Here is a 49,871-nt window from a genome sequence, read left to right on the forward strand (position 1 = left end):
GCGGCAGCAACGCAACGCGCGCCTGCGCCCGCTGCTCGCCGGCGAGGGCGTCGAGCGTCGCACAGGCCCGCTCGAAGCGGCGTCGCACACCGTGACCGCGACGGCTGTCCGGAAGACCGGCGGCCTCCAGCCGCGCGCGGGCATCCGCCACGGCGGCCGCGATTTCTCCGTCGGCGGGCCGCTCTCCCCCTTCGGACGGGATCAGTGCCTCCACCGCCTCGCAGACGCGCTCCCCCTGGGCAATCCGGTCGTCACCTTCCGCACGGCGCGTGCGGCGCGCGGCGTCCCGCCGCTCGAAGATCCGGTCACACGCGGCACGAAAGGCCCGCCAGAGCGCGCGCTCGTCCTTCGGCCGTGCCGATTCCGAGGCCTTCCACCGTTCCTGGAGGGCCTTGGCGTGCTCAGCGGCACGCTCGGGATCATCCGCCTCGGCCAAGGCTTCCGCCTCCGCGACGAGTGCCGTCTTCGCCTCGCGGGCCTGCTCGCGCCGCGCATCGATCCGCTCGGAGAGCGTGTTCATCAATCCCTCGAAACGGCGGGTCAGACCGCGGGTACCGCGGCGGTCCACGGGCGCGAAGCCCCGCCAGTCATCACGGGCCGTTCGGCGGATCCGTTCCAGCTCCGCGAGTGCCAGCGTGTCCGTGTCGGTCTCGTCGAGGAACCGTTCGAGCTGGCCGCACACCGTCTGCCGGCCTTCACGATTGGCCTCACGCCGTGCCGCTTCGGCCTCCTGCCATTCCCGGCAACTCTCCCGCGCCTGCTCCGCGGCGGTCTGAAAGCGCTGCCACAGCGCACGTGTGCCGGCGGAATCGGATCCCCCAGTGGCCTTCCATTCCTCGAACAGCTCGCCTATACGGGCCAGGCGCGCCTCCGGCTCCAGGCCGTCACCCTGACCGAGGGCTTCCATTGCCTCGCACAGGCCTTCCTGCTTGGGCGCGACCGCGAAGTGGCGCCAGTCGCGCAGCTCGGCCAGACGTGCCCGGACCCTTGCGACCCGGCGGTCGCGGCCGGGATCCAGCGACCCCGGAACGTCCTCGAGTGCGCGGCGGACCTGCCCCACCGCCCGGCGCGAACGACGCAGTTCACCGGCGGACAACGCCTCGTCGGCGGCGTCCAGCGCCGCGTCCAGGGCCTCCAGCGCGGCCGAGCGTTCGTTGTCCGCGCGCTCGTCCTTACGCGCCTCGTCCGCCGCCTGCCGGCGTTCCCGGATCGCCCCGTGCAGCGCCGTCACCTCCGGAGGTGACGGCAGCTCTTCCGGCCAATTCAGCCGCTCAGCCAGCTCGGTGAGCGAATGGAGGTCGCCGCCTGGATCGGAGAGCCGCTCGGCCAGCGTTACGTAACGCCGGCCGGCCTCGAGCCACAGGCGTGCCCGCCGGGCCTCGTCGCCGTCAGCGTATCGTCCTTCCCCGACCGCCCGTTCCAGGCGGTTGAGCCGTTCCATGGACGGCGCACCCGCGGCCTCCAGCTCCGCCATCACCTCGCCGGCACCCACCGCTGCCGGCGCGTTCGCCGCGGCCCCGGCAGGAGGCGCTTCCGCGTCGCCGGCGGCCGCCTCACGGCCCGCCCGCTCAAGCGCTTCGCCGATCGCCGCCCACGCCCGCTCAAAGCGCTCAATCAGATCGGGGACATCAAGCGGCGGCAGTGCGTCATAGCGGTTTCCGATACGCTCGCGCTCGGCGGCCGTTTCCCGTCCGGCCGGCACCTCGGCGAGCCCCTCCAGGCGCCGGCACAGGTCCTCCAGTACCGCGCGGGCATCCCGCTCGGCCTCCCGTGCCTCCATGATTGCGTCCAGGCGCTGACGCGCCAGGCGCACTATGCGGCGGTCCAGCGCCCGGCCACGGTCGGCGATCTCACGGAGCGTGGGCTCGTCGTCGATCCGCTCCAGCGCCAGTTGGCGCAGGCGAGCGACCGGATCGTGGAGTGCCGCCTCCGCCAGCACGCCGGGGTCCGTCGTCCTTTCCAGGGCAAGACGCCGAAGACCTTCTTCACGCGCCCCGCGCGCCACGTGAGCGACGATCTGGGGATCCGCGCAGGCCTGCAGCGCGGACTCCCGGTGCGCCATGGACAGGGTGTCGCCCCCGGTCAGCAGCTGACAGTAGCGTGCCCGGGCGCATTCCCGCACCGGCGCCTCCGGGTCGCCATCAAGGGCGCGCTCGAGCAGCGCCAGGTCATCCAGTCGTCGCACCGCCGCGGCACGGACGCCCGCATCCGGATCGTCCTCCGCCAGACGGGCAAGCGTTCCGCCCTGTTCCTCATCCGCGATATCGAGCGCGATTACCGCCGCGCGGCGCACCTCCGGATCCCGGTGCGCCCAGCGGGGCCGTCGAAAGCGTTCAAACAGCATGCCGTCTCCTGTATTGCTGCGTCACAGCGCCGCCCCGTCATCCCCCGGCAGCCGGTCCGCACTCACAGGCCGATGCTGAACATGCTCTCCAGGTCGTGACGGCTCTGGGCGCGGAAAGCGATCAGCGTCTCGGTCTCCTCGATGTCGGAGAGGGTCTGCATACGTTCGGTGACCAGTTCGGCAAGCGCCTCATTGCTGGGCACACGGATGATAACAACGAGATCGTAGCGGCCACCGACGGAGTACACCTCGGAGATGCCGTCGATATCGGCAAGGGTGCCGGCGACCTCGTTGACACGACCACGGGCGGCGTTGAGCAGGACGATTGCGGTTACCATTGCCAGGTTCTCCCTGTTGGCTGGGGCCCTCCGCCCCGGAAAGCCGCATTCTAATGCGCGCTGGCGGGCGCCGCCTACCGTCATGACGGCGCGGACCGTGGCCGCACACGAAAAAACCCCCGCCCGAAGGCGGGGGTTTACAGCGGGCCCCGTCGCGCGGAGCCCTGCGGACCGGGACGTACTTACTTGACGTCGCCGGTGACCCAGTAGTCGACCCGGGCCTTGTTGTTGTCGATGTACTTCTGCACCGCCTTCTCGTAGGAGGTCTGCTGCGCGTCGTACATCGCCGCCTCGAGCTCGTCCAGCGGGATCTGCATGCGCGAGAGGAACATCGCGACCTCGGGGTCACGCTGGTAGAAGCCCACGTTCGCGAACGCGTGGATCCGCTCGTAGCTGCCGAGCGTGCCCTTCGGGTCCTTCAGATAACGCATGTCGTAGGCGCCGAACAGCCAGTGCGGGCTCCAGGCGGTCACGACGATCCAGTTGTCACGCTTGACCGCGCGATCCAGGGCCGCGGTCATGCCGGCACCACTGGAGGTCTGCAGGTTGTAGTCATCGAGGCCGTAATCCTCGATCGTCTTCTTCGACAGGCGCGTCAGGCCGGCACCCGGGTCGATACCCGTGATGGTCCCGTCGAGCTTCTCGCGGACGCTGTCCTTCTTGAGATCCTCGATGGAGTTGAGCTCGCTCTTCGGGATGTAATTCGGCACCGCCCAGCCCAGACGCGCATAGCCGTACAGCAGACCCAGGTTGATCGCCTTGACGCCGTCGCTGTTGACCTTGTCCAGGTAGTCCGCGTGCGTGCCCGGCTGCCAGGACATGAGCATCACGTCGATATCGCCGTTAGCGACACCCTGGTACTGCGGGGCGATATCGGTCTGAACCAGCTCGACGTCGCGGTCGAGGCGATTCTCGATGAGGTTCGAGGCCAGCTTGGTCACGAACTCCGCGTCGGACCAGGCGGTCCAGCCGATGCGCACCGGCTCGTTGGACTGCGCCTGGGCGCCGGTAACCATGCCGAGTCCGAGGACTGCGGACAGTACGATTTTCGAGGTCTTTCCGAGCATGTTCTGCTCTCCTCTGTTGCTACATTAGTCGACGCCTATTCGTACGAGCGAACGGCGCCGATTGCCGACTGGCGGCGCCCGCTACTTGCGCGAGCGCTGCCCGAAACTCTGGGTGATACGGTCAAGCAGGATGGCGAGGATGACCACGCCGAGCCCGCCCTCGAAACCGAGCCCCACATTCAGGCGCTGTATACCGGTAAGCACCGTGTTGCCAAGGCCGCCGGCACCGATCATCGAGGCGATGACCACCATCGACAGCGCCAGCATGATGGTCTGGTTGATGCCCGCCATGATCGAGGGCATCGCCAGCGGCACCTGAACCTTGAACAGCAGCTGCCGGTCGGTACAGCCGAACGCGAGCCCCGCCTCGACCTTCTCCTTGCTCACCTGCCGGATACCGAGGTTGGTCAGACGCACCACCGGCGGCATCGCGAAGATCACCGTGGCGATGGTGCCCGGCACCTTCCCGAGGCCGAAGAAGATCGCCGCGGGGATGAGATACACGAATGCCGGCATCGTCTGCATGAAGTCCAGTATCGGGCGCACGATATGCTCGACGATCTCGTTGCGCGCCATCCAGATCCCCACAGGTATCCCGACGACCAGCGCCACGAAGCTCGAAGCGAGCACCAGCGCCAGCGTCTGCACGGTTTCGTCCCACAGGTTCATGCCCAGGATGACCAGCATCGCGAGCAGGGCGAACACCCCGAAACGCCAGCCCACGCGCCAGAAGGCGATGCCGACGATGATCAGCGCCAGCACCTCCGGCGGCAGGAAACTCAGGATCCCCTCGAGACCGTCCGCGACGAACCCGATCACCGCCGCGATGCCGTCCAGCATGCCGGTGAGGTTGTTCTGGACCCAGTCGACGCCGAGCTCGACGTACTCGCCGATCGGTAGCTGGTAGTTGTCTGGGAAGATACTCGCCATGTCTGATTACCCCGTCCGGTCCAGCGTCCGCAGAATGGAGGTCTTGGAGATGCTCCCAAGGTACTTGCCGTCAGCATCCACCACCGGCAGCGGCCAGCGGCTGCCCGCCACCTTGCCGACGACCTCCTGCATGGGCGTGTCGTCCGGTATGGGTTCGACCTCCTCGAGGAACGCGTCCGCGTACTCGGGCTCGCCACCCTTGTCGAGCAGGGCGTTCAGCGAGTCCATGCTCACCGTGCCCTGGTACTGGCGACCCCGGTCGATCACGACCGCGACGTCGCGGTCGTGCTGGCGCATGCGCTCCAGCGCCGCATTGACGCTCATCCCCGGGCGCTCGATGACCGTGACCTGCTTACGGTTGGCGATGTCGCCGGCGGTGTAGACCTGGCTGACGTCCACCCCATAGAAGAACGAGCGGACGTAGTCGTTTGCCGGGTTGCTCACGATCTCCTCGGGGGTGCCGACCTGCACCACGAAGCCGCCCTGCATGATGGCGATGCGATCACCGATGCGCATGGCCTCATCCAGGTCGTGGGAGATGAACACCACGGTGCGCTTGTGCTTCTGCTGCAGCGCCAGCAGCTCGTCCTGCATCTCCGTGCGGATCAGCGGGTCGAGTGCCGAGAACGCCTCGTCCATGAGCATGATCGACGGCCCCACGGCCAGCGCGCGGGCAAGGCCAACGCGCTGCTGCATGCCGCCGGAGAGCTCGTCCGGGTAGCTGTTGGCGTTGGCCTTCAGGCCCACCTGCTCGAGCGCCTCCAGCGCCTTGTTCTCGCGCTCGCCACGCTCGGTACCCGCAACCTCCAGGCCGAAGGCGGCGTTCTCGAGGACAGTCCGGTGCGGCATCAGCGCGAAAGACTGGAACACCATGCTCATGTCATGGCGGCGCAGGTTGATCAGCTCCGACTTGCTCATCGACGTCACGTCCTGGCCGTCTATGTAGACACTGCCCCGCGTGGGCTCGATGAGGCGGTTGAGCATGCGCACCATGGTCGACTTGCCCGAACCGGACAGCCCCATAATCACGAATATCTCACCTTCCTGGATAGAGAAGCTGGCCTGCTGGACGCCGACCGTGTTGCCGGTTTTTTCGAAGATCTCGTCCTTGTTGAGCCCCTGCTCCAGAAGGCGTAGCGCCTCATCCGGATCGGGGCCGAAGACCTTGTAGAGATCCTCGACGACTATCTTGTCAGTCATGCGGAGTGTAGCCCTTCGTCTGCTTTCAGTTCATCTTGATCGATCAGCACGCAAGCGCGTCCGGATAACCGCCGCAAAGCGACCGCGGCCGGGCCGGACGTGGGAAATCCCGTTAGTTTTCATCCTCCGCCTATCGTGATCTTGCCCCGTCCACGCAATAGGCGGCATCTATGAAAACTCAGGAAAACCTTAAGGCCCACTTATTTCAACCTACCATGCCATGCCGCGACTGGCTAGTCGGCGCCCGTTCCGGGCCACGCGACTGGTATAGTCACGCACCGGCCGATTCGCAACACGGGCGCGTCTCCAACCCGTCTTCACAGGGACAGAATGAGCGATACAGATCACGCTTTTTTCGCCGCCGTTCCCCGCAATCTCGAGGGCCTTCTCCGCGACGAGCTGACCGCGCTCGGTGTCGTCGGTGCCCGCGAGACCCGTGCCGGCGTGACCTGGCAGGGCGACGTCGCCACGGCGTTGCGGGCGTGTCTGTGGTCGCGTCTCGCCTCGCGGGTATTGCTGACTCTCGGCAGCGGCGACGCGGCGGACGAGCAGGCCCTGCTCGCGTGCGTGCGCGCCCTGCCCTGGGAAGCGCACCTCACGGCGGACACGCCTTTCGTGGTGGACTTCACCGGCCATAACGCCTCGCTGCGCGACAGCCGGCACAGCGCCCGCGTGACCAAGGATGGCATACGTGCGCGCTTTCACGACCTCGGCCTCGAGGCACCGACGGCGAACCCCGGCGGTGAAGCCCTGCGCTGCAACGTCCGCTTGTCCGGGTCCCACGCGAGCGTCTACATCGATATCGGCGGTGGCGCACTGCACCGCCGCGGATACCGTCGCGCCGCCCGCGAGGCGCCGCTCAAGGAGAACCTCGCCGCCGCGCTGCTCGTGCGCGCGGGCTGGCCTGCCGTCGCGGAGCGCGGCGGCGCCTTCGCCGACCCGTTCTGCGGGGCCGGCACACTGGTGGTCGAGGCGGCCATGATGGCCGCGGACATCGCCCCCGGGCTTCATCGCGAGCCCTCTGGCACCCGCTTCTGGCGGGGGTTCCCAGCGGACACCTGGCGGGCCCTGCTCGAGGAAGCGCGGGAGCGCGCCCGCGACGGCCTTCACCGTCTGCCGCCGCTTTTTGCCGGAGACATCGATCCGGAGGCGATCCGGGTCGCCCGCGAGAACGCCGTTCGTGCCGGCCTCGAGGGCCGCATCACGTTCCGCACCGGCGATGTGCAGGACTGGGCTGGCCCCGGCGACGTGACGGCCGGCCTGCTGATCACCAATCCGCCCTGGGGCCAGCGCCTGGAGACCAACCGGCCGGTGGAACGGCTGTACATGGCCCTGGGGGACTGGGCCCGCACCGCCGTTCCGGGATGGCGGATGGCGGTGTTCACCGGCCACTCCCAGCTGCTTGCCGCCCTGGGCCTGCGGGCGGACCGGGTCTATCGCTTTCACAACGCACGGCTGCCGGCGCGGCTCGGCCTCTATACCCTCGCGGCCGAGCCGGCCGCGCCACAACGGACGGCGACCGCGGACGCCCCCGCGGACCTCGTCAACCGGCTGCGCAAGAACCTCCGTCACCGCCGCCGCTGGGCGCGGCGCGAGGGCGTCGACGCGTTTCGCGTTTACGACGCCGACCTGCCCGAGTACGCCTTCGCAGTGGATGTCTACAACGGCGAGGAAGGCGTCTGCGCCCACGTCGCGGAATACGCGCCGCCGGAGAAGATCGCCCCGCGCAAGGCCGAGCGGCGGCGGCGTGCCGCAATCGCCGCTGTCGCCGAGGTGCTGGAACTCGCCCCGGAGGCGGTCGTACTCAAGATCCGGCGGCGCCGGCGCACGGGCAGTCAGTACGAGCGCCAGGGCGAGCACGCGCTGGAGCGTATCGTTCACGAAGGCGGTGCCCGGCTGCGGGTGAACCTGACAGAGCGCCTCGACACGGGGCTGTTCCTGGACTCCCGCGGGATCCGCCGCCGCCTCGCGGACGGCGCAGACGGCCTGCAGGTGCTGAACCTCTACTGCTATACGGGCAGCGCCACCGTGCAGGCCGCGATGGCCGGTGCTCACACCACCAGCGTGGACCTGTCACGCACGTACCTTGCCTGGCTACGCGGCAACATGGGTCTCAACGGTATCGATCCTGCCTCCCACCGGATCTTCCGGGCCGACTGCAGGGAATGGCTCACCGAGGCGGCCGAGCGCGGCGAGCGCTTCGACCGCGTCCTGCTGGATCCGCCGTCGGTCTCACGTTCACGCCACGGCGGCACGTCCCTCGACATCCAGCGGGACCACGTCGAGCTGATCGAGGCCGCGTCGGCGTTGCTCGCCCCCGCGGGAGTGCTGTACTTCGTCACCAACCGCGTCCGCTTCAGCCTGGACGGGCCACGGCTCGGGACGCTCGGCCTCGTGACCCGCGAGATCACCTCCGAGACCGTTCCGGCCGACTTCCCGCGCCGCCCGCCTCCCCACCGGAGCTGGCTGGTCAGCCGCGCCTGACCGCCTGTCCGGCGCGCCGGCATTGGGCTGCGGCGCGTCTGTCTGTAGACTCCGCGCGACGTACGGTGATGCCGCACGCGTGGCACTTCGCGCCACGCCAAGGTACCGTGACGAGAAAAAGAAGAGGCAGGCCCTCCAAAAAGCCGGGGGCCGACGGCCCTGCCGACTCCGAGCCGGGCCGGCTCCAGGCGCTTGCAATACAGTCGAAAGCAGCACTGGGAGACAGGCAGAATGTACTCGAAGATCATGGTGCCGGTGGACCTGGCACACCTGGAAGTCCTACAACCCGCACTCAAGACGGCCTCGGATCTGGCGCGTCACTATGGCGCCGAAGTCTGCTACGTGGGCGTGACTGCCACCACACCCGGCAGCGTGGCCCGCACGCCCGAGGAGTACCAGCAGAAGCTCGAGGCGTTCGCACGGGAACAGGCCGGTGATCACGGCCAGCGGGCGAGCGCACGCATGATCACCTCACCGGATCCGATCGCCGATCTCGACGACGTCCTTCTCCAGGCGATCGAGGACACCGGCGCGGACCTGGTGGTCATGGCCACTCACCTGCCGCGTCATCTCGACGCCGTCATGCCCTCCCACGGCGACAGGATCGCCGCGCACACGGAACAGTCGGTGTTCCTCGTACGCGTACACAACCGCGACGGATAACCGACGGCCCACACCCACTCCAATTTCTCCGAAAGGGGTCACTACCGTGGATAAGCAGTCAAACGACAACAACGCACAGGAGCCGGACAACGGCTCGGTCGGCGTGCCCGCACCGGAGGGGCCGGCCAATCTCATCGATACCGATTACGTCATCGGGCAGGACAACGTCGCCACCACCAAGTTCGGCCTGGAAATCGACCTGCACGGCAAGGTGTTCAGCATCTCCGCGCTGATCATCCTGTTCTTCGTAATCATCACGCTCGCGCTGCAGGACCAGGTCGGCCCGGCATTCACGGCGCTGCGGCCGTGGCTGACCAACAACATGGCGTGGTTCTTCCTGTTCTCCGCGAACATCTTCGTCCTACTCGCCGTAGTGCTGATATTCACGCCCCTCGGGCGGGTCCGACTGGGCGGCATGCACGCGAAGCCCGACTTCAGCTACATGGGCTGGTTCGCGATGCTCTTCGCCGCCGGCATGGGCATCGGCCTGATGTTCTACGGCGTGGCCGAGCCCATGACGCACTTCGGCACGTCGCTGAGCGGCAGTGACTGGGCCCCGCTGGGCGGTGCACCGGGCAACGAGCAGGCAGCTCTGAACCTCGGCATGGCGGCCACGATCTTCCATTGGGGCCTGCACCCCTGGGGTATCTACGCCATCGTCGCCCTCGCTCTGGCGTTGTTCTCGTTCAACAAGGGCCTGCCGCTGACGATGCGCTCCATCTTCTACCCGATCCTCGGCGAGCGGGTCTGGGGCTGGCCCGGGCACGTTATCGACATCGTCGCGGTGTTCGCCACTCTGTTCGGTCTCGCCACCTCCCTCGGTCTCGGCGCCAAACAGGCGGCCGCCGGCCTGGAGTACCTGTTCGGCATCCCGGGTGGCGAGGTGACGATGGTGCTGCTGATCACCGGCATCACCTGCGTCGCGCTGACCTCCGTGCTGCTCGGCGTGGACAAGGGCGTGCAGCGGCTCTCGCAGATCAACATGGTGCTTGCCGCCCTGCTGCTGCTGTTCATCATCATCGTCGGGCCGACCATGCTGATCCTTTCCGGGTTCTTCGAGAACCTGTGGAACTACGCCGCGGACCTGCCGGCACTGGCGAATCCGTTCGGCCGCCAGGATTCGAACTTCATGGAGGGCTGGACCTCCTTCTACTGGGCCTGGTGGATCTCCTGGTCGCCCTTCGTCGGCATGTTCATCGCGCGCGTAAGCCGCGGCCGCACCGTGCGCGAGTTCATCATCGCCGTCCTGCTCGTGCCGACCGTGATCTCGGTGCTGTGGATGACGGCCTTCGGTGGCGCGGCGATCGACCAGTTCGTCAGCAATGGCTTCCAGGGCGTGAAGGAGGCGGCTCTGGAGCTTAAGCTGTTCGCGATGCTGGGGCAGATGCCGCTGACCACCATCACCTCCTTCATCGGCATCGTCCTGGTGATCGTGTTCTTCGTGACGTCCTCGGACTCCGGCTCGCTCGTGATCGACTCCATCACCGCCGGTGGCAAGGTGGACGCGCCCAAGCCCCAGCGTGTGTTCTGGGCGGTCATCGAGGGCGCCATCGCCATCGCACTGCTCGTCGGTGGCGGGGCCGAGGCCCTGCAGGCCATGGTGATCTCCACCGGCCTGCCGTTCACACTGGTCCTGCTCGCGGCGTGCTACGCCATCATCGTAGGCCTCAAGGACGAGCCCAGGGGCTGACGCCCCGAACCGCAGGGGGCGCCGCCGGCGCCCCCTGCGCCCTCCCCACCGTTATCCCGTTCCCGGAAAACCATCGCTCCACCGGTGGTGACCGGAGTGGCCGTCCTGCCTAGCTCCAGAGTCGACCCACGGGCATGTCCCGCCGGAGGTGGGTGGCCACCTGCGCCTGGAACAACTCCGCGGTGGCGAGCGCGTCCACCAGAGCGTGGTGCCCCTGGTAAACCGGCAGGCCGTAACGCTGGCGACTGTCATTGAGGCGTATGGACACCGGCGGGTGGCCCAGCCACCGCCGGAAACGGGCCCACAGGGACAGCCGGTGGCGATGGGCCTCGATGGCCATCGTGTCGACCACGGGGAACAACAGGTGCTCGCCGACTCGGGCCTTCGCCGCAGCGTCCAGGAACGAGCGCTCGATGTTGCGGTAGTGCACGACCACCACGCGGCCGGCCATCGCCTCCAGCAGTGACGGGAGCACCTCCACGAAATCCGGCGCGTTCTCGATATCCGTGTGGGTAATGTGGTGGAAGGTAACGGAGAGGCTGCTCAACGCCCGGGGCGGATGCACCACCCAGTAGTGGCGGTCTGCCAGGCGGATGCGGTCGAGATCGAAAGGCACGACCCCGACGCTCACGATGGCGTGGCGGGCCTCGTCCAGGCCGGTGGTTTCGATATCCAGGGCCAGGAAGGACACCTCCCCGATCGGCGTGTCCGCCGACGGCAGGCCGGCGCCATAGTACCGCGCCAGGGCCGGGACCCGGGACCCGGCGGCGCGGGCGGCGATGTACGGCCCCCACTGGTTCGCCCCGGAGCGGCTATGTGACCGCCAGCGCCCGCGCACGGGTTAACGCCCCCGCGTCGGCGCCGGGTAGCGGAACTTCAGGAACTTCTGGGCATTGCTCAGGGCCTGGAAGGCCTCCTTGAGATTGTGGCGCTCGCTGTCCGGGACGTTTTCCGGCTCGATGTTGTTGTCCGGCTCGCGCTCCTGCTCGAGGTCGATCACCTGGTGGCGAATGCGCGACATCGTCAGGAACTCCAGCGCGTAACGCAGCCGGTCCGCCACGCCCGGACCCAGAAGCTGGGTACGCCCGATCTGATCCAGTCGGTCAAAGGAGTTCTGCGCGCGGGCGCCGCACGCGAGCGCGTGGACGCGGATGAGGTCCACCAGTGGCGCTGTTCCGCGGCGCTTGAGGTTGATGGAGTTGTTGTGGCGGCCGTCGTGTTCCATGACGAAGTTGCGGAAGAAACCGAGTGGCGGCGTGCGATTGAGCGCGTTTCGCGCCATCGCCGCGAGGAAGCGTTCGTTGCCCTTCGCGCCTTCCGCGACGAGGTCCTGTAGTGCCTCCACGAACCGGTTCTCACCGTACACCGCGTCCAGGTCGAAAAAGATGGAGCTGTGCAGCAGGCGCTCCGGCGTCGGCTCGTCGATCCAGTTCCGGAAGTACGCCTTCCACTGCGACAGGGGCTGGCGCCAGCGCGGGTTGGTCGCCATGATGTCGCCCTTGCAGTAGCTGTAGCCGCAGGCGGCCAGACCGTCGCTCACGTAGCGCGCCAACGCCTCGAAATAGGCGTCGTGACTGTCCGGATCGAAGTCGTCGCTCAGCACCAGGGCATTGTCCTGATCGCTGACGATGGTCTGCTCGTCACGGGCCATCGAGCCCATGACCATGAAGCAGTAAGGCACGGGCGGCGGCCCGAGCACCTGTTCTGCGAGCTCCAGCAGCCGCCGGGTGAAGCTGCGACCGATCGTCGACAGGGCGCTACCGATCATTCGCGAGTCCGCGCCATCGTTGACCATGCGTACCAGCGCCGCGCGCACGTCCGGCAACAGCCGCGCGAGTCCCACGGGCGTGGGCTGATTGAAGATGCTGTCGACCAGGTAGAGGCTGCTCTGGGTCTCGTAGCGGATGATGTCCGAGAGGTGAACAATGCCTACGGGACGCCGGCGGTGCACGACCGGCAGATGGTGGACGTTATTGCGGAGCATGCACAGCATCGCCTCGTAGACGGACTCGTCCGACTGGATCGCGATCAGCCGGTCGCCGACCACCTCGCCCACCGGGGTGTCCGGCGAGCGCCCCTCCGCCACCACCCGGGTACGGAAATCGCTGTCGGTGAGGATGCCGCGGACCTGCCACTGCTGGCCCTCACGGTCGGTGTAGGTATAGCGCGGGTCCGCGACGGCGGCGTCCACCACCAGCACCGCCGAGGCCTGGGAGGCGGTGATCCGCTGCGCCGCCTGCTGTACGGACACGGTCGACTCGACCATCTGCGGCGCCCGGGTCAGGAGCTTGCGGACCCGGGTGACCATCATCTCGTTGTTCTTGCGCTGCTCCTCCACCGCCGCCTCCAGACGGGGCCGGCCCAGCTCGACGAAGTCGGCGAACTGGTCGTCGGATTCGCACAGCCGCCAGAACGCTGTCTCGGGGATAAAGTAGATCAGGCTGTCTTCCAGGGCGGTCGCCGGGAAGCGCACGCGGTGATTGCGCAACAGGCTGAAGTGCCCGAAGACGTCGCCCTCGCCGAGGCGGTCGAACAGGGTCCCGCTGCGGCGGTAGACTTCCACCGCGCCGCTGCGCACGTAGCAGAGACGCTCGATCGGCTGATCGAGCTCCAGGATGGGCGTACCCGCCTTGTAGTAGGCGACCTCGACCTGCCCGGCCACTTCGTCCAGGAGGTCGTCGGAGATCCGGTCGAACGGGGGGAAACGCCCCATGTGCTGGCGGATCTCGAGGAGTTCAACGTCCATGGCTAGCGCTCCCGTGTCGCCTGCTCCCGCGCGGGCGCCGCCGGCCGATGACGGCGCCCGCCGACTGTAGCATCCCGCCGCACCCCCCTGGGCAGACGCCCCGCTATGCGCGGCCCCGCGCCGCGTCAGCATCGCGTTCCAGGGCCTCGATCTCCCGGTCGGAGAACCCCGCAGCCCGGCGTGCGTCGACATTGAACGGGCCGCGGAGAGCACCGCGCATGTAGGTGTCCAGCAGCTCGGGGAAAAGCGCCTCGGCATCGAGCCCGCGCCCCGCACAGGCCCAGGTGAACCAGCGGGACCCGATCGCCACATGGGCGACCTCCTCGTCCAGGATCGTCCGCAGAATGTCGGCCGAGACGGTATCGCCGGCCTGCTCCAGACGGTCGATCATGCCGGGCGTGACGTCCAGGCCGCGCGCCTCCAGCACCCGGGGCACCAGCGCCATGCGCACCATGACGTCGTGGGCGGTCTTCTCCGCCATCTCCCAGAGGCCGTTGTGTGCGGGGAAATCGCCGTAGCCGTAGCCCAGATCGCCGAGGCGGTTCGCGACCATCCGGAAGTGCCGTGCCTCATCCGCGGCGACACGCAGCCAGTCGCCGTAGTAATCCGCCGGCATGCCCCGGAAACGGTAGGCGGCATCCAGGGCCAGGTTGATGGCGTTGAATTCGATGTGTGCCACCGCATGAAGCAATGCCGCGCGGCCGGCGGCACTGCCCAGCCGCCGTCTCGGCACGTCGGCCGGCGAAACCAGCTGCGGGCGTGGCGGCCTTCCCGGCGCGGCGATGGGCCCCGGCGTGCTGTCATCCGGCGGCGCCAGCCGCCCACCTTCCCAGTCGGCGTGAAGCACCTTCGCCGCCTCGGCCTTCATTCCGGGATCAGACTCATCGAGGCACGCCCGCAGCCGGCGGGCCGTATCCGCAGACCGCGCCGTCATTCCGCCTCGCGCAACCCGATCACCAGGTCCATGACGTTCGTGCCCGTCGGCCCGGTCTCGATGAGATCACCGCTGCAGGAGAGAAAGCCGCCCGCGTCCGCCCGCCTCAGCGCCGTCTCGGCATCGGCCCCGTAAGCCGCACCCCGCCTGAGCGTGCCCCCGTCGACCAGGGCGCCGGCCGCCTCCGACGCGCCGTCCGCGCCGTCCGTGCCGCCGGCTAGCAGGCCTGTCCCGGCACTGCCGGCCAGCTCACAGGCCGCCGCTAGCGCGAGCGCCTGCATACGCCCGCCCCGGCCGGGATTCTCAGGCAATACCACGGTGGGCTCACCACCGCGCAGATGGACGCCGGGCGGCGCATCGCGCAGGCCCGCACCGATACGGTGACCGAGCGCGACCGCATCCCCTTCGAGGGGGTCGTCGGCATGATCGTGCACCGCGTAGCCGAGCCGGCGCGCCTCGGCGGCCGCCGCCTCCACCGCGTGGCGATTGGTCGCGACCAGATGGGTGTCGAGCCCGCCGAGTCCGGGGTCATCCGGCGTCGGCGACGGGTCAGCCACCGGCATGAGCTCGTCGTAGCCCTCGGGCAGCGCGCCGGCGTCGGACGCCGGCGCCGCGACGAAAGGACCGGAGCCGATCACCGCCGGGTCGTCCCCGGGGACATCGGAGATGATCAGCTGGCAGGCCGTTCGCCCGGCGAGTCGGACACCGAGCCGCCCCCCTTTTACCGTGGAGAAGCGCCGGCGGATCCGGTTCATGTCGCCGATGGCGAGCCCGCCCGCCAGCATGCGGCGGTTGAGGGCCGCAAGCTCCGCCTCGCCGGCGCCGCCGGGCAGGCGCTCCATCAGTGCCGAGGCACCGCCCGAGATCAGCACGAGGAAGCGGGCGTCCGCCGGCGCCTCCTCCAGCAGCGTCACCGCGGCGTCACCGGCGGCGAGGCTACGCGCATCCGGCACGGGATGGGCGGAACTGATCATGCGCAGCCCCGGCACACCGTCCAGCGCCGGATCTTCATAGCCTTCCCGGGTGATGACCAGCCCGCCGAGCAGGCGCTCACCGAGAACGTCCCTTGCACCCAGGGTCATGGCGGCGGCGGCCTTGCCGACCGCGATGAGGTGCCACTGGCCGGACAGCGGGTGGGCCCGCAGCCATTCGCGCACGGCGGGCCGGCCGGCGACGGCCCTGATACCGGCACGGTACATCGCCTCCAGGTCCCCGCATGCACTCATGTCCGCCCCCCGGCGGAGAGCCCGCGATCCAGGTCCGCCCTGATGTCGTCAACGTCCTCCAGGCCCACCGACATCCGCAGCAGGCCGTCGCCGATGCCCGCGACGTCCCGCTGGGCCTGGGTATTTCGGCCATGGGTGGTGGTCGCCGGGTGGGTGATGGTCGAGCGGGTATCGCCCAGGTTGGCGGTAATGGAAAGCAGCCGCGTGGCATCGACCACTCGCCACGCCGCCTCGCGTCCACCGACCACGTCGAACGAGACAATTCCGCCGAAACCCCGCTGTTGACGGGCGGCAAGCGCATGCTGGGAATGCCCGGGAAGCCCCGGATAGTACACGTGTGCCACCGCCGGGTGCGCGTCCAGCCACTCTGCAACCGCCTGGGCGGCCTCGCAGTGCGCGCGCATGCGGACCGCCAGTGTTTCCAGGCCCTTCAGGAAGACCCAGGCGTTGAACGGGCTCATCGACGGCCCGGCAGTGCGCAGGAACCCGTGCACCTTGCGGCCGACCCGTTCGGAATCGCCGACGACCGCGCCGCCCACACAGCGGCCCTGGCCATCGAGATACTTGGTCGCCGAGTGCACGACGATGTCCGCCCCCAGGTCGAGCGGTCGCTGGAGCGCCGGTGTACAGAAGCAGTTGTCCACCACCAGAACGGCGTGATTGGCGTGGGCGATCTCCGCCACGGCGGGGATGTCGGCAAGCTCCGTGAGCGGGTTGGAGGGCGTCTCCAGGAAGAACATCCGCGTGTTGGACTGGACCGCGGCGGCCCAGGCCTCAGTATCCGCGAGGGGGACGAAGGTGGTCTCGATGCCGAACCGCGCCAGGTGGTTGGTAAGCAGCGAGACGGTGGAGCCGAACAGGCTGTCCGAGGCGACGATGTGATCCCCGCTGTCCAGCAGCGACATGACCGTGGACAGGATGGCCGCCATGCCGGAGGCCGTGCCACGCGCGCACTCGCCGCCCTCCATCGCCGCGAGGCGGCGCTCGAAGGTTCGGACGGTGGGGTTGGTGAAGCGCGAATAGATATTGCCGGGCTCACGCTCGGCGAACTTCTCGGCGGCCTCCGCCGCGCTGGAGAACACGAAACTCGAGGTCGGGAAAATCGCCTCGGCGTGCTCCTGCTCGGGAGTCCGGTCGTGACCGGCGCGAACGCCCAGGGTGGCAAGCCCCCAGGCGTCGGTGTCGCTGTCGCTCATAGCGCCCTCTTCAACTGGATTTCGACGGGGCGGGCGGAGGGAGACGAGCGAACCAGGCCGCTGCTCCACGCTTTAGCCGTATTTGCTGACCGGTCTCCGAAGAAGGCCGGCACGCGGCGCCCGCAAGCTGGGGATCAAATCGGCGCCCCAATCCGCGGCCACAGTGGCGGCGGATTGACGTGACGTTATGTCCCGGCCCCGGGCATGTCAATCCGCGTTGCCGAGGACCCGGTCCAGGTTGGCGGCCGCGCCCTGGCCCTCGGTGGCCGCCTTGGCCTCGTCCGAGCGCGCGTTCTCGAGGTCCTGGAGATAGCCCTCGGTGACGTCACCCGTGACGTAGCGGCCGTCGAAGCAGGAGCAGTCGAAGCCCGTAAGCGCGGGATTGCCCTCGCGCACGGCGGTCGCGAGGTCTTCCAGATCCTGGTAGATCACCCCGTCCGCCCCGATCACCCGCGCGATCTCGTCCTCGTCGCGGTTATGGGCAAGGAGCTCGTGGGCGGCCGGCATATCGATGCCATAGACGTTCGGGTAGCGCACCGGCGGCGCCGCGGAGGCAAAATAGACCTTGTTCGCGCCGACCTCGCGGGTCATCTGGATGATCTGCTGGCTGGTCGTGCCGCGCACCACCGAGTCGTCCACGAGCAGGACGTTCTTGCCGTGAAACTCCAGTTCGATGGGGTTCAGCTTCTGGCGCACGGACTTCTGGCGCACCGCCTGGCCCGGCATGATGAACGTCCGGCCGATGTAACGGTTCTTGATGAAGCCCTCGCGGTAGGTCAGGCCGAGCTCATTGGCCATATCCAGCGCTGCCGTGCGGCTGGTGTCCGGCACCGGGATGACCACGTCGATGTCATGATCGGGCCACTCGCGCATGATCTTGTGGGCAAGCATCCGCCCCATGCGCAGACGCGACTTGTACACCGAGACGTCGTCGATGATCGAATCCGGGCGCGCCAGGTAGACGTACTCGAAGATGCACGGGTTGAGCTGCGGGTTCTCCGCGCACTGCCGACTGTGGAGCTGCCCTTCGAGGTCGATGAACACCGCCTCGCCGGGGGCGACGTCACGTACCCGCTCGAAGCCCAGCACGCTCAGGGCGACGCTCTCGGAGGCGATCATGTACTCCGTGCCCGCCTCCGTCTCCCGGCGACCGAAGCACAACGGCCGGATGCCGTAGGGATCGCGGAACCCGAGCACGCCGTAGCCATTGATCATCGCCACTGCGGCGAAGCCGCCGCGGCAACGGCGCTGGATGCCCGCGACGGCGTCGAAGATCTCGTCCGGCCCGATGCGCAGCTTGCGCATCTCGCCGAGCTCGTGGGCGAAGACGTTGAGCAGGATCTCCGAGTCGGAGTTGGTGTTGATGTGGCGCAGATCCTGGAGATAGAGATCGCGCTTGATCTCCTCGGCGTTGGTGAGGTTGCCGTTATGGGCAAGGCTGATCCCGTAGGGGGAATTCACGTAGAACGGCTGCGCCTCCGCCGAGCTCGAACACCCCGCGGTGGGATAGCGCACGTGCCCGATGCCCACGTTGCCCTGGAGCTGGAGCATGTGCCGGGTCCGGAAGACGTCGCGCACCAGGCCATTGCTCTTGCGCAGGAACAGACGTCCCTGGTCATAGGTCATGATGCCCGCGGCGTCCTGGCCCCGGTGCTGGAGCACGGTCAGGCCGTCGTAGAGCGCCTGGTTGACCGGGCCGCAGCCGACCATGCCGATCACACCGCACATTGTTTCCTACCTCCGATTACTCGATGACACCGCCGTCCGCACCGGCCGCCAGCCCCTCCGTGGAGCGGCGGACCAGCGTTGGACGCCGGCAGAACTCGTCCCAGTAGCGCGACAGCCGCTCGCCCCGCTCGCCGGCGCCGGTCCCGGGGACCCGCAGCCGGAAGTCCTCCAGCCAGCCCTCGACGCCGAGCGAACACACCCGCGGCGTCATCCAGGCCGCAATCACGGAGCGCTGCCACCAGCCCTCCCGTGGCAGTGTCGTCAGTCCGGCAGCGAGGATGAGCGCAGCGATGATCACCGCCCCGCGGGCGGCGCCGAAGACCGCCCCCAGGGTGCGGTCCGTGCCGCTCAGACCGGTGCGCCCGACAAGCTGGCGGGCAAGGTGGTTGAGGAGCCCGCCGGCGAGCAGGACCGCCACGAACAGCGCGCCGAAGGCCACGGCCATGCGCACCGTCGGCGAGGCGATCAGTCCATCCAGCCATACCGCCACCGGCGCGGTGAACCGCACCGCCGCCCAGATTGCCGCAATCCAGGTGACGATGGAGAGACACTCGCGCACGAACCCGCGCACGAGGCTGATGATCACCGATATGGCGATCACCGACAGGAAAACAATATCGAGCCAGCTCAAGTTGACGGCACCGGATCAGCGACGGTGAGTCGGGCGCGCACAGGCTAGCGGGAGACCACGAGCACGGGCAAACCCTCCTTCCCGGAGAGTTCCTTCGCGAGGCTGTCGGCACGTTCCCGGGACGCCACGGGGCCGACACGCACCCGGAATATCGCATTACCGTCGGCCTCCGCCTCGGCGACGTAGACATCGTAACCCTTACTGCGCAGGCGGTCGCGTACCGCGACCGCGTTGGCGCGCTCGCTGAACCCACCCACCTGCACGGCCCAGCCCCCCTCCTGCGGGGCCGCGGACTCGGCCGGGGCCCCGTCGGCGGCAGGCTCCGGGCTGGACGGAGTCTGATCCGCCGCCGTAGCGGACGCCGACGGCTGCGTCTCCGCGGAGCCGGTGGCACCGGTATCCGTCTCCCCGGCGCCGGCTCCGTCGTTCGCCGGCATCTCCGGCTCCGGCACGGCCTCCTGGTCCGCACCGGGATCCGGCGCGTCTGCGACGCCCTTGTCCGGCAAGCCCGCGTCCGGCGCTTCCTCGCCGGCCGGCGGCACGTCCATGGGCACGTCGATCCGCCGCTCCTTCACGGGCCCTTCCAGCAGCATGGGCAGGAAGATCACCACGAGGGCGACGATGATGGTGGCTCCGGCCAGACGGTGCTTGAGTCGCGTATCCACGCCATCCCCCAAGATCAAGATGCAGTCCCAGGCATCACCGCGGTGCGGGCCGGCACCGCTTGCTCCGCCCTATGGTAGCAGCCTCCGGTGCGCACGGAGCACGTCCTCCGCCACACGGAACGAGCCGAAGGCGATGACCCGGTCGCCGGGCCCCAGGCTGCCGTCGAGCTCCCGCATCAGCGTATCCACCGGCGCACAGCGTCCGACGCGGCCACCGGCCTCGCGGATCAGGGCGATGAGGTCCTCACTGCGCCGCGCCGACGGATCGTCCAGTGCGAGCACGTGCCAGACGTCGACCGCGTCGTGTAGCGCCGCGACGACACCCCCCGCATCCTTGCGGGACATGATCGCGAACACGGCATGGGTACGGCCCGGGCCGGCTCCCGCGCGCAACCGCTCGCCCAGAGCACGGGCGCCGTCGTGATTATGGGCAACATCCACGTACCACGGCACCGCCCGCTCCAGGCGCTGGAACCGGGCCGGCGCCGTGGCGGCGCCGAGCACGGCCGCCGCGGTGGCGGTATCCGGCAGCCAGCCGTCACCGAGCCGGCGCAGCGCAGCGACGGCCGCCGCCGGGTTCGCGAGCAGCGCCGCCGGCATGCAGTCCGGCCGCGGGATGGCGTCAAGCGCGCCGGAGGCGTCCTCGTAACGCCAGTGGTCGGCGCCCGGAGTGGCCGTCACGGCACGGAAGGTCTCTCCGATGCGCTCCACCGGGCAGTCCTGCGCCGCGGCGGCGGCCAGCACGCTCGTCGGCGGGTCCGGGTCGGCGAGCACGAGCGGCGTGCCCGGTCGGAGGATGCCCGCCTTCTCGGTGCCGATCGCCTCGCGGTCTTCGCCGAGCCACTCCGTGTGATCTAGGCCCACGCTGGTGATCACCGCTACCGTCGGGGCCAGGACGTTGGTCGCATCCAGGCGCCCGCCGAGGCCGACTTCGAGGACCCACAGGTCACAGCCCGCCTCGCGGAAGCACCATAGCGCCGCCAGGGTCGCGAACTCGAAGTAGCTCAGGGTGACCTCGCCGCGTGCGCGGTCTATCGCATCAAAGGCGGCCAGCAGGCGGTCATCCGATACCGGCTCGCCGTCGATGGCGATACGCTCGTTGAACGCCAGCAGGTGGGGCGAGGTATACGCCCCCGTGCTGTGCCCCGCCGCGCCGGCCAGCGCCGTGACGGCCGCCACGGTGCTGCCCTTGCCGTTGGTCCCGGCGACGGTGACCACGGGCACCGGCGGCCGGTTGAGGCCCATGCGTGCCGCCACCTCGCCGATACGCTCGAGTCCCGGATCGATCGCCCGGGGATGCAGTGTCTCCAGCCATGCAAGCCAGTCGTCGACCCGTTGGAAGCGCAACGTCAGCTCAGCCCTCGATCGCGGCCTGGGGCTGGACCGCCGGTGCCGCCCGTCCGTTGAGCATGGCGATGATACGGGCCAGGCGCTCGCGCATATCACGGCGGTCGATGATGGCATCCACCACGCCGTGCTCCAGCAGGAACTCGGAGCGCTGGAAGCCCTCCGGCAGGGTCTCACGCACCGTCTGCTCGATGACCCGCGGCCCCGCAAAGCCGATGAGGGCCTTGGGCTCGGCGACGTTGACGTCTCCCAGCATGGCAAAGCTCGCGGACACCCCACCGGTGGTCGGGTCGGTGAGCACGGAGATGAACGGCACCCCGGCCTCGCGCAGGCGCGCCAGCACGGCACTGGTCTTGGCCATCTGCATTAGCGAGAACAGCGCCTCCTGCATCCGCGCGCCGCCACTGGCGGTAAAGCACACCAGCGCACTGCGCGACTCGAGCGCAGCGTTGGCGGCGCGCACGAACCGCTCGCCCACCACGGAGCCCATGGAGCCGCCCATGAACGAGAACTCGAAGGCCGCGGCCACCACCGGCACCTCGTGAACGGTGCCGGACATGGCGATCAGCGCATCCTTCTCGCCGGTGTTCTTCTGTGCCTGGACCAGGCGGTCCTTGTACTTCTTGCTGTCGCGAAAACGCAGGATGTCCACCGGCGTCACGTCCGTGCCGATCTCGCTGCCGGAGTCCTCGTCGAGGAACCACTCCAGCCGCCGGCGGGCGCCGATGCGCATATGGTGGCCGCACTTCGGGCAGACCTCGAGGTGGCGCTCGAGCTCCGGGCGGTACAGCACCGCGGTACACTCCTCGCACTTCGTCCACAGCCCCTCGGGAATGCTGCGCGTGCGGCTCCCCCCCGCTTCGGTACGGATACGCGAAGGCATCAGTTTCTCGAACCAGCTCATCGAAATCTCCTCAAGCCGTCGCCTGGCTCCGGACGTCCATGGCCTCGCGCATGCCCCGCACGAGGTCTGCCACCGCCTTGCGACCGGCGGCCGGATCGTCGGCATGCTCGCCGACCAGGCGGACGATGGCACTGCCGACCACGACCGCATCCGAGACGGCAGCGACCCGCGCCGCGGTCGCGGCGTCGCGGATGCCGAAACCGACACCCACCGGCAGTGCGGTGAGGCCCCGGATCGTGTCCACGTGTTCGGCGACATCGTCCACGTCCAGGGTGTCGGCCCCGGTCACGCCCTTGAGCGAGACGTAGTAGACGTAGCCCCGCGCCACGTCGCAGATCGCGGTGATCCGCTCCCGGCGGGTAGTCGGCGCGATCAGCCAGATCGGGGCCAGGCCGGCCTTGCCGAGCACGTCAACGAGGTCGTGACTCTCCTCCGGCGGCAGGTCGACGCAGAGCACACCATCCACACCCGCGTCCCGCGCCTCCGCGGCAAAGGTCTCGTAACCGAGCTGCTCGATGGGATTGAGATACCCCATAAGCACCACCGGGGTGTGCGCGTCCCGTTCCCGGAACCGGCGCACGGCGGCCAGTACGTCGCGCACCGTCGTACCGTGTGCCAGCGCCCGCTCACAGGCAGCCTGGATCACGGGGCCATCCGCCATCGGGTCGGAGAACGGCATCCCAACCTCGATGAGATCCGCGCCGGCATCCACCAGCGTGTGCATCAGCGCAGCGGTCTCCGCCGGCGCCGGATCGCCGCCGGTGATGTAGGGAATCAGGAGCTTGCGCCCGGCCTCCCGCGCGCTCGTGAAACACTGCTCGATACGGCTCATAGCTCCATCCCCTGCAGCGCCGCCACGGTGTTGATGTCCTTGTCGCCGCGGCCGGAGAGGTTCACCACGATGTGCCGGTCGCGCTCCATGCCGGCGGCGAGCTCGCGGGCATACGCGAGTGCGTGGGCCGTCTCCAGCGCCGGCATGATGCCCTCGGTGCGGGTCACCTCGTGGAAGGCATCGATCGCCTGCCCGTCCGTGGCGGAGACGTACTCGGCGCGGCCGGTATCCCGCAGCCACGAATGCTCCGGCCCGACACCCGGGTAGTCCAGGCCGGCGGAGACGGAGTGAGTGCCGAGGATCTGGCCGTCCTCGGTCTCCATGAGATACGTGCGGTTGCCGTGGAGCACGCCCGGCCGGCCGGCCGACAGCGGCGCCGCATGGCGACCCGTGTCGACGCCCTCGCCGCCGGCCTCGACGCCGACGATGCGCACATCGGAATCGCCCAGGAACGGATGAAACAGCCCGATGGCGTTGGACCCACCGCCAACGCAGGCCACCAGTGCGTCCGGCAGCCGGCCCACACGCTCGAGCATCTGCTCCCGGGTCTCGCGCCCGATCACCGACTGGAAATCCCGCACCATGAGCGGATACGGATGCGGCCCGGCCACGGTGCCGATGATGTAGAACGTATCGTCGACGTTCGCGGCCCAGTCCCTGAACGCCTCGTTGAGCGCGTCCTTGAGCGTACGCGAACCGGATTCCACCGGTACCACGCGCGCGCCCAGCAAACGCATTCGGTAAACGTTCACGGACTGGCGGCGCACGTCCTCGGCCCCCATGTAGACGACGCACTCCAGCCCCAGGCGGGCGGCCACCGTCGCCGACGCAACGCCGTGCTGGCCCGCGCCCGTCTCCGCAACGATCCGGCGCTTGCCCATACGCGCGGCGAGCAGCGCCTGGCCCATGGTGTTGTTGATCTTGTGAGCACCCGTGTGATTGAGGTCCTCGCGCTTGAACCAGATCCGCGCGCCGCCGATCCGGTCACTCCACCGCTCGGCCAGGTACAGCGGCGACGGGCGCCCCACGTAGTCACGCAGGTCGCGGTGGAGCTCCTCCTGGAAGGAGGGGTCCTCGCGGTAACGCAGATAGGCCTCGGTGAGCTCCTCGAGCGGGGCCATGAGCAGTTCCGGCACGAAACGGCCGCCGAAACGGCCGAAGTGCCCGGTGCTGTCCGGGAATCCCGCGTAATCAGCGGCGCGCTCACCCGCCTTATTGGTATCGGACACGTTCAACCTCTCTGACGAATGCCTCGATGCGGGCGTGATCCTTGATGCCGGGCGCGCTCTCCACGCCGCTGCTGACGTCCACCGCCCACGGCTGCGTGCGCTCGATGGCCTCGGCGACATTACCGGGGTGCAGGCCACCGGCGAGCACCAGCGGCCTGCCGATGTCACCGGGATAAAGCCCCCAGTCGAACGCGGTACCGGTCCCGCCGGCACCGCCCAGGGCGTGACTGTCCAGGAGAAAGCCGCTGGCGGCGGGATGCCGCGCGGCCTGCGACACGGGATCGGGCTCGCCTTCGGCCATCGCCAGCGCCTTGATGTAGCGCCGCCCGTATCCCTCGCAGTCCACCGCCGGCTCCCGGCCGTGAAACTGGAGCATATCCACCGGCACCGTCTCCAGCACCCGCTCGATATCCGCCCTGGCTGCGTCCAGGAAGAGCGCGACGACGGTGACGAACGGCGGGAGCACCCGGCAGATCGCCGCAGCCGTCTCCGCGCCCACTGCACGCGGGCTGGGCGGATAGAACACCAGACCGATCGCGTCGGCGCCGCTCGCGGCGGCTGCCGCCGCGTCCTCCGCACGGGTGATGCCACAAACCTTGACGCGTGTACGCACTATCCGGCCGCCGTGACGGGACCCGCCCGACATCAGTATGGGAAAGCCTTGAATGTTAACCCGCGGCGAACGGATCACGCAAAAGCGGGCAGCACCCCCAGCGGTGGCAGCGCGTACACCTGCGGATAGCGGACCCCCACCAGGTAAAGCCCGCCCGCCGGCGCTGTCATACCCCCGCAGCGCCGGTCCCGCGCGGCCAGCACCTCCGCCGCCCAGTCTGGCGGACGATCGCCGCTGCCGACCGCCATGAGCACGCCGGCGATATTGCGGACCATGTGGTGAAGAAACGCATTCGCCTCGATGTCCACGTAGACGAAGCCATCCCCGCCGGAGACCGTCAGCTCATGGATCCGGCGCACCGGGTGCTTCGCCTGGCAGGCGACGGCACGAAACGAGGTGAAATCGTGCTCGCCCACCAGGTGCGCCGCGGCCAAGCGCATCGGTTCGATAGACAGCGCCCGCCAGGTCCAGGAGACACGATCGCGGAGCAGCACCGGGCGCAGCGGGTCCGTGCGAATGACGTAGCGGTAACGCCTGGCCCGCGCCGAGAAACGCGCGTGGAAATCCTGCGCGACCGGGCGCATCCAGCGCACCCCGATCGCGGCGGGCAGGTTGGACGTCACCCCGCGGACCCAGGCGCGTTCCGGGCGTGGCACCGGCGGGTCGAGGTGAACCACCTGGTGGGTGGCATGTACCCCGGCATCCGTCCGCCCGGCACAGGTCACGGTAACCGGCGCGTCCGCGACCCGCGCCAGCGCCGCCTCCAGATCCGCCTGAACCGAGGGTGCGTGGTCTTGCCGCTGCCAACCGCTGTACGCGCTACCGTCGTATTCGATCCCCAGTGCGATCCGCAATGCCATCCTCCGCCTGATTGCCGCCGCCATCGGGGTGCGCGACGCCACACCGCCCGCCGCCCCGGCTCACCCCAGCCACAGCGCCGCGGCGACCGCGCATGCTACCAGCCAGTCCCGTGCGGGTGGCGGTGACATCGACGGCAGCGTCAGCTCCGGCAGCGGCTCGTTCTCTGCGCGCTTCAGGGCGTAATCAAGCGGGCCGGCAACCGCCGCGGCAATACGCCGCCAGCGCGAGCCGCCGCCGCGGGGCGGGCGCCATGCGCCGAGCACGGCGAGACGGTCGAACACCAGGACCAGCCGCACGGCGAAGCGCTGCACGGGCAGCCCGATCCGTGCCAGTGGTGCCACGAGCCAGAGCAGGGCCGCCGCGGTCCGCTCGCGTGCGAGCCCGCCCAGGAGCCTGCGCGCCCCCAGCGCCATGACCAGAAGGATCGCCGCCCGCCGCGCCCCCTCCGAGAGGGCTGCCGCATCCGGCAGCCAGTGGAATGTCGCAGTCGAGAACCAGCCGTAGAAAACGGCAATGGAGAGGAGCAGCCAGCGCAATCGCCGCGCCGAATGAAGGACGCCGGCAAGCGGCCCGGCCGGATCCGAGCCGGCCATGAACACGACAACCAGGCCGACCACGACGGCCGCCCAGTCACCGGCCGTCATGCCCGCCGCCAGCGCGACGAGCACGACGATTCGTACCGACGGATGCAGGTTCAACCCGCGCCGTCAGCCACCGGAGGCGCGCAGGGAGCGGGCCTGCTCGCGCTGCGCGTCGTCGCCCTCCGCCATGACCTCATCGAGCAGGGCCTCCGCGCCTTCGGCGTCCCCCATCTCGATGTAGGCGCGGGCCAGGTCCAGTTTGGTCGCGACCTCGTCCTCCGGCTCCGCGTCCCAATCGTCGTTGTCGCCGAAATCGAATCCACCGCCGATATCGCCGTCATCCACGGACGCCGTATCGGCCCCGGTCGCGGGGGCGTCGTCACCGGCCTGATAACCTTCGTCGCCGCCGAAGTCGAGATCCCCGAGCTCCAGGTCCTCGGCCTCGAAACCGGGGGAGTCCGGCTCGCCCGGCCCCCGCTCTGCCGACGCCGCGGGCGTCCCTTCCTCCGCGGGTCCGTCCGGCGGTGTCGGGAGCTCGAACTCCAGGCCCGGGTCATCGTCAGATGGGGCGGGCACCTCGCTGTCCGACGCCTCGTCCCCGTTCCCGGACGGGGCCAACGAGCCGTCGAACTCCAGCGGTTCCAGGCTGTCCTCCACCGGATACTGACCTTCCCGGGTCGGGTCGGTGCTCGTGAAGGCGTCATCGCCGGCCTGAGTACCGCCCTCCCCCGGATCGAGATCGAATTCCAGCTCCGTACCACCCGCCGGCTCCGGTGCGGCCTGCCCGTCGTCGGCCACCGTCACGCCGGAATCCCCGCCCCCCGTCGAGGCTTCTTCCACACCAGCGGCGGTGCCCGCCGCGTGCGCATACGCCTGCCTCAACGCCTCGCTGGCGCTCTGCTCGCGATCACCGTTACCGGCCACCGGCCCGTCCTCAGCCGCCGACGTGGCCGGAGCCTGTGCCGCGGCCCCCTGCTCGCTTCCGGCAAACAGCGGATTGTCCGGCGCCACGTCCGCGGCCAGCGCGCAGACACGCCGCCATTCGGCGGAGTCCGTATCCTGTATCCGTGCCCGGAGCGCATGGGCCTCGGACTCGAAAGCGGGGCGGTCATCACGGCGCGCCAGCACCTCGAGCAGCTTGACGCGAAGCTGGGTGTTGTCCGGGTCGTCGTCCAGCGCCTTGTCCAGGACCTCCTGGGCGCTGTCGTAGCGGCCGTAGGCGATGAAGAAGTCGGCCTGCTCAGCCGGATCGCCCTCCTCCTCGATGATCTCCGGACCCTCGTTCCTGATGGTGGCGCGCTGGCTGCGGCGGCGCTCCGCCGCCGCCTGCGCCAGGCTGCGCTCGGTCTCGCCCTCGCTGCGGCGGCGACGCATTACCAGCAGCAGCAGCACGAGCAGGAGGACCAGTCCGCCCGCCCCCGCCAGCAGGAGACGGTTCGCAAGCAGCGTATCCAGCGTCCGCTCCACCAGCCCGGTGACACTCGCCGTCTGTGCCGGTACCTCGTTGCCGTCCTGCGCGCCGGCACCCTTGTCGTTGCCGGCCACGCCGCCCCCGGTGTCCGCCTTGTCCCCGGCGTTTCCAGTGTTTCCGGTGTCACCGCCGGCCGCCTCCCGGGCGGCGGAATCCGCCGCCGTCTCGACGGCCGCCTGCCCGGAGGCGTCCCCGTTACCGGCGGGCACGGCACCATCGGCCTCGACGTTGATCGCGCTCTCGAGCCGCGCAAGACGCTGATTCAGCGAATCCAGCTCCTCGGATAGATCCTCGTTCTCCGCGCGGAGGCTAGCCCGGCTTTCCCGGGCGGCCGCCAGCTCGTTCTGCAGGCGCCGGATGTTCTCGGGGCTTGCCGCGAGATCCGCGCTGGCGAGATCCGCCGTGGCCACGCCGGTACCCGTCGGGGCGACCACGCGGAGCTCGCCGCCGGCGCTACCCGGCGACGCCTTCCCGGACTGCCCCTCGGTGGCTGCCTTGTCCCCGGACTCCGGCGCCTTCCCGGACTGAGCGTCATCCTCGCCCGCAGAGGCGGCGGAATCCGGCGCGGATGCCGTCTCCCCGGACGTCGTCTTCGCCGCGTTGCCGTTCCGCCAGGCTGCCATCTGGCGATTGAACTCCCGGCGCGCCTCGGCACGCGAGAGCGCGGTGATGGCCCCCGTCTCCGGAACCTCGAGCACCGCACCGCGGCGCAGACTGTTGATGTTGCCGTTGACGAAGGCCTGCGGGTTCGCCTCGCGCAGAGCGATCATGGTCTGATAGACCCCCGCGCCCTCGGGACGCACGGACTGCGCGACGCTCCAGAGCGTATCGCCGGCACCGACCGGCCCATAGGAGCCCGGTGCCGTGCCGGATGCGGGCGCCACCGCTGAAGACGGTGCGGGCTCCGCCTCCGTTTCCGCCGCGCCGCCGGGCTGCGTCGTCGCCGGTTCGGCGCTCGTCCCCCCGGAGCTGGCGTAGACGGGCGGATCCAGCAACACGGTAAACTCGCGCACCAGACTGCCCCGCGGCCACTCGACGGTGACCACGAAATCGAGGAACGGCTCCTGGATCGGCCGCTGGCTGGTGACGGCGATATAAGGCTGACCGTCGTCGCCGTCGCGGACCTCGAAATTCAGACGGGTGAGATAGAAGGGCCTGGGGACCCCGGCACGTTCGAACTGCTTCTGGCTGGCGAGCCGGACCTCGACCTGATCCGCGTTCGCGGTATCCATGGAAAGCAGCGGAATCCGGGCATTGAATCGCTCGTTGAGGGCCGACCCCGCCTCGATGCGGCCCAGCCCGATCGCCGAGATATTCGCGGAGACCCCCGTCAGCGCAACGAACGTCGCGATCGCGATTCTACGTCGCATAATGTCCCTTGTTGTTGTCACAGCACCCCGGCTCTCCCGCCGGCCCCCGAACGCTGCCCGCTGACCCGGGCCCCCGTCGTGCGCGGCAGCCCCCTCGGTGGGCGCGCATCGGGTGATGCGAATGCACACGGACGTTGGTCCCGGTTTTATCGACTGACCGCGATGGCGTCAACCGCAGACGTCACATCACGAGCCCTCCGCACCGCAGCCTGCACGGCACGGAGGGGCCCGGCTAGCCTTCCAGCACGATACGGAGCATCCGCCGCAGCGGCTCCGCCGCGCCCCACAGGAGCTGGTCACCGACCGTGAACGCGGACAGGTACTCGCCGCCCATCGCGAGCTTGCGCAGCCGCCCGACCGGCGTGCGCAACGTCCCGGAGACCGCCGCCGGCGTCAGCCCGTGCTTGCTCGCCTCCGGCTCGTTGGGCACGACGCTGGCCCACTCGTTGTCCTCCGCGATCATGGACTCGATCTCGTCCAGCGGGGCGTCACGCGTGAGCTTCACCGTCAGTGCCTGGGCGTGGGAGCGCATCGCACCGATGCGCACGCAGATCCCGTCGATCGGAATGGGATTGTCGCTGCGACCGAGGATCTTGTTGGTCTCGACCTGCGCCTTCCACTCCTCCTTGCTCTGACCGGAGGGCATCGGCTTGTCGATCCAGGGGATCAGGCTGCCCGCCAGCGGCACGCCGAAGTGCTCCGCCGGGTAGCCGTCGCCGGCCAGCGCATCGTTGACGCGCCGGTCAATGTCCAGGATCGCGCTCGCGGGATCCGCCAGCGCCTCGCCGGCGGCGTCGCGGAGGTAACCCATCTGGGTGACCAGCTCGCGCATGTTCTGGGCACCGGCACCGGAGGCGGCCTGGTAGGTCATGGGGCTGATCCACTCCACCAGGCCGCTGCGGAACAGCCCGGCCATACCCATGAGCATGAGGCTGACCGTGCAGTTGCCGCCGACGAAGGTGCGTGTCCCCTCGTCCAGCCCCTTCCGGATGACGTCGAGGTTCACTGGGTCCAGGACGATGATGCTGTCGTCGGCCATGCGCAGTGTCGACGCCGCGTCGATCCAGTAGCCCTGCCAGCCGGCGTTACGGAGCTTCTCGTAGACCTCGCCGGTGTAGTCGCCGCCCTGGGTGGTCACGATGGCGTCCATCGCCTTCAGCGCGTCGATATCCCGCGCATCGCCCAGCGGCGCCGACCCCTTGCCTACGTCCGGGCCCGGCTGGCCCGCCTGGGAGGTGGAGAAGAACACCGGCTCTGGGATGTCGGCGAAGTCGCCCTCGGCGCGCATGCGCTCCATGAGTACGGAGCCGACCATGCCCCGCCAGCCGACGAAACCGATTCGTTTCATGTCTACCTCTTCTGAATGGCTTGTCACTGGGGCGGCGCGGGCCCGAAGGCGCGCCGCCGGACGCCCCCATGATACACGTCTGCCCCGGGGCGTCGCCGCCGGGCCGGCTCAGGCCCCGGCGCGCAGGGCCGCAACCACGGCATCGCCCATGGCGGCGGTGCCCACGGCCCGGCCGCCGTCGGTGTGGATGTCCGGGGTGCGCAGCCCCTGATCGAGCACCTGCCCGACCGCGGTCTCCACACGGGCCGCCAGCTCGCCCTCGCCGAGGCTGTAGCGCAGCAGCATCGCCAGCGAGAGGATCGTCGCCAGCGGGTTGGCACGGTCCTGGCCGGCGATGTCCGGCGCGGAGCCGTGTACCGGCTCATAAAGCCCCCGGGAATGCTCGTCCAGCGAGGCGGACGGCAGCATGCCGATGGAGCCGGTGAGCATCGCCGCACAGTCGGAGAGGATGTCGCCGAACATGTTGCCGGTGACCACCACGTCGAACTGCTTGGGGGCGCGCACGAGCTGCATGGCGGCGTTGTCCACGTACATGTGGTCCAGGGCCACGCCGGGATAGTCCGTGGCCACGCCGTTGACCACCTCGCGCCAGAGCTCGCTGACCTCGAGCACGTTCGCCTTGTCCACCGAGGTGAGCCGGCCCTGGCGCTTGGCGGCGATGTCGAATGCGACCCGCGCGATGCGCCCGATCTCGTCCTCGCCGTATACCAGGGTGTTGTAGCCCCGGCGCTGCCCGGGCTCGCCCTCGATGCCCCGGGGCTCGCCGAAGTAGATGCCTCCGGTGAGCTCGCGCACGATCATGATGTCGAGCCCGGAGACCACCTCCGGACGGAGCGCGGAGGCACCGGCGAGCTGCGGGTAGAGGATCGCCGGGCGCAGGTTCGCGAACAGCCCCAGCTCCGAGCGGATGGCGAGCAGGCCGCGCTCCGGGCGCAGGGCACGCTCGATGCCGTCCCACCGGGGGCCACCCACCGCGCCGAGGAGCACGGCATCCGCCGAGCGCGCGAGCGAGAGCGTCTCCGCCGGCAGCGGGCTGCCGCTGGCGTCGGTGGCGGCACCGCCGATGAGCCCGCGTTCCAGCTCAACCGCCAGGCCGAAGTCGTCGCGGAGCACCGCGAGCACCTTCTCCGCTTCAGCCACAATCTCGGGGCCGATACCGTCGCCGGGGAGTACGAGGATCCTGCTGGTCATGGTCGCTCCTGTCGTCGGGTTGGCCGGCGGCTCACGCGCCGGACCGGGTGAACAGCCACGGCGCCTCCCTGGCGCGCCGGGCCTCGTAGGCCCGGATCTCGTCGGCGTGCTCCAGGGTAAGGCCGATCTCGTCGAGGCCGTTGAGCAGCGCGTGCCGCCGGAAGGCATCGATATCGAAGCCGAACCCCTCGCCGGACGGCGTGGTCACCGTCTGCGACGGCAGGTCGACCGTGAGCCGGTAGCCCGGCTCCGCCGCCGTCTCCTCGAACAGCTTCTGCACCGTTTCCTCAGGGAGAACAACCGGGAGGATGCCATTCTTCGTGCAGTTATTGAAGAAGATGTCCGCGAAGCTCGGCGCGATGACCACCCGGAAGCCGTAGTCGAACAGCGCCCAGGGGGCGTGCTCCCGGGAACTGCCGCAGCCGAAATTGCGCCGCGCCAGCAGGATGCTCGCGCCCTCGTAGCGCGGCTGGTTGAGCACGAAGTCCGGATTCAGCGGGCGCTGGCTGTGGTCCTGACCCGGCTCGCCGTGGTCGAGATAGCGCCATTCGTCGAACAGGTTCGGTCCGAAGCCCGTGCGCTTGATGGACTTCAGGAACTGCTTCGGGATGATGGCGTCGGTGTCCACGTTCGCGCGGTCCAGGGGCGCGACGATCCCGTCGATCTGCTTGAGCGGCTCCATGATCAGAGGCTCCTCACGTCGGTGAATCGGCCGGCAATGGCGGCGGCGGCGGCCATGGCGGGGCTGACCAGGTGCGTACGTCCGCCCTGCCCCTGACGGCCCTCGAAGTTTCGATTGGAGGTGGCGGCGCAGCGCTCACCGGGCTCGAGGCGGTCGGCGTTCATGGCCAGGCACATGGAGCAGCCCGGCTCACGCCACTCGAAGCCGGCCTCCACGAACACCCGGTCGAGGCCCTCGGCCTCGGCCTGCTGCTTCACCAACCCGGAGCCCGGCACTACCATCGCCAGGGTGATGCCGTCGGCGACCCGGTGCCCGCGCACCACGTCCGCGGCGGCGCGCAGGTCCTCGATGCGGGAGTTCGTGCACGAGCCGATAAAGATCTTGTCCGGGCGGATGTCGCCGATCGGCATGCCCGCCTCCAGTCCCATGTATGCCAGCGCCCGCGCGATACCCTCACGGCGGGTCTCGTCCGCCTCCTCCGCCGGGTCCGGCACACGGCCGTCCACCGGTGCGACCATCTCCGGCGAGGTGCCCCAGCTGACCTGCGGGCGGATGTCCGCCGCATCGATGGTGACAACACGGTCGAACTCCGCGTCCGGGTCCGTGTGCAGGGTCCGCCAGTAGGCAACCGCCTGATCCCAGAGATCCCCCTGGGGCGCGAACGGCCGGCCGCGCATGTATTCGATGGTGGCGTCGTCCACCGCGACCATGCCGCAGCGCGCACCGGCCTCGATGGACATGTTGCACACCGTCATGCGCCCCTCGACGGACAGCGAGCGGATGGTATCGCCGCCGAATTCGATCGCGTAGCCCGTGCCGCCGGCGGTGCCGATCCGGCCGATGACGTGCAGGACGATGTCCTTCGCCGTCACCCCGGGCGGCAGTGTGCCGTTCACCTCGACCAGCATCCGCCGGCTCTTCGCCTGAATGAGCGTCTGCGTGGCCAGCGCATGCTCCACCTCGGAGGTACCGATGCCGAACGCAAGCGCCCCGAGCGCCCCGTGGGTGGACGTGTGGGAGTCGCCGCAAACGACCGTCATGCCGGGCTGCGTGGCGCCCTGCTCGGGGCCGATGACATGGACGATGCCCTGGCGCGGGTCGTTCATGGCGAACTCGGTAATCCCGTACGCCGCACAGTTCTCGTCCAGGGTGTCCACCTGCAACCGCGAGACCGGGTCGGCGATCCCCCCGCGGCGGTCCGTGGTGGGCACATTATGGTCCGCCACCGCGAGATTGGCGTCGGTGCGCCACGGCCGGCGCCCGGCCATTCGCAGGCCCTCGAAGGCCTGCGGCGAGGTGACCTCGTGAACGAGCTGCCGGTCGATATAGAGCAACGCCGTGCCGTCCTCGTTCTCGCGCACTACGTGGGCGTCCCAGAGCTTGTCATAGAGCGTTCGGCCCGCCATGAGCAGTTCTCCCCAGATTCCGGATGCGGCGCCCCCGGGGCGCCAGGACTTAGTCAGCGGGATTGAGTCTAGTGGCCGACAAATAATAAAATCAATTCATCATTTTTATTATTTGGATTCCATATTGGAATGGATATGGACACCCAGAACCTTGCTGCCTTCGTCACCGCCGCCGAATATGGCTCGTTCTCCCGCGCTGCCGAGGCCTTGGAGCTCACTCAACCCGCGGTGAGCAAGCGCATCTCCGGTCTGGAGGACCGCATCGGCGCCCGCCTGTTCGACCGGGTCGGCCGCCGCGTCGCCCTCACCGAGGCCGGGGAGACCCTCCTTCCCCGGGCCCGGGCCCTACTGGTGATGGTCGACGACACCCGCCGGGCGCTGGACAGTCTCAGCCATGACGTCACCGGGCGGCTCACACTGGCGACGAGCCACCACGTCGGGCTGCACCGGCTGCCGGCGGTGTTGCGGGCATTCACCCGCCACTACCCCGCCGCCGGTCTGGACCTGCGCTTTCTGGACTCCGAGCAGGCGTACCAGGGGGTGCTCGACGGCGCGCTGGAGCTCGCGGTGGTCACCCTGGCCCCGACTCCGGACCCGGCGCTGTCCGTCGTCCCGGTCTGGGTGGACGACCTGCGCTTCGTCTGCGGCCCGGAGCATCCACTCGCCGGCGCCGGGCGCATCGATCTCGCCACGCTGGGGCGCCATGAGGGCGTGCTCCCCGGCAGCCGCACCTTCACCCGCGGCCTGATCGAGGAGCGCTTCGCCCGCGCCGGGGTGACACCGACGATCGCACTGGCAACGAACTACCTGGAGACGCTGAAGATGATGGCGAGCATCGGCCTGGGCTGGAGCGTGCTGCCGGAGACGCTGCTGGACGGGACCCTGCACGTCATTGACGTCGACGAGCCCCCGATCCGGCGGCCCCTCGGCTATCTCTATCACCGCAGCCGCACGCTCTCCAACGCCGCGCGCGCGATGATCGCCGAGCTGGAAACGGTGCGTACCGCCGACACGCGCACTTAGCACCACGTCGGTGGACGCCGGCCGACGCGGCACGATTTCCCTGCGTTGGGGGCGCCCGTTGCAGTAAGGTAACGGGCCGGCCCCGGGCGAGGCCCGGGTCATTAAACGCCGCGGTAACCCCGTCGGCCGCAACAGGAGGTGGAGAATGTCACGCAGCGCCATCGGCGGCGTTGCCCGGGGCCCGGTCCTCGCCAGCGACGAGGGGCTAAGCTTCTGGGGCGGCGTCGATCCCGCAACAGGGACCATCATAGACGCCCATCACCCGCTGTGTGGCGAGAGCGTCGCGGGCACCGTGCTCGCGCTGCCGACGAGCCGGGGGTCGTGCACCGGCAGCGGGGTGCTCCTGGAGCTGATCCGGAACGGCCACGCGCCGGCGGCGCTGGTCTTCCGCGAGCCGGAGGGCGTGCTCACCCTCGGGGCGCTGGTCTCGCGCCATGTCTTCGACGCCACCATCCCCGTGCTGCAGCTCGACGGCGATGACTTCGTCACGCTGGCCGCGGCGGAACATGCCGTCATCGACGGAGCCCGCGTAGAGGCCCCCGGACTTGCGCTAACCCTCCCGACGGTGGATCCGGACTCCGTGGCGCTCTCTCCGGACGACCGCGCCATGCTCGACGGCCGCGACGGCACCGCCGTGCAGGTGGCGATGCGCATCGTACGCGACATCGCCGCCATCGACGGTGCCAGACGCCTCATCGATGTCAGCCAGGTGCACATCGACGGCTGCATCTACGCCAGTCCGGCCATCCTCCGGTTCGCCGAGGTCTTCGCGGGGATGCAGGCGCGGGTACGCGTGCCCACGACCACGAACGCAATCTCGGTCGACCACGCGCACTGGCGCGAACAGGGTGTGCCGGAGGCCTTCGGCGACCCGGCCAGCCGGCTCGCGGACGCCTACGTGCAGATGGGGGCACGGGCGAGCTTCACCTGCGCGCCGTACCTCCTGGACAGCGCGCCCAAGGCCCACGACGTCATCGCATGGGCGGAATCCAACGCGGTGATCTACGCCAACAGCGTGCTGGGCGCCCGCACCGCCAAGCACCCCGACTTCCTCGACCTGTGCATCGCGCTGACCGGCCGGGCACCGGATTATGACGTCTATCTCGATGAGAACCGCGCCGCGCGGCGGGTACTCGAGATAGACACGCCCGCGGGCTGCGACGACGCCCTGTGGCCGATGCTGGGCTATCTCGCGGGGCTACATGCGCCGGATCGCATCCCGCTGCTGAGGGGGCTTGCAAGCCTGTCCCCGGGCGAGGACGACCTCAAGGCCCTGTGCGCGGCCTTCGGCACGACCTCGGCGGCGCCGATGCTCCACGTCGAGGGCGTGACCCCGGAAGCGGGGCATGTCTCCGCGGACGCGGACACGGTAAGACTCACCCGGGAGGACCTCGCACGGGCCTGGCGGCAGCTCAATGCCGGCCCGGTCGGGATCGATCTGGTCGCCTTCGGCAGTCCCCACTTTTCCCTCGGCGAGTGCCGTGCCCTGGCCGCGGAAATGGCAGGCCAGCACTGTGCCGGGGGCGTGACCGCCATCGTCACGCTGGGGCACGACACCCTCGCCGCCGCCCGCGCCGAGGGCCTGGTCGACCAGCTGGAGGAGGCCGGCGTGCGCATCTACGCCGACATCTGCTGGTGCTCGATCTCCGAGCCGGTATTCCCGCCGGAGGCACGGACCCTGATGACAAACTCCGGGAAGTACGCCCACTACGCCCCCGGGCTCAGCGGCCGTTCCGTGCGTTTCGGCAGCCTCGCGGACTGCGCCCTCGCCGCGCGCACGGGCCGCGCGCCGGACACCCCGCCGGCCTGGCTGGGGTAGGCGGGGCGCTATTCCGGCGGGGCCGCCGGCGGGATCACCGGCGTGTCGGTGTGCACGTCGGCGTTCTGGGCGCGGTGGCGGAGGTAGTGGTCCATCAGGGTCAGCGCCGTCATCGCCTCCGCGATCGGGGTGGCGCGCACACCGACGCAGGGGTCGTGGCGGCCGGTGGTCACGACCTCGTCCGGCGCACCGGTCACGTCCACGGATCGGCCCGGCACACGGATGCTCGAGGTCGGCTTGAGGGCGATGCGGGCGACGATGTCCTGGCCGGTGGAGATCCCGCCGAGCACGCCGCCGGCGTTGTTCGACAGGAAGCCGGCGGGCGTGATCTCGTCGCGGTGCTCGGAGCCGCGCTGGGTCACCGCCTCGAAGCCGGCCCCGAACTCCACGCCCTTGACCGCGTTGATGCCCATCAGCGCCCGCGCCAGTTCGGCGTCGAGACGGTCGAAGACCGGTTCGCCAAGCCCCACCGGCAGCCCCTCGGCCACCACCGTCACGGCGGCACCGGCGGAGTCGCCGTCGCGGCGGAGCTGGTCCATGTAGGCCTCGAGCTCCGGCACACGGTCCGGGTCCGCGCAGAAGAACGGGTTCGTCTCCACGGCGGGCCAGTCCACCAGGCCCAGCTCGAAGGGCCCGAGCGCGCTCAGGTAGCCGCGTACGGACACCCCCAGGTGCTCCGCGAGGTAGCGCCGGGCGATGGCGCCGGCGGCCACGCGCATCGCCGTCTCCCGCGCCGACGAGCGCCCGCCGCCGCGGTAATCGCGGATGCCGTACTTCTGATGATAGGTGTAATCCGCATGGCCGGGCCGGAAGCTGTCCTTGATGCGCCCGTAGTCCCGGGAACGCTGGTCGGCGTTCTCGATCAGCAGCCCAATGGGCGTGCCGATGGTCACCCCCTCGAACACCCCGGAGAGGATGCGCACGCGGTCTGGCTCGCGGCGCTGGGAGGTATAGCGCGAGCGCCCCGGCGCACGGCGGTCGAGGTCGTGCTGGAGGTCCGCCTCGGTGATCGCCAGCCCCGGCGGGCAGCCGTCGACGATCGCGCCCAGGGCCTCGCCGTGGGACTCGCCGAAGGTGGTGACGGTAAACAGTTTTCCGAAGGTATTCCCGGACATACGCGTCAGACCGAAGATTCAGGGTTGAGATGGCCGGCGGCCAGCGCCGCGCGCAGTGCGGCCGCCGTGACCACGAACACGCCCACGCCGCCGCGCTCGAAGGCGAGCCAGGTGAGCGGAAGATCCGGATACGCCGCCTCCATCGCCGGGGCGCTGTGCCCGACCTCGCAGACCAGCACGCCGTCGTCGGTGAGCCGTGCGGTGGCCTCCACGAGCAGGCGGTGGACATAGTCGAGGCCATCCTCCCCCGCCGCCAGCGCCATGCGCGGCTCGTGGCGGTACTCCTCCGGCAGCGCGTCCATCGCGGGTGCGTCCACGTACGGCGGGTTGGCCACGATCACGTCGTAGGCCGGCTCCGCAGGAGGCCCGGCGAGAAGATCGGAGGCGCGCACGTGCACCCGCTCGCGCACGCCATGACGGTCCGCGTTGATGCGGGCCACCGCGAGGGCGTCCTCGGAGATATCCAGCGCGTCCACCTCGCAGCCCGGCAGGGCCAGGGCGCAGGCGATGGCGATGCAGCCGCTGCCCGTGCCCACGTCCGCGATGCGGGTGACCTCGTCGGGATCCGCCCAGGGCTGGAAGCCCGCCTCGATCAGCTCCGCCACCGGGGAGCGCGGGATCAGCACGCGCTCATCGACATAGAACGCCAGCCCCGCGAACCAGGCCTCGTGGGTGATGTAGGGCAACGGCAGGCGCTGCTCGACGCGCTGGTGGACCCGGGCGACGATCGCCGCCTTCTCCTCACCGGTCAGGCGGCAGCCGAGGTAGGCGTCGTGGGTGTCCGGCGGCAGGTGCAGCGTGTGCAGCACCAGCGCGGCCGCCTCGTCGATGGCGTTGTCCGTGCCGTGGCCGTAGCACACGCCCGCCGCCTCGAAGCGCGAGGCGCCCCAGCGCACGAAATCGGCGATGGTCTCCAGCTCCGGCGGGACACGGTTGGCGTCGCTCATGATCGGCTCCTGCTCTCGCGAGCGGGGATACTAACCCGAGCGGTGCCCCGCTGTCCGCTCCGGGCTTCCGCCGCCGCGCCGATCCGCGGATAATGCCCGTCCCCGAGCCAGCCGGAAGCGAGCGCGATGAGCCGAGACCAGCCCGCGGGCGCGATGGACCGCGTGAAATCCCTCGCCCTCTATCCCCTGCCGCACCACGCGGTATCGCGGCTGGTCGGCCGGGTCACGCGGATGCGCACCCGCTGGGTGCGGGACGTGTTGATCCGCACCTTCGTGCGCGCCTTCGGCGTGGACCTCACCGACGCCGAGGGCGATGTCCCCGGCGACTGGCCGGACTTCAACGCATTCTTCACCCGCGCCCTGCGCCCCGGGACCCGGCCGCTGCCGGACGACGGCGCCGCCATCGCCTCGCCGGTGGACGGCACCGTCAGCGAGGCCGGGCACATCGCCGCCGGCGAGCTGATCCAGGCCAAGGGCCAGCGCTTCGGGCTGCGCGCGCTCCTCGGCGGCGACGCCGAGCTCGCGGAGCGCTTCCGCGATGGCGCCTGGGCCACGCTCTACCTCTCACCGCGGGACTACCACCGCGTCCACATGCCCGGGGACGGCCGCCCGAGCGCCATGATCCACGTACCCGGGCGGCTGTTCAGCGTCGCCCCGCACACGGTCCGCGCGGTCCCCGGTCTGTTCGCGCGCAACGAGCGCGTGGTGTGCCTGTTCGACGGCGCGGATGGCCCCTTCGCCGTGATCCTTGTCGGCGCGATCTGCGTCGCCAGCATCGAGACCGTCTGGCACGGCGTGGTGACGCCGCCGGCGGGCCGGCGCGTGCGCGCCTGGCACTACCGCAACGCCGCCCTGCTGGAACGCGGTGCGGAGATGGGCCGGTTCAACATGGGCTCCACCGCGATCCTGCTCTACCCGCGCGGCCGCGTGGACTGGGCGACGGATCTCCGGCCCGGCCGGCACCTGCGCATGGGCGAGGCCATCGGCCGGCACCTCTAACGGGCCGCGGTCAGGCCCGCTCCACCGGGAAGGCGATGACCCCGTCGATCCGCGTGGCTCCCAGGGCGACCATGAACAGCCGGTCGAGCCCCAGGGCCACACCGGCACAGTCGGGCAGCCCCGCCTCCAGCGCGGCGAGCAGGCGCTCGTCGATCAGCGGCACGGGCTGCCCGGCCGCCACACGGTGCTCGCGATCCGCCTCGAACCGGCGACGCTGCTCCGCGGCATTGGTGAGTTCGTGGAAGCCGTTGGCGATCTCCAGGCCGTCGATGAAAAGCTCGAAGCGCTCGGCCACCCGTGGATCGCGCGGAGACAGCCGGGCGAGCGCGGCCTGTGAGGCGGGAAAGTCGGTGACGAAGTCGAAGGCGTCCTGCCCCAGCACTGGGGCGATGCGGGCACCGAAGAGCAGATCGAGGCCGTCGTCGCGGTCGAGCCCCGCGACCGTCGTGCCGGGAACGGCGGCGGCGACGCACTCGCGTACCTCGTCGGCAGCCGCGGTGAGCGGGTCCAGGCCCAGGTGCGTGCGGAACAGTGCCGCGTAGGCGTGCCGGCGCACGGGGCGGGGGCCCGCGATCCGCGCGGCCAGCTCCGCCACCTCCGCCATCAGGTCCTCGTGGTCGAGGCCCGGGCGGTACCACTCCAGCAGGGTGAACTCGGGATTGTGCCGGGCGCCACGCTCGCCGGCACGGAAGGCGCGTGCGACCTGGTAGATCGCGCCCATGCCGGCGGCGAGCAGCCGTTTCATGGCGTATTCGGGGGAGGTCTGCAGCCAGAGGCGGCCGGAGGGCGGCGCCCCGGGGCCGTCGTAGTTCACCCCGAGGCCGTCGAGGTGTACGTCCGTGACCCCGGCGGCGGCAAGGCTCGGGGTCTCGACCTCGACCACGCCGCGCTCCGCGAAGAAGGCGCGGACGTCGGCGAGCAGCGCGGCCCGGCGACGCAGCGTCTCCGGGCTCGCGCTCGGGCGCCAGTCAGTGGCGTCGGTCACTCCTTGGCGCGGGAGATATAGGCGCCATTACGGGTGTCCACCTTGAGGACCTCGCCCTCCTCGATGAACAGCGGCACCTGGACCACCGCGCCGGTCTCCAGGGTGGCGGGCTTGCTGCCGCCGCTGGAGGTGTCGCCGCGCAGGCCGGGATCCGTCTGCACCACCTTGAGCTGGACGTGCGGCGGCGCCTCCACGGACAGCGGCTCACCGTTGTAGAGGGTGATGTTGCACACGTCCTGCTCCTTGAGCCACTTGGCGGCGTCGCCCACGGCAGCCTCGTTCGCCGCGTGCTGCTCGAAGGTCTCCGGGTCCATGAAGTACCAGAACTCGCCGTCGGAGTAGAGATACTGCATCTCCGTCTCCATGACGTCGGCGGCCTCGACGGTGTCCCCGGACTTGAAGGTGCGGTCGATGACCTTGCCGGTCTTGAGGTTGCGGACCTTCACACGGTTGAAGGCCTGGCCCTTGCCCGGCTTGACGAATTCGTTGTCGACGATGGCATAGGGATCGCCGTCGAGCATGATCTTGAGGCCGGACTTGAACTGGTTGGTGCTGAAGCTCGCCATGGATTACCCCGGATTGACGGCCCCCGAGCGGGGGCGGTGATTCACTCCCGCGGGTGCGCTACCATCGCCCCGCGAACAACGCCGCGAATGCTAACGGAAAAGCGCCGACTATAGAACATGGTGAACGCCCAGGCCGCCTCCACCACCACCCGGAGCGAACCGCCGGCGTGGCAACGCGCCCTCGCGGACGCGATCCGCGACCCACGGGAGCTGCTGGACACGCTGGCACTACCGCACACGCTGCTCGACGGCGCCCGCACCGGTGCGGCGCTGTTCCCGCTGCGCGTGCCGCGGGGCTACGCCGCGCGCATGCGCCGCGGCGACCCGGACGACCCGCTGCTTCGCCAGGTCCTGCCGGTGGCCGCGGAGGCGCGGTCCACACCGGGATTTGTCGACGACCCGGTGGGCGACCTCGACGTCGTGCGCCCCGGCGGCATCCTGCACAAGTACCGCGGCCGGGCGCTGATCGTCGCCACCGGCGCGTGCGCTGTGAACTGCCGCTACTGCTTCCGCCGCGCGTTCCCCTACAGTGAGCACCAGGCCGCACCACACCAGTGGCGTGAGGCGCTGGACACCCTCCGCGGCGACCCGTCGATCGAGGAGGTCATCCTGAGCGGCGGCGACCCGCTGAGCCTCTCCGACCGCCGCCTCGCCGCCCTCGCCGAGGGCCTCGCCGGGATCGGTCATGTGCGGCGGCTGCGCGTACATACCCGGTTACCGGTGGTGCTGCCCGAGCGTGTCGACGATGGTCTGCTGGACTGGCTCGCCGGGACCCGCCTGGCCCCGGTGATGGTCATCCACGCCAACCACCCCGCGGAGCTCGACGGCGACGTGGCCGCGGCCCTCGCGCGCCTGCGGGAAAACGGCGTCACGCTGCTCAACCAGACGGTGCTGCTGCGCGGGGTCAATGACGCGGTGGCGACGCTCGCAGCGCTCTCCGAGCGGCTGTTCGAGCAGGGGGTGATGCCGTACTACCTGCACCTGCTCGATCCGGTGCGCGGCGCCGGCCACTTCGATGTGGACGAGCGGGAGGCCGCCGGCCTGATGCGCGGGCTCGCCGATCGCCTGCCCGGCTACCTGGTACCCCGGCTCGTCCGCGAGGTTCCCGGGCGCAGCGCCAAGACCCACATTGCCTGGGACACGGCCCCGCCGTAAGGCGAACGATTCGACATACCGCGAAACCGCCGGTTGTCGCGATGGCGCAACTCGCCCACTATAGCCTCCCGGGGCCGCCTCCGGCGGGGCGCACCGCTCTCCGGGGCGGCGGCAGCGCTCCGCCGCAGCAGCCACGGCAAAGGAATCCGTGACGATAACAGCCGAGAGCTCATGCCCAGCGACCACACACTGCGCCTGCTGATCGCCGAGGACTCCCTCAACGACGCCGAACGTCTCGTCAGCGTCCTGCGCAATGTCGGCTACGCCGTGCGCCCGACCCGTACCGACGACGGCGAGGCATTGCAGGCGGCGCTGCACGGCCAGGCTCAGGATATCCTGATCTGCGCCCCGGGACTGACGGACCTGCCGCTGGACGAGGCGCTGCGGGTCATACAGCAGTCGGGGCACGACCTGGGGGTGCTCGTACTCACCGAGGCGGAGGATCCGGAGCTGCGCCGCGAGGTGATGGCCATGGGGGTGGCCGACCTCGTGACCAAGGCCGATCCCGACCATTTCCGGTACGTGGTGGACCGCGAGTTCGCGGCGCTGCAGGCGCGTCGTGCCCAGCGCCGGCTGGAGGCCGCGCTCAGCGAGAGCGAGCGCCGCTGCGAGAATCTGCTGGAGAGCTCCCGCGACGCCATCGCGTACGTCCACGACGGCATGCACATCTACGCCAATCACGCCTACGCCGAGCGCTTCGGCCTGGACGACCGCGAGGAGGTGGAGGGCATGCCCCTGCTCGACCTCATCGCACCGACCGAGCAGGCGGACTTCCGTGAGCGCTTCCGGGCCTATGCCCGCGACGGCGAGACCTCCGCGGAGATCGCCACGCGGCTGCGCGACGCCAACGGTGAGGAACGCGACGCCCACGTCGTGCTGACCGAGGGCAGCTGGGACGGCGAGCATGCCACCCAGATCCTCATCCGGGGCCAGCAGCAGAATGACGACGCCCTGGCCGAGCGCCTGGAGCATCTCTCGCGCCAGGACATGCTCACCGGCCTGCTCAACCGCAACCACTTCCTCACCCATTTGGGCAAGCGGCTCACCAGCAACCATGCCGAGGAGGCCGGCACCCAGCACGGCCTGCTCTATCTGCGCATCGACCGCAGCGATACCATTCAGCACAACCTCGGCATCGGCGCCCTCGACCAGGTGATAGCGGACACCGCGGACTGCCTCGAGGCCCAGCTCCCGGAGGGGGCCGCCCCCGCGCGTTACGCGGACACCGCCTTCGTCGCACTGCTCCCCGGCGCCAACGTCCACGACGCCCTCGCCGTCGCCGAATCCGTGCGCGAGGCCGCCTCACGTCAGACCAGCGATGTCGACGGCCATACCGTGAACAAGACGGTGAGCGTGGGCATCGCCATGATCGGCGACAACGTCGCGACCGCGGAGCAGGCGGTCAACCTCGCCGCCGAGGCCATGGACCAGGCCGCCCGCGAGGGCGGCGACCGCGTCCACCTCCACCAGGGCGCCGCCGAGGCCGGCGACGATACCAGCGCCCTCGGTCCGCGGCTGGAAAAGGCCTTGTCCGACGGCCTGATCGAGTGCCTCTACCAGCCGGTGGTCGGACTGGGGGACGATGCCCCGGCGCGTTACCAACTCCATTACCGCCTCAGCGACGACGACGGCCTGGTCGACCAGGCCACGCTGAGCAAGGCGGCCGCCGAGGCCGGACTGGCGACGGCGCTGGACCGCTACATCCTCGACGCCGGCCTCCGCGCCCTCGCCGGGCAGGGCGGAGACGGGCCGAGCCTGTTCGTCCCGGTGTGCGCCGACAGCCTCGCGGACGCCGGCTTCGAGACCCTGGTCGCCGCCGCCCTGGACGAGCATGGCCTGCGCCCGCGGCAGCTGATCATCGAGCTACGCGAGTCCGTCGCGATCACGCAGTTCATGCAGATCGGGCGGATCGCCGAGGCCTTCTCGCGCGCCGGTATCGGCCTGTGCCTGACCGAGTTCGGCACCGGCCTGGACTCCTTCCGCATCCTCTACAACCTGCCGGTGGGCTTCGTACGCCTCGATCCGGTGCTGCTGGAGGATCTCTACGCCGGGCGCGGCGCGGACGACCACCTCAACAAGCTCGCCAGCGCCGCCCACGAGGCGGAATGCCTGATCATCGCCGAGGGCCTGACCGAGGCAGTGCATATCGCCCGCCTCTGGCAGCTCAACATCGACCTCATGCAGGGCGAGTTCCTTCAGGGCCCCGCCCCGGCCATGGACTACGACTTCGCGGGTATGGTCATCTGACGCCCGGCACGCTGCCTAGGCGGCACCGGCCTCCTGGAGCGCCCGGATGCGCACCTCGATAGGCGGATGCGACATGAACAGCCGCCGCAGCCCCGGGCCGCGACCGCCGTTGATCCCGAAAGCCTCGAGCTGATCCGGCATCTCCCCGGCATGCCCCCCCTGCAGCCGGCGTAGCGCCGCAATCATCGACTCACGTCCGGCGAGCCTCGCGCCGCCCGCGTCCGCACGGAACTCGCGCTGGCGCGAGAACCACATCACGATCATCGATGCGAGGATGCCGAACAGGATCTCCGCGGCGATCACCGCGATCCAGTAGCCCATCCCGTAGCCGCGTTCGTTGCGGAAGACCACGCGGTCCACGAACTGGCCGACGATCCGCGAGAGCACGATCACGAAGGTGTTCAGCACGCCCTGCAGCAGGGCCAGTGTCACCATGTCGCCGTTGGCCACGTGGCTGACCTCGTGGCCGAGCACCGCCGACGCCTCCTCCCGACGCATGCCGCGGAGCAGGCCCGCACTGACGGCAACCAGCGCGTCGTCACGGCGCATGCCGGTGGCGAAGGCGTTCATCTCCGCACCGTCGTAGATCCCCACCTCCGGCATGCCGATGCCGGCGGCACGGGCGTGGGTACGCACGGTGTCCACCAGCCACGCCTCGGTCTCGTTGGCCGGCTGGCTGATGACGCGTACCCCCATGAAGGTCCGCGCCATCCACTTCGAGCTCGCCAGCGAGATGAACGCCCCGCCCATCCCGAAGATGGCGGCAAGCACCAGCAGGCCACCGGTGTTGAGGACCACGCCCTGGCGGGCGAGCATCGGCTCGAGGACGTTGAGCACCGTACCCAGGAGGACGAGCACGGCCAGATTGGTCGCGAGAAAAAGCCCGATCCGCTTCATAGACGCCCACTCCCTGTCGGCATGGCGACGAAACCGAATTGCGCCTGGCCCCCTCCCGCCCGGAGGCGCCCTTTACCAGCGCGGGGCGGTCCTCCCCGCCGAAGGTTCAACGGCGCGCGGGACGAATGGCCGGATCAGGATATGGGGACACGGCGGGGCGGTTTCATCCCATCCGTCGGTCACTCGGCGGCGCCCAGCGCATCGACCCGCTGCAGCCCCCTCGGCAGCGCCTGGCCGCGCCGGCCGCGGGCACCCTCGTAGGCCACGAGGTCCCCCGGGCGCAGGGTCAGGGTGCGCTTGCCGGCGGTGACCACCAGGCCCCGCCCCTGCGGAAGCACCGCCATCGCGGCCACCCGCTCCGAACCGTCGGCGAGGCGCTCCCGCGGGATCCCGACGAGCTTGTTGCCCTTGCCCTTGGCGAGCTCCGGCAGCTCGGCGAGCGGGAAGACCAGCAGACGGCCCGCGGTGGTCGCCACCGCGAGACGGTCGCTCGCCGGGTCGTGGGCCGCCACCGGGGTCAGGACGCGCGCCCCGCCGGGTACGGTGAGCAGCGCCTTGCCCGAGCGGTTCTTGGCGAACAGGCTGGAGAGTTCGGTGACGAAGCCGTAGCCGTGGTCCGTGGCGAGCACCCAGCGCCCCTCGGGGTCGCCGGCGACCACGTGCTCGAAGTGGGCCCCGCCCTGGGGCGAGAGCCGCCCGGTGAGCGGCTCGCCCTGCCCGCGCGCAGAGGGCAGCGTATGCGCCGGCAGCGAATAGCTGCGGCCGCTGTCGTCGAGAAAGGCGACGAGCTGATTGGTTCGTCCGGGAGCGGCGTCACGGAAGCCGTCCCCGGCCTTGTACGACAGCCGCTCCGGGTCGACGTCGTGGCCCTTGGCCGCGCGTACCCAGCCCTTCTGCGAGAGGACCACGGTCACCGGCTCGCTGGGCACCAGCTCGGTCTCGGAAAGCGCCCGCGCGGAAGCGCGTTCCACCAGTGGTGAGCGGCGATCGTCGCCGTACTTGTCGGCATCCTCGCGCAACTCCTCCTGGATCAGGGCCGTCAGCCGGGCCGGCGAGTCCAGGGTCTCGCGGAGATCGTCGCGCTCGCGCTCCAGCTCCCCCTGCTCGGTGCGGATCTTCATCTCCTCCAGGCGCGCGAGGTGGCGCAGGCGCAGCTCCAGGATCGCCTCGGCCTGGCGCTCGGAGAGCCCGAAGCGCTCCATCAGCACCGGCTTGGGCTCGTCCTCCTCGCGGATGATCGCGATCACCTCGTCGATGTTGAGGTAGGCGATCAGGTAGCCCTCCAGCAGGTGCAGCCGGGACTCGACCTTGTCGAGCCGCCAGCGCAGCCGTCGGGTGACGGTGTCCCGCCGGAAGGTCAGCCACTCGGAGAGGATCTCGCGGAGGTCGCGCACCCGCGGACGGCCGTCCAGGCCGATGACATTGAGATTGACCCGGTAGGTCTTCTCCAGGTCGGTGGTCGCGAACAGGTGCTGCATCAGCTCGTCCGCGTCCACGCGGGCGGAACGCGGCGTGACCACCAGCCGGGTCGGGTTCTCGTGGTCGGATTCGTCACGCAGGTCCTCGACCATCGGCAGCTTCTTCGCCTGCATCTGTGCGGCGATCTGCTCCAGCACGCGGCTGCCGGAGACCTGGTAGGGCAGCGCGGTTATCACTACGTCGCGCCCCTCCCTCTCCCAGCGCGCACGCATGCGCAGGCCGCCGGAGCCGGTCTCGTAGATCCTGCGGATGTCCGCCGGCGGGGTGACGATCTCCGCCTCCGTGGGCATGTCCGGCCCGGGGATGTGCTTGCACAGCGCGGCCACGGAAGCGTCCGGCTCGTCCAGCAGGTGTATGCAGGCCGCCGTAATCTCGCGCAGGTTGTGGGGCGGAATGTCCGTGGCCATGCCCACGGCGATGCCGGTGCCGCCGTTGAGCAGGACGTTCGGCACCCGCGCCGGCAGCACCACCGGCTCGTCCAGGGTGCCGTCGAAGTTCGGCTGCCACTCCACCGTCCCCTGGCCCAGCTCGGCGAGCAGAAGCTGGGCGTAGGGCGCGAGCCGCGCCTCGGTGTAGCGCATGGCCGCGAACGACTTCGGGTCGTCCGCCGAGCCCCAGTTACCCTGGCCATCCACCAGCGGATAGCGATAGGAAAAGGGCTGGGCCATGAGCACCATGGCCTCGTAGCACGCGGCGTCGCCGTGAGGGTGGTACTTGCCGAGGACGTCGCCGACGGTGCGGGCCGACTTCTTGTACTTCGCCGCCGCCGACAGCCCGAGTTCGGACATGGCGTAGACGATGCGGCGCTGCACGGGCTTCATCCCGTCGCCGATGTGCGGCAGGGCCCGGTCGAGTATCACGTACATGGCGTAGTCGAGGTACGCCTTCTCGGTGAACTCGTGCAGCGGGCGGCTCTCGAAGTCGGAGTACGTCTGGATGTCGGTCATCGGCGTTCCGTCGGTGATTCAGTCGGGATGTCGCGGCAAAGCTGCCACGGCGGGTGCACTATCGCAGGCTGCGGAAAGCGGGGGAGCGAAACCCGGCCCCGGACACACTGTGAATACCTCGCTGTACGCTCGTGTGCGGCCATCCATGGCCGCACACGGTCCGGGGCCGGCCTTCCCTCCCCCATCGTGCACCGCACTCGGGGTCAAACCAGGGGCTCCGCCAGATCGCCCTTGCGCTCGAGCCATTCGCGGCGGGCCGCCGCGGCACGTTTGCCGAGCAGCATGCCCATGAGCCGGTCCGTGTCCTCCGGCGCGTCCACGGTGAGCTGCACGAGCCGCCGGGTGTCCGGCGCCATGGTGGTCTCGCGGAGCTGCATCGGATTCATCTCGCCGAGGCCCTTGAAGCGGGTGGTCGTGACCTTGCCCCGCTTGCCCTCGGCCTCGATGCGGTCGTAGATGCCCTGGCGCTCGGACTCGTCGAGCGCGTAGTGGGTCTCCTTGCCCACATCCACGCGGTAGAGCGGCGGCATCGCCATGAACACATGGCCGGCGCGCACCAGCGCCGGGAAGTGGCGCAGGAACAGCGCGCACAGGAGCGTGGCGATGTGGGCCCCGTCCGGGTCGGCGTCGGCGAGCACGCAGACCTTGCCGTAGCGCAGCCGGGAGAGGTCGTCGGAGCCCGGCTCGATGCCGAGCGCCACGGCGATGTCGTGCACCTCCTGCGAGCCCATCACCTCCGCCGGATCGACCTCCCAGGTGTTGAGGATCTTGCCGCGCAGGGGCATCACCGCCTGAAACTCGCGGTCACGGGCCTGCTTGGCGGAGCCGCCGGCCGAGTCGCCCTCCACCAGGAAGAGTTCCGTGCGTGAGGTGTCCTGGCTGGTGCAGTCGGCGAGCTTGCCCGGCAGCGCCGGCCCGCTGGTGACCTTCTTGCGGGTGACCTTGCGCGCGGCGCGCTGGCGGCGCTGGGCACTGGCGATCACCAGCTCGACGATCCCCTCCGCGGCGGCCACGTGCTGGTTGAGCCAGAGGCTGAAGGCGTCCTTGACCACGCCGGAGACGAAGGTGGCGCACTCCCGCGACGACAGCCGCTCCTTGGTCTGCCCTGAGAACTGCGGGTCCTCGAGCTTCACCGAGAGCACGAAGGCCAGCCGCTCGAAGATGTCCTCCGGGGCGATCCGCACCCCCCGCGGCAGGAGGTTGCGGAACTCACAGAACTCGCGCACCGCCTCGGTCAGGCCGCTACGCAGGCCGTTCACGTGGGTGCCGCCCTGGGCGGTGGGGATGAGGTTAACGTAGCTCTCCTGGACGACCTCGCCGTCCTCCGGCAGCCAGGCCACCGCCCATTCCACGGCCTCGCGCTCACCGTTCACCCGCCCGGTGAACGGCGACTCGGGGATGAACGGGGTGTCCTGCAGCGCGCCGCGCAGATAGTCCACGAGGCCGTCCTCGTAGTACCAGACGGTTGACTCGCCGCTCGCCTCCTCCTCCAGGCGCACGGTGAGCCCCGGGCACAGCACCGCCTTGGCACGCAGGACGTGCTTGAGTCGCGGCACGGAGAAGCGCGCCGAGTCGAAGTAGCTCGCATCAGGCCAGAAGTGCAGCTCGGTGCCGGTGTTGCGGCGGCCCACCTCGCCGACGACCTGGAGGTCCTCGACCTTCTCGCCGTGGGCGAAGGCCATGCGGTAGCGCTTGCCGTCGCGCCGGATCTCCACCTCCAGGCGCAGCGACAGCGCGTTCACCACCGAGACGCCGACACCGTGCAGGCCGCCGGAGAACTGGTAGCTCTTGGAGGAGAACTTGCCGCCGGCGTGGAGCTTGCTGAGGATCACCTCGACGCCGGGCAGTCCCTGCTGCGGGTGGGTATCCACGGGCATGCCCCGGCCGTCGTCGCGTACGGACAGCGAGCCATCACGGTAGAGGGTGACCACGATCTCCCGGGCGTGGCCGGCAATCGCCTCGTCCACACTGTTGTCGATAACCTCGGCGGCGAGGTGGTTGGGCCGGCTGGTATC

At 69.8% G+C, this 49,871-nt stretch carries 40 protein-coding genes; 8 read left to right on the forward strand and 32 right to left on the reverse strand.

Going from position 1 to position 49,871, the window contains the following annotated elements:
- The 5 genes from G7A99_RS01970 to proV form a co-directional block, all read right to left on the reverse strand.
- A partial coding sequence (locus G7A99_RS01970; protein WP_163138735.1) for a DUF349 domain-containing protein occupies positions 1-2,344 on the reverse strand: 2,344 nt, incomplete at its 3' end.
- A gap of 62 nt (positions 2,345-2,406) precedes the next feature.
- On the reverse strand, positions 2,407-2,682 hold the full coding sequence (locus G7A99_RS01975) for an Lrp/AsnC family transcriptional regulator (RefSeq protein ID WP_018716935.1): 276 nt from the start codon (positions 2,680-2,682) through the stop codon (positions 2,407-2,409).
- Between the two features lie 182 nt (positions 2,683-2,864).
- Positions 2,865-3,749 (reverse strand): glycine betaine ABC transporter substrate-binding protein, encoded by an 885-nt coding sequence (locus G7A99_RS01980; protein ID WP_018716936.1) that lies wholly within the window; start codon positions 3,747-3,749, stop codon positions 2,865-2,867.
- An 81-nt stretch (positions 3,750-3,830) separates the two neighbouring features.
- On the reverse strand, positions 3,831-4,679 hold the full coding sequence (locus G7A99_RS01985; protein ID WP_018716937.1) for a proline/glycine betaine ABC transporter permease: 849 nt from the start codon (positions 4,677-4,679) through the stop codon (positions 3,831-3,833).
- A 6-nt stretch (positions 4,680-4,685) separates the two neighbouring features.
- Complete coding sequence (proV, locus tag G7A99_RS01990) at positions 4,686-5,879, reverse strand: glycine betaine/L-proline ABC transporter ATP-binding protein ProV (RefSeq protein ID WP_018716938.1); 1,194 nt, start codon at positions 5,877-5,879, stop codon at positions 4,686-4,688.
- A 330-nt stretch (positions 5,880-6,209) separates the two neighbouring features.
- Here proV and rlmKL point away from each other — a divergent pair, with 330 nt between their 5' ends.
- The 3 genes from rlmKL to G7A99_RS02005 all read left to right on the forward strand — a co-directional run bounded on the left by rlmKL (position 6,210) and on the right by G7A99_RS02005 (position 10,716).
- Positions 6,210-8,363, forward strand: a complete 2,154-nt coding sequence (gene rlmKL, locus G7A99_RS01995) for a bifunctional 23S rRNA (guanine(2069)-N(7))-methyltransferase RlmK/23S rRNA (guanine(2445)-N(2))-methyltransferase RlmL (protein ID WP_018716939.1) — start codon at positions 6,210-6,212, stop codon at positions 8,361-8,363.
- A 231-nt stretch (positions 8,364-8,594) separates the two neighbouring features.
- A complete protein-coding gene (locus tag G7A99_RS02000; RefSeq protein WP_018716940.1) occupies positions 8,595-9,026 on the forward strand; it encodes a universal stress protein in 432 nt (143 codons plus the stop codon).
- Positions 9,027-9,072: 46 nt separating this feature from the next.
- Positions 9,073-10,716, forward strand: a complete 1,644-nt coding sequence (locus G7A99_RS02005; protein WP_018716941.1) for a BCCT family transporter — start codon at positions 9,073-9,075, stop codon at positions 10,714-10,716.
- A 109-nt stretch (positions 10,717-10,825) separates the two neighbouring features.
- On the opposite strand, the gene G7A99_RS02010 is transcribed toward G7A99_RS02005, so the two are convergent.
- From G7A99_RS02010 to leuC, 20 genes are all read right to left on the reverse strand, one after another.
- Entirely contained in the window at positions 10,826-11,554 is a 729-nt protein-coding gene (locus tag G7A99_RS02010; protein ID WP_018716942.1) for a 3'-5' exonuclease, read from the reverse strand.
- A 3-nt stretch (positions 11,555-11,557) separates the two neighbouring features.
- Complete coding sequence (locus tag G7A99_RS02015) at positions 11,558-13,462, reverse strand: DUF294 nucleotidyltransferase-like domain-containing protein (RefSeq protein WP_163138736.1); 1,905 nt, start codon at positions 13,460-13,462, stop codon at positions 11,558-11,560.
- Between the two features lie 103 nt (positions 13,463-13,565).
- A complete protein-coding gene (locus G7A99_RS02020; RefSeq protein ID WP_156831109.1) occupies positions 13,566-14,396 on the reverse strand; it encodes a ferritin-like domain-containing protein in 831 nt (276 codons plus the stop codon).
- Positions 14,393-15,622, reverse strand: coding sequence for a glycerate kinase (locus tag G7A99_RS02025; protein ID WP_040409168.1), 1,230 nt, complete (start codon positions 15,620-15,622; stop codon positions 14,393-14,395). Before G7A99_RS02025 ends, G7A99_RS02020 begins: the two co-directional genes overlap by 4 nt.
- A complete protein-coding gene (locus G7A99_RS02030) occupies positions 15,619-16,818 on the reverse strand; it encodes an O-succinylhomoserine sulfhydrylase (RefSeq protein WP_018716946.1) in 1,200 nt (399 codons plus the stop codon). Before G7A99_RS02030 ends, G7A99_RS02025 begins: the two co-directional genes overlap by 4 nt.
- Positions 16,819-17,025: 207 nt before the next feature.
- Complete coding sequence (gene purF / locus G7A99_RS02035; RefSeq protein WP_018716947.1) at positions 17,026-18,546, reverse strand: amidophosphoribosyltransferase; 1,521 nt, start codon at positions 18,544-18,546, stop codon at positions 17,026-17,028.
- Positions 18,547-18,562: 16 nt separating this feature from the next.
- Positions 18,563-19,177, reverse strand: coding sequence for a CvpA family protein (locus G7A99_RS02040; RefSeq protein ID WP_018716948.1), 615 nt, complete (start codon positions 19,175-19,177; stop codon positions 18,563-18,565).
- A gap of 44 nt (positions 19,178-19,221) precedes the next feature.
- Positions 19,222-19,842: an SPOR domain-containing protein gene (locus G7A99_RS02045; protein ID WP_163138737.1), complete on the reverse strand. Its 621-nt coding sequence runs from the start codon at positions 19,840-19,842 to the stop codon at positions 19,222-19,224.
- A gap of 69 nt (positions 19,843-19,911) precedes the next feature.
- Positions 19,912-21,189, reverse strand: a complete 1,278-nt coding sequence (locus tag G7A99_RS02050) for a folylpolyglutamate synthase/dihydrofolate synthase family protein (protein WP_163138738.1) — start codon at positions 21,187-21,189, stop codon at positions 19,912-19,914.
- A 7-nt stretch (positions 21,190-21,196) separates the two neighbouring features.
- Positions 21,197-22,093, reverse strand: coding sequence for an acetyl-CoA carboxylase, carboxyltransferase subunit beta (accD, locus tag G7A99_RS02055; RefSeq protein WP_018716951.1), 897 nt, complete (start codon positions 22,091-22,093; stop codon positions 21,197-21,199).
- 10 nt (positions 22,094-22,103) lie between these two features.
- Entirely contained in the window at positions 22,104-22,925 is an 822-nt protein-coding gene (trpA, locus tag G7A99_RS02060; RefSeq protein WP_018716952.1) for a tryptophan synthase subunit alpha, read from the reverse strand.
- Positions 22,922-24,160, reverse strand: a complete 1,239-nt coding sequence (gene trpB / locus G7A99_RS02065) for a tryptophan synthase subunit beta (RefSeq protein ID WP_018716953.1) — start codon at positions 24,158-24,160, stop codon at positions 22,922-22,924. Before trpB ends, trpA begins: the two co-directional genes overlap by 4 nt.
- Positions 24,138-24,767, reverse strand: coding sequence for a phosphoribosylanthranilate isomerase (locus G7A99_RS02070; RefSeq protein WP_018716954.1), 630 nt, complete (start codon positions 24,765-24,767; stop codon positions 24,138-24,140). The genes trpB and G7A99_RS02070 overlap by 23 nt, the downstream gene beginning before the upstream one ends.
- 74 nt (positions 24,768-24,841) lie before the next feature.
- The gene (gene truA / locus G7A99_RS02075; RefSeq protein WP_205599696.1) at positions 24,842-25,627 is read right to left on the reverse strand and encodes a tRNA pseudouridine(38-40) synthase TruA; all 786 of its coding nucleotides are present in this window, start codon (positions 25,625-25,627) and stop codon (positions 24,842-24,844) included.
- A gap of 60 nt (positions 25,628-25,687) precedes the next feature.
- On the reverse strand, positions 25,688-26,296 hold the full coding sequence (locus G7A99_RS02080; RefSeq protein ID WP_163138740.1) for a hypothetical protein: 609 nt from the start codon (positions 26,294-26,296) through the stop codon (positions 25,688-25,690).
- 39 nt (positions 26,297-26,335) lie between these two features.
- Positions 26,336-29,050: a FimV/HubP family polar landmark protein gene (locus G7A99_RS02085; protein WP_163138741.1), complete on the reverse strand. Its 2,715-nt coding sequence runs from the start codon at positions 29,048-29,050 to the stop codon at positions 26,336-26,338.
- Positions 29,051-29,282: 232 nt separating this feature from the next.
- The gene (asd, locus tag G7A99_RS02090) at positions 29,283-30,398 is read right to left on the reverse strand and encodes an aspartate-semialdehyde dehydrogenase (protein WP_163138742.1); all 1,116 of its coding nucleotides are present in this window, start codon (positions 30,396-30,398) and stop codon (positions 29,283-29,285) included.
- 108 nt (positions 30,399-30,506) lie between these two features.
- Entirely contained in the window at positions 30,507-31,589 is a 1,083-nt protein-coding gene (gene leuB, locus G7A99_RS02095) for a 3-isopropylmalate dehydrogenase (RefSeq protein ID WP_018716959.1), read from the reverse strand.
- Positions 31,590-31,620: 31 nt separating this feature from the next.
- Positions 31,621-32,271, reverse strand: a complete 651-nt coding sequence (leuD, locus tag G7A99_RS02100) for a 3-isopropylmalate dehydratase small subunit (RefSeq protein WP_018716960.1) — start codon at positions 32,269-32,271, stop codon at positions 31,621-31,623.
- Between the two features lie 2 nt (positions 32,272-32,273).
- A complete protein-coding gene (leuC, locus tag G7A99_RS02105; protein WP_018716961.1) occupies positions 32,274-33,677 on the reverse strand; it encodes a 3-isopropylmalate dehydratase large subunit in 1,404 nt (467 codons plus the stop codon).
- Between the two features lie 135 nt (positions 33,678-33,812).
- Here leuC and G7A99_RS02110 point away from each other — a divergent pair, with 135 nt between their 5' ends.
- The gene (locus G7A99_RS02110; RefSeq protein WP_163138743.1) at positions 33,813-34,700 is read left to right on the forward strand and encodes a LysR family transcriptional regulator; all 888 of its coding nucleotides are present in this window, start codon (positions 33,813-33,815) and stop codon (positions 34,698-34,700) included.
- Between the two features lie 145 nt (positions 34,701-34,845).
- Positions 34,846-36,519 (forward strand): aconitase X, encoded by a 1,674-nt coding sequence (locus tag G7A99_RS02115; RefSeq protein ID WP_163138744.1) that lies wholly within the window; start codon positions 34,846-34,848, stop codon positions 36,517-36,519.
- An 8-nt stretch (positions 36,520-36,527) separates the two neighbouring features.
- Here the strand turns inward: G7A99_RS02115 and aroC are convergent, their stop codons facing one another.
- Complete coding sequence (gene aroC, locus G7A99_RS02120; protein WP_163138745.1) at positions 36,528-37,634, reverse strand: chorismate synthase; 1,107 nt, start codon at positions 37,632-37,634, stop codon at positions 36,528-36,530.
- A gap of 5 nt (positions 37,635-37,639) precedes the next feature.
- On the reverse strand, positions 37,640-38,581 hold the full coding sequence (prmB, locus tag G7A99_RS02125; protein WP_018716965.1) for a 50S ribosomal protein L3 N(5)-glutamine methyltransferase: 942 nt from the start codon (positions 38,579-38,581) through the stop codon (positions 37,640-37,642).
- A 126-nt stretch (positions 38,582-38,707) separates the two neighbouring features.
- Between prmB and asd (G7A99_RS02130) the strand changes: the two genes are divergently transcribed.
- Complete coding sequence (asd, locus tag G7A99_RS02130) at positions 38,708-39,580, forward strand: archaetidylserine decarboxylase (protein WP_163138746.1); 873 nt, start codon at positions 38,708-38,710, stop codon at positions 39,578-39,580.
- A 10-nt stretch (positions 39,581-39,590) separates the two neighbouring features.
- Here the strand turns inward: asd (G7A99_RS02130) and epmA are convergent, their stop codons facing one another.
- The gene (epmA, locus tag G7A99_RS02135; RefSeq protein ID WP_163138747.1) at positions 39,591-40,565 is read right to left on the reverse strand and encodes an EF-P lysine aminoacylase EpmA; all 975 of its coding nucleotides are present in this window, start codon (positions 40,563-40,565) and stop codon (positions 39,591-39,593) included.
- On the reverse strand, positions 40,562-41,131 hold the full coding sequence (gene efp / locus G7A99_RS02140; protein WP_018716968.1) for an elongation factor P: 570 nt from the start codon (positions 41,129-41,131) through the stop codon (positions 40,562-40,564). The genes epmA and efp overlap by 4 nt, the downstream gene beginning before the upstream one ends.
- Before the next feature lie 117 nt (positions 41,132-41,248).
- Between efp and epmB the strand changes: the two genes are divergently transcribed.
- Both epmB and G7A99_RS02150 read left to right on the forward strand, forming a co-directional pair.
- Positions 41,249-42,286: an EF-P beta-lysylation protein EpmB gene (gene epmB, locus G7A99_RS02145; RefSeq protein ID WP_163138748.1), complete on the forward strand. Its 1,038-nt coding sequence runs from the start codon at positions 41,249-41,251 to the stop codon at positions 42,284-42,286.
- A gap of 171 nt (positions 42,287-42,457) precedes the next feature.
- Entirely contained in the window at positions 42,458-44,533 is a 2,076-nt protein-coding gene (locus G7A99_RS02150; RefSeq protein ID WP_163138749.1) for an EAL domain-containing protein, read from the forward strand.
- Between the two features lie 15 nt (positions 44,534-44,548).
- Here G7A99_RS02150 and htpX read toward each other — a convergent pair whose 3' ends face one another.
- From htpX to parE, 3 genes are all read right to left on the reverse strand, one after another.
- The gene (gene htpX, locus G7A99_RS02155; RefSeq protein WP_018716971.1) at positions 44,549-45,430 is read right to left on the reverse strand and encodes a protease HtpX; all 882 of its coding nucleotides are present in this window, start codon (positions 45,428-45,430) and stop codon (positions 44,549-44,551) included.
- A 179-nt stretch (positions 45,431-45,609) separates the two neighbouring features.
- Positions 45,610-47,856, reverse strand: coding sequence for a DNA topoisomerase IV subunit A (parC, locus tag G7A99_RS02160; protein ID WP_018716972.1), 2,247 nt, complete (start codon positions 47,854-47,856; stop codon positions 45,610-45,612).
- 203 nt (positions 47,857-48,059) lie between these two features.
- Positions 48,060-49,871, reverse strand: a 1,812-nt coding sequence (gene parE / locus G7A99_RS02165) for a DNA topoisomerase IV subunit B (protein ID WP_240466066.1), incomplete at its 5' end; no start/stop codon positions are given.

The organism is Arhodomonas sp. KWT, from assembly GCF_010993615.1.

Coding starts and splice junctions, on each gene's coding strand:
- G7A99_RS01975 (WP_018716935.1), bottom strand. CDS start 2,682: ATGGTAACCGCAATCGTCCTGCTCAACGCCGCCCGTGGTCGTGTCAAC.
- G7A99_RS01980 (WP_018716936.1), bottom strand. CDS start 3,749: ATGCTCGGAAAGACCTCGAAAATCGTACTGTCCGCAGTCCTCGGACTC.
- G7A99_RS01985 (WP_018716937.1), bottom strand. CDS start 4,679: ATGGCGAGTATCTTCCCAGACAACTACCAGCTACCGATCGGCGAGTAC.
- proV (WP_018716938.1), bottom strand. CDS start 5,879: ATGACTGACAAGATAGTCGTCGAGGATCTCTACAAGGTCTTCGGCCCC.
- rlmKL (WP_018716939.1), top strand. CDS start 6,210: ATGAGCGATACAGATCACGCTTTTTTCGCCGCCGTTCCCCGCAATCTC.
- G7A99_RS02000 (WP_018716940.1), top strand. CDS start 8,595: ATGTACTCGAAGATCATGGTGCCGGTGGACCTGGCACACCTGGAAGTC.
- G7A99_RS02015 (WP_163138736.1), bottom strand. CDS start 13,462: ATGGACGTTGAACTCCTCGAGATCCGCCAGCACATGGGGCGTTTCCCC.
- G7A99_RS02020 (WP_156831109.1), bottom strand. CDS start 14,396: ATGACGGCGCGGTCTGCGGATACGGCCCGCCGGCTGCGGGCGTGCCTC.
- G7A99_RS02025 (WP_040409168.1), bottom strand. CDS start 15,622: ATGAGTGCATGCGGGGACCTGGAGGCGATGTACCGTGCCGGTATCAGG.
- G7A99_RS02030 (WP_018716946.1), bottom strand. CDS start 16,818: ATGAGCGACAGCGACACCGACGCCTGGGGGCTTGCCACCCTGGGCGTT.
- purF (WP_018716947.1), bottom strand. CDS start 18,546: ATGTGCGGTGTGATCGGCATGGTCGGCTGCGGCCCGGTCAACCAGGCG.
- accD (WP_018716951.1), bottom strand. CDS start 22,093: ATGAGCTGGTTCGAGAAACTGATGCCTTCGCGTATCCGTACCGAAGCG.
- trpA (WP_018716952.1), bottom strand. CDS start 22,925: ATGAGCCGTATCGAGCAGTGTTTCACGAGCGCGCGGGAGGCCGGGCGC.
- truA (WP_205599696.1), bottom strand. CDS start 25,627: ATGGCATTGCGGATCGCACTGGGGATCGAATACGACGGTAGCGCGTAC.
- G7A99_RS02085 (WP_163138741.1), bottom strand. CDS start 29,050: ATGCGACGTAGAATCGCGATCGCGACGTTCGTTGCGCTGACGGGGGTC.
- asd (WP_163138742.1), bottom strand. CDS start 30,398: ATGAAACGAATCGGTTTCGTCGGCTGGCGGGGCATGGTCGGCTCCGTA.
- leuB (WP_018716959.1), bottom strand. CDS start 31,589: ATGACCAGCAGGATCCTCGTACTCCCCGGCGACGGTATCGGCCCCGAG.
- leuD (WP_018716960.1), bottom strand. CDS start 32,271: ATGGAGCCGCTCAAGCAGATCGACGGGATCGTCGCGCCCCTGGACCGC.
- leuC (WP_018716961.1), bottom strand. CDS start 33,677: ATGGCGGGCCGAACGCTCTATGACAAGCTCTGGGACGCCCACGTAGTG.
- G7A99_RS02110 (WP_163138743.1), top strand. CDS start 33,813: ATGGACACCCAGAACCTTGCTGCCTTCGTCACCGCCGCCGAATATGGC.
- G7A99_RS02115 (WP_163138744.1), top strand. CDS start 34,846: ATGTCACGCAGCGCCATCGGCGGCGTTGCCCGGGGCCCGGTCCTCGCC.
- aroC (WP_163138745.1), bottom strand. CDS start 37,634: ATGTCCGGGAATACCTTCGGAAAACTGTTTACCGTCACCACCTTCGGC.
- prmB (WP_018716965.1), bottom strand. CDS start 38,581: ATGAGCGACGCCAACCGTGTCCCGCCGGAGCTGGAGACCATCGCCGAT.
- asd (WP_163138746.1), top strand. CDS start 38,708: ATGAGCCGAGACCAGCCCGCGGGCGCGATGGACCGCGTGAAATCCCTC.
- efp (WP_018716968.1), bottom strand. CDS start 41,131: ATGGCGAGCTTCAGCACCAACCAGTTCAAGTCCGGCCTCAAGATCATG.
- epmB (WP_163138748.1), top strand. CDS start 41,249: ATGGTGAACGCCCAGGCCGCCTCCACCACCACCCGGAGCGAACCGCCG.
- G7A99_RS02150 (WP_163138749.1), top strand. CDS start 42,458: ATGCCCAGCGACCACACACTGCGCCTGCTGATCGCCGAGGACTCCCTC.
- htpX (WP_018716971.1), bottom strand. CDS start 45,430: ATGAAGCGGATCGGGCTTTTTCTCGCGACCAATCTGGCCGTGCTCGTC.
- parC (WP_018716972.1), bottom strand. CDS start 47,856: ATGACCGACATCCAGACGTACTCCGACTTCGAGAGCCGCCCGCTGCAC.